This is a genomic window from Klebsiella sp. TF21-TM (genome assembly GCF_019753495.1).
Classification (GTDB): domain Bacteria; phylum Pseudomonadota; class Gammaproteobacteria; order Enterobacterales; family Enterobacteriaceae; genus Klebsiella; species Klebsiella quasipneumoniae.
On the sequence record NZ_JAIJYL010000005.1, the window covers coordinates 1 to 56,559 of the forward strand.

The 56,559-nt window shown below is 58.2% G+C and carries 53 protein-coding genes, 1 tRNA gene and 1 pseudogene (1 of these 55 only partly in view); 22 read left to right on the plus strand and 33 right to left on the minus strand.

What is annotated here, in order from left to right; translation table 11 throughout:
* Window positions 1-278: 278 nt before the first annotated feature.
* The 3 genes from K5R89_RS06215 to K5R89_RS06225 all read right to left on the minus strand — a co-directional run bounded on the left by K5R89_RS06215 (window position 279) and on the right by K5R89_RS06225 (window position 3,335).
* Window positions 279-1,232, minus strand: a complete 954-nt coding sequence (locus K5R89_RS06215; RefSeq protein ID WP_023288705.1) for an aldo/keto reductase — start codon at window positions 1,230-1,232, stop codon at window positions 279-281.
* A 128-nt stretch (window positions 1,233-1,360) separates the two neighbouring features.
* Entirely contained in the window at window positions 1,361-2,137 is a 777-nt protein-coding gene (locus K5R89_RS06220; RefSeq protein ID WP_032454773.1) for a lysine/arginine/ornithine ABC transporter substrate-binding protein, read from the minus strand.
* A gap of 19 nt (window positions 2,138-2,156) precedes the next feature.
* Window positions 2,157-3,335 (minus strand): M20 aminoacylase family protein, encoded by a 1,179-nt coding sequence (locus K5R89_RS06225; RefSeq protein WP_217259237.1) that lies wholly within the window; start codon window positions 3,333-3,335, stop codon window positions 2,157-2,159.
* 233 nt (window positions 3,336-3,568) lie between these two features.
* On the opposite strand from K5R89_RS06225, the gene K5R89_RS06230 reads away from it, so the two are divergent.
* A complete protein-coding gene (locus K5R89_RS06230; RefSeq protein ID WP_048296942.1) occupies window positions 3,569-4,156 on the plus strand; it encodes a YSC84-related protein in 588 nt (195 codons plus the stop codon).
* A gap of 60 nt (window positions 4,157-4,216) precedes the next feature.
* On the opposite strand, the gene K5R89_RS06235 is transcribed toward K5R89_RS06230, so the two are convergent.
* Window positions 4,217-4,672, minus strand: coding sequence for an RcnB family protein (locus K5R89_RS06235; RefSeq protein ID WP_044521399.1), 456 nt, complete (start codon window positions 4,670-4,672; stop codon window positions 4,217-4,219).
* A gap of 178 nt (window positions 4,673-4,850) precedes the next feature.
* The gene (locus tag K5R89_RS06240) at window positions 4,851-5,240 is read right to left on the minus strand and encodes a hypothetical protein (protein WP_217259238.1); all 390 of its coding nucleotides are present in this window, start codon (window positions 5,238-5,240) and stop codon (window positions 4,851-4,853) included.
* Window positions 5,241-5,509: 269 nt separating this feature from the next.
* On the opposite strand from K5R89_RS06240, the gene K5R89_RS06245 reads away from it, so the two are divergent.
* The 3 genes from K5R89_RS06245 to K5R89_RS06255 are packed head-to-tail and all read left to right on the plus strand — an operon-like array spanning window position 5,510 to window position 8,511.
* On the plus strand, window positions 5,510-6,628 hold the full coding sequence (locus K5R89_RS06245) for an ABC transporter substrate-binding protein (protein ID WP_032454771.1): 1,119 nt from the start codon (window positions 5,510-5,512) through the stop codon (window positions 6,626-6,628).
* 60 nt (window positions 6,629-6,688) lie between these two features.
* Complete coding sequence (locus K5R89_RS06250) at window positions 6,689-7,717, plus strand: iron ABC transporter permease (protein ID WP_072096506.1); 1,029 nt, start codon at window positions 6,689-6,691, stop codon at window positions 7,715-7,717.
* Window positions 7,714-8,511 carry an ABC transporter ATP-binding protein gene (locus K5R89_RS06255; RefSeq protein WP_217259239.1) on the plus strand — a complete coding sequence of 266 codons (798 nt, stop codon included), beginning with the start codon at window positions 7,714-7,716 and terminating at the stop codon, window positions 8,509-8,511. Before K5R89_RS06250 ends, K5R89_RS06255 begins: the two co-directional genes overlap by 4 nt.
* Before the next feature lie 41 nt (window positions 8,512-8,552).
* On the opposite strand, the gene K5R89_RS06260 is transcribed toward K5R89_RS06255, so the two are convergent.
* The 3 genes from K5R89_RS06260 to K5R89_RS06270 form a co-directional block, all read right to left on the minus strand.
* Complete coding sequence (locus K5R89_RS06260) at window positions 8,553-9,695, minus strand: HlyD family secretion protein (RefSeq protein ID WP_217259240.1); 1,143 nt, start codon at window positions 9,693-9,695, stop codon at window positions 8,553-8,555.
* Window positions 9,695-10,039: a DUF3302 domain-containing protein gene (locus K5R89_RS06265; RefSeq protein ID WP_023288695.1), complete on the minus strand. Its 345-nt coding sequence runs from the start codon at window positions 10,037-10,039 to the stop codon at window positions 9,695-9,697. Before K5R89_RS06265 ends, K5R89_RS06260 begins: the two co-directional genes overlap by 1 nt.
* A gap of 137 nt (window positions 10,040-10,176) precedes the next feature.
* Window positions 10,177-10,818, minus strand: coding sequence for a Crp/Fnr family transcriptional regulator (locus K5R89_RS06270; protein WP_072096480.1), 642 nt, complete (start codon window positions 10,816-10,818; stop codon window positions 10,177-10,179).
* 237 nt (window positions 10,819-11,055) lie between these two features.
* Between K5R89_RS06270 and K5R89_RS06275 the strand changes: the two genes are divergently transcribed.
* The 5 genes from K5R89_RS06275 to K5R89_RS06295 all read left to right on the plus strand — a co-directional run bounded on the left by K5R89_RS06275 (window position 11,056) and on the right by K5R89_RS06295 (window position 17,570).
* A complete protein-coding gene (locus K5R89_RS06275) occupies window positions 11,056-11,979 on the plus strand; it encodes an aminoimidazole riboside kinase (protein ID WP_050533039.1) in 924 nt (307 codons plus the stop codon).
* 164 nt (window positions 11,980-12,143) lie between these two features.
* Window positions 12,144-13,661 (plus strand): carbohydrate porin, encoded by a 1,518-nt coding sequence (locus K5R89_RS06280; protein WP_217259241.1) that lies wholly within the window; start codon window positions 12,144-12,146, stop codon window positions 13,659-13,661.
* 104 nt (window positions 13,662-13,765) lie between these two features.
* Window positions 13,766-15,136 (plus strand): sucrose-specific PTS transporter subunit IIBC, encoded by a 1,371-nt coding sequence (locus tag K5R89_RS06285; protein WP_023288691.1) that lies wholly within the window; start codon window positions 13,766-13,768, stop codon window positions 15,134-15,136.
* The gene (locus tag K5R89_RS06290) at window positions 15,136-16,536 is read left to right on the plus strand and encodes a sucrose-6-phosphate hydrolase (protein ID WP_217259242.1); all 1,401 of its coding nucleotides are present in this window, start codon (window positions 15,136-15,138) and stop codon (window positions 16,534-16,536) included. The genes K5R89_RS06285 and K5R89_RS06290 overlap by 1 nt, the downstream gene beginning before the upstream one ends.
* Window positions 16,537-16,559: 23 nt before the next feature.
* Window positions 16,560-17,570, plus strand: coding sequence for a LacI family DNA-binding transcriptional regulator (locus K5R89_RS06295; protein ID WP_017898803.1), 1,011 nt, complete (start codon window positions 16,560-16,562; stop codon window positions 17,568-17,570).
* Between the two features lie 47 nt (window positions 17,571-17,617).
* Here K5R89_RS06295 and K5R89_RS06300 read toward each other — a convergent pair.
* From K5R89_RS06300 to K5R89_RS06320, 5 genes and pseudogenes are all read right to left on the minus strand, one after another.
* Window positions 17,618-18,227: pseudogene (locus K5R89_RS06300) on the minus strand (hypothetical protein).
* A 185-nt stretch (window positions 18,228-18,412) separates the two neighbouring features.
* Window positions 18,413-19,435 carry an ABC transporter permease gene (locus K5R89_RS06305; protein ID WP_004152946.1) on the minus strand — a complete coding sequence of 341 codons (1,023 nt, stop codon included), beginning with the start codon at window positions 19,433-19,435 and terminating at the stop codon, window positions 18,413-18,415.
* 19 nt (window positions 19,436-19,454) lie between these two features.
* The gene (locus tag K5R89_RS06310; protein WP_004202401.1) at window positions 19,455-20,939 is read right to left on the minus strand and encodes a sugar ABC transporter ATP-binding protein; all 1,485 of its coding nucleotides are present in this window, start codon (window positions 20,937-20,939) and stop codon (window positions 19,455-19,457) included.
* Between the two features lie 32 nt (window positions 20,940-20,971).
* Complete coding sequence (locus K5R89_RS06315; RefSeq protein ID WP_002892597.1) at window positions 20,972-21,895, minus strand: sugar ABC transporter substrate-binding protein; 924 nt, start codon at window positions 21,893-21,895, stop codon at window positions 20,972-20,974.
* A gap of 429 nt (window positions 21,896-22,324) precedes the next feature.
* The gene (locus K5R89_RS06320; protein ID WP_023288687.1) at window positions 22,325-23,344 is read right to left on the minus strand and encodes a LacI family DNA-binding transcriptional regulator; all 1,020 of its coding nucleotides are present in this window, start codon (window positions 23,342-23,344) and stop codon (window positions 22,325-22,327) included.
* 102 nt (window positions 23,345-23,446) lie between these two features.
* Between K5R89_RS06320 and K5R89_RS06325 the strand changes: the two genes are divergently transcribed.
* Window positions 23,447-24,454 carry a Gfo/Idh/MocA family oxidoreductase gene (locus K5R89_RS06325; protein ID WP_048334269.1) on the plus strand — a complete coding sequence of 336 codons (1,008 nt, stop codon included), beginning with the start codon at window positions 23,447-23,449 and terminating at the stop codon, window positions 24,452-24,454.
* Window positions 24,455-24,689: 235 nt separating this feature from the next.
* On the opposite strand, the gene K5R89_RS06330 is transcribed toward K5R89_RS06325, so the two are convergent.
* Genes K5R89_RS06330 through iolE form a run of 3 tightly spaced genes read right to left on the minus strand, consistent with a single transcriptional unit; the run spans window position 24,690 to window position 27,820 of the window.
* Entirely contained in the window at window positions 24,690-25,721 is a 1,032-nt protein-coding gene (locus K5R89_RS06330) for a Gfo/Idh/MocA family protein (protein ID WP_032454325.1), read from the minus strand.
* A 9-nt stretch (window positions 25,722-25,730) separates the two neighbouring features.
* Window positions 25,731-26,903 carry a Gfo/Idh/MocA family protein gene (locus K5R89_RS06335; protein ID WP_048334266.1) on the minus strand — a complete coding sequence of 391 codons (1,173 nt, stop codon included), beginning with the start codon at window positions 26,901-26,903 and terminating at the stop codon, window positions 25,731-25,733.
* Window positions 26,900-27,820: a myo-inosose-2 dehydratase gene (gene iolE / locus K5R89_RS06340; protein ID WP_048334264.1), complete on the minus strand. Its 921-nt coding sequence runs from the start codon at window positions 27,818-27,820 to the stop codon at window positions 26,900-26,902. The genes K5R89_RS06335 and iolE overlap by 4 nt, the downstream gene beginning before the upstream one ends.
* A gap of 573 nt (window positions 27,821-28,393) precedes the next feature.
* On the opposite strand from iolE, the gene K5R89_RS06345 reads away from it, so the two are divergent.
* A complete protein-coding gene (locus K5R89_RS06345; RefSeq protein WP_217259244.1) occupies window positions 28,394-28,819 on the plus strand; it encodes a hypothetical protein in 426 nt (141 codons plus the stop codon).
* Window positions 28,820-28,926: 107 nt separating this feature from the next.
* On the opposite strand, the gene lysS is transcribed toward K5R89_RS06345, so the two are convergent.
* From lysS to K5R89_RS06380, 7 genes are all read right to left on the minus strand, one after another.
* Window positions 28,927-30,444 (minus strand): lysine--tRNA ligase, encoded by a 1,518-nt coding sequence (gene lysS / locus K5R89_RS06350; protein ID WP_004202393.1) that lies wholly within the window; start codon window positions 30,442-30,444, stop codon window positions 28,927-28,929.
* A 343-nt stretch (window positions 30,445-30,787) separates the two neighbouring features.
* Complete coding sequence (dtpD, locus tag K5R89_RS06355; RefSeq protein ID WP_044521382.1) at window positions 30,788-32,263, minus strand: dipeptide permease DtpD; 1,476 nt, start codon at window positions 32,261-32,263, stop codon at window positions 30,788-30,790.
* A 59-nt stretch (window positions 32,264-32,322) separates the two neighbouring features.
* Window positions 32,323-34,470, minus strand: coding sequence for a lysine decarboxylase CadA (cadA, locus tag K5R89_RS06360; protein ID WP_032454321.1), 2,148 nt, complete (start codon window positions 34,468-34,470; stop codon window positions 32,323-32,325).
* Window positions 34,471-34,552: 82 nt separating this feature from the next.
* Window positions 34,553-35,887, minus strand: coding sequence for a cadaverine/lysine antiporter (gene cadB / locus K5R89_RS06365; protein ID WP_023288679.1), 1,335 nt, complete (start codon window positions 35,885-35,887; stop codon window positions 34,553-34,555).
* A 365-nt stretch (window positions 35,888-36,252) separates the two neighbouring features.
* Complete coding sequence (gene cadC, locus K5R89_RS06370; RefSeq protein WP_217259245.1) at window positions 36,253-37,821, minus strand: lysine decarboxylation/transport transcriptional activator CadC; 1,569 nt, start codon at window positions 37,819-37,821, stop codon at window positions 36,253-36,255.
* A 290-nt stretch (window positions 37,822-38,111) separates the two neighbouring features.
* Entirely contained in the window at window positions 38,112-38,384 is a 273-nt protein-coding gene (locus K5R89_RS06375) for a DUF1471 domain-containing protein (RefSeq protein ID WP_002892402.1), read from the minus strand.
* A 100-nt stretch (window positions 38,385-38,484) separates the two neighbouring features.
* Window positions 38,485-39,405, minus strand: coding sequence for a Kdo(2)-lipid IV(A) acyltransferase (locus K5R89_RS06380; protein ID WP_023288677.1), 921 nt, complete (start codon window positions 39,403-39,405; stop codon window positions 38,485-38,487).
* Between the two features lie 508 nt (window positions 39,406-39,913).
* Between K5R89_RS06380 and K5R89_RS06385 the strand changes: the two genes are divergently transcribed.
* Entirely contained in the window at window positions 39,914-40,780 is an 867-nt protein-coding gene (locus K5R89_RS06385; protein WP_217259246.1) for a GNAT family N-acetyltransferase, read from the plus strand.
* A 22-nt stretch (window positions 40,781-40,802) separates the two neighbouring features.
* Here the strand turns inward: K5R89_RS06385 and K5R89_RS06390 are convergent, their stop codons facing one another.
* Genes K5R89_RS06390 through K5R89_RS06405 form a run of 4 tightly spaced genes read right to left on the minus strand, consistent with a single transcriptional unit; the run spans window position 40,803 to window position 45,590 of the window.
* A complete protein-coding gene (locus tag K5R89_RS06390) occupies window positions 40,803-41,828 on the minus strand; it encodes a fimbrial protein (protein WP_048296920.1) in 1,026 nt (341 codons plus the stop codon).
* Between the two features lies 1 nt (window position 41,829).
* Window positions 41,830-44,265: a fimbria/pilus outer membrane usher protein gene (locus K5R89_RS06395; RefSeq protein ID WP_217259247.1), complete on the minus strand. Its 2,436-nt coding sequence runs from the start codon at window positions 44,263-44,265 to the stop codon at window positions 41,830-41,832.
* 10 nt (window positions 44,266-44,275) lie between these two features.
* Window positions 44,276-44,971, minus strand: coding sequence for a molecular chaperone (locus K5R89_RS06400; RefSeq protein WP_044521376.1), 696 nt, complete (start codon window positions 44,969-44,971; stop codon window positions 44,276-44,278).
* A gap of 58 nt (window positions 44,972-45,029) precedes the next feature.
* On the minus strand, window positions 45,030-45,590 hold the full coding sequence (locus tag K5R89_RS06405) for a fimbrial protein (RefSeq protein ID WP_048296917.1): 561 nt from the start codon (window positions 45,588-45,590) through the stop codon (window positions 45,030-45,032).
* A 472-nt stretch (window positions 45,591-46,062) separates the two neighbouring features.
* Between K5R89_RS06405 and K5R89_RS06410 the strand changes: the two genes are divergently transcribed.
* Window positions 46,063-46,725 (plus strand): LuxR C-terminal-related transcriptional regulator, encoded by a 663-nt coding sequence (locus K5R89_RS06410; protein WP_217259281.1) that lies wholly within the window; start codon window positions 46,063-46,065, stop codon window positions 46,723-46,725.
* Entirely contained in the window at window positions 46,703-47,008 is a 306-nt protein-coding gene (locus K5R89_RS06415) for a hypothetical protein (protein WP_044521373.1), read from the plus strand. Before K5R89_RS06410 ends, K5R89_RS06415 begins: the two co-directional genes overlap by 23 nt.
* 52 nt (window positions 47,009-47,060) lie before the next feature.
* Here the strand turns inward: K5R89_RS06415 and K5R89_RS06420 are convergent, their stop codons facing one another.
* Both K5R89_RS06420 and K5R89_RS06425 read right to left on the minus strand, forming a co-directional pair.
* Window positions 47,061-48,365: a citrate synthase gene (locus tag K5R89_RS06420; RefSeq protein ID WP_048296913.1), complete on the minus strand. Its 1,305-nt coding sequence runs from the start codon at window positions 48,363-48,365 to the stop codon at window positions 47,061-47,063.
* Between the two features lie 45 nt (window positions 48,366-48,410).
* Window positions 48,411-48,551 (minus strand): hypothetical protein, encoded by a 141-nt coding sequence (locus K5R89_RS06425; protein ID WP_217259248.1) that lies wholly within the window; start codon window positions 48,549-48,551, stop codon window positions 48,411-48,413.
* Between the two features lie 324 nt (window positions 48,552-48,875).
* Between K5R89_RS06425 and K5R89_RS06430 the strand changes: the two genes are divergently transcribed.
* On the plus strand, window positions 48,876-49,046 hold the full coding sequence (locus K5R89_RS06430; protein WP_023288674.1) for a hypothetical protein: 171 nt from the start codon (window positions 48,876-48,878) through the stop codon (window positions 49,044-49,046).
* A 78-nt stretch (window positions 49,047-49,124) separates the two neighbouring features.
* Here K5R89_RS06430 and uraH read toward each other — a convergent pair whose 3' ends face one another.
* The 3 genes from uraH to K5R89_RS06445 form a co-directional block, all read right to left on the minus strand.
* Entirely contained in the window at window positions 49,125-49,526 is a 402-nt protein-coding gene (gene uraH, locus K5R89_RS06435; protein WP_008805473.1) for a hydroxyisourate hydrolase, read from the minus strand.
* 394 nt (window positions 49,527-49,920) lie between these two features.
* Window positions 49,921-50,214 carry a hypothetical protein gene (locus tag K5R89_RS06440; protein WP_048334252.1) on the minus strand — a complete coding sequence of 98 codons (294 nt, stop codon included), beginning with the start codon at window positions 50,212-50,214 and terminating at the stop codon, window positions 49,921-49,923.
* Between the two features lie 370 nt (window positions 50,215-50,584).
* Window positions 50,585-50,661, minus strand: a tRNA-Arg gene (locus K5R89_RS06445).
* 340 nt (window positions 50,662-51,001) lie between these two features.
* Between K5R89_RS06445 and folD the strand changes: the two genes are divergently transcribed.
* Together folD and ybcJ are read left to right on the plus strand one after the other, a co-directional pair.
* A complete protein-coding gene (folD, locus tag K5R89_RS06450) occupies window positions 51,002-51,868 on the plus strand; it encodes a bifunctional methylenetetrahydrofolate dehydrogenase/methenyltetrahydrofolate cyclohydrolase FolD (RefSeq protein ID WP_004143017.1) in 867 nt (288 codons plus the stop codon).
* Window position 51,869: 1 nt separating this feature from the next.
* The gene (ybcJ, locus tag K5R89_RS06455) at window positions 51,870-52,082 is read left to right on the plus strand and encodes a ribosome-associated protein YbcJ (protein ID WP_004143016.1); all 213 of its coding nucleotides are present in this window, start codon (window positions 51,870-51,872) and stop codon (window positions 52,080-52,082) included.
* Between the two features lie 45 nt (window positions 52,083-52,127).
* Here the strand turns inward: ybcJ and cysS are convergent, their stop codons facing one another.
* Complete coding sequence (gene cysS, locus K5R89_RS06460) at window positions 52,128-53,513, minus strand: cysteine--tRNA ligase (protein ID WP_217259249.1); 1,386 nt, start codon at window positions 53,511-53,513, stop codon at window positions 52,128-52,130.
* Window positions 53,514-53,688: 175 nt separating this feature from the next.
* Here cysS and ppiB point away from each other — a divergent pair, with 175 nt between their 5' ends.
* From ppiB to purK, 5 genes are all read left to right on the plus strand, one after another.
* A complete protein-coding gene (ppiB, locus tag K5R89_RS06465; protein ID WP_217259250.1) occupies window positions 53,689-54,183 on the plus strand; it encodes a peptidylprolyl isomerase B in 495 nt (164 codons plus the stop codon).
* A 3-nt stretch (window positions 54,184-54,186) separates the two neighbouring features.
* Window positions 54,187-54,909 carry a UDP-2,3-diacylglucosamine diphosphatase gene (gene lpxH / locus K5R89_RS06470; RefSeq protein WP_023288671.1) on the plus strand — a complete coding sequence of 241 codons (723 nt, stop codon included), beginning with the start codon at window positions 54,187-54,189 and terminating at the stop codon, window positions 54,907-54,909.
* A 107-nt stretch (window positions 54,910-55,016) separates the two neighbouring features.
* Complete coding sequence (locus tag K5R89_RS06475) at window positions 55,017-55,355, plus strand: hypothetical protein (protein WP_072413891.1); 339 nt, start codon at window positions 55,017-55,019, stop codon at window positions 55,353-55,355.
* A gap of 96 nt (window positions 55,356-55,451) precedes the next feature.
* Window positions 55,452-55,961: a 5-(carboxyamino)imidazole ribonucleotide mutase gene (gene purE / locus K5R89_RS06480; protein WP_004151322.1), complete on the plus strand. Its 510-nt coding sequence runs from the start codon at window positions 55,452-55,454 to the stop codon at window positions 55,959-55,961.
* Window positions 55,958-56,559: the 5' portion of a 5-(carboxyamino)imidazole ribonucleotide synthase gene (gene purK, locus K5R89_RS06485; protein ID WP_044521324.1), read on the plus strand. 466 nt of this gene lie beyond the right edge of the window; only the first 602 of its 1,068 coding nucleotides appear in the window; the start codon lies at window positions 55,958-55,960; the stop codon falls past the right edge of the window. The genes purE and purK overlap by 4 nt, the downstream gene beginning before the upstream one ends.

Sequence of the window (56,559 nt, forward strand, 5' to 3'; positions counted from 1 at the left end):
GGCGATTTTGCTGGCCGGAGCCCGGGGGTACAGGGGGCGGCGGCGACTGGCCGCCCCCTGTGCGCTCCCTGCGCCATAAGAGACATAGCGCAGAAAATTAACCGGGAGCGCAATCTGCCCGGAATTAACATAGAAGTTGTAGCCCTGCCAGGCGCAGTGCGAACAAGATATTTCCGGTTGTGCCGTTATTTTGCCGGGTGCCGGCTACGCCTTACCCGGCCTGCGGTCCGCGCCATTTATAGCCCTTCCCCCTCTCCCCGCCGGGAAGAGGGCGTGACTCAGGCGCTGGCGCTGTCCAGCCGCGCCACCTGCTCCGCGCTCAGGCTCAGCGCCGCCGCGCGGGCAAAACTTTCCACCTGGGCCACGCTGGTGGCGCTGGCGATCGGCGCGGTCACCCCTTCGCGGCCGATCAGCCACGCCAGGGCCACTTCCGCCGGCTTCGCCCCCAGCTCCTCCGCGACCGCCACCAGGGTATCGATAATCCGCATCCCGCGCGGATTCAGGTATTTACCAATCTTTCCTCCGCGCTGACTCTGCGCCAGATCCGACGGCTGACGGTACTTACCGGTTAAGAACCCCGAGGCCAGGCTGTAGTAGGTCACCACCCCGATATCACGGCTGACGCAGAGATCGCATAGCGCGCCTTCAAAGGCGGAGCGGTGGTAGAGGTTATATTCCGGCTGCAGCACCTGCCAGGCAGGCAAGCCGCCCTTGCGCGCCACCTCCAGCGCCCCCGCCAGCTGCATCGCATCGAGGTTAGAGGCCCCCATCGCGCGAATTTTCCCCGCCTGCTGCAGGCTGTGGAAAGCCTCCAGCGTTTCCGCTACCGGAGTTTGCGGATCCGGCCAGTGGGAAAAGTAGAGGTCGATGTAGTCGGTATTAAGGCGGCGCAGGGAGTCGTCTACCGCCTGCTGGATCCAGGCTTTGCTGAGTCCCTTATGGCCAGGAAGGCCGAGATCGGAGCCGACTTTAGTGAAGATTTTGACCTTATCGCGCATGCCGGGACGCGCCTGCAGCCAGCGGCCGATAATGGTTTCGGATTCGCCGCCCTGGTTGCCCTCCGCCCAGCGGGAATAAACATCCGCCGTGTCGATAGCGTCAAAACCATGGTCAACAAAAGCATCAAGAAGGGCAAAACTGGTTTTTTCATCAATGGTCCAGCCAAAGACGTTACCGCCAAACACTAACGGGGCGATGGAAAATCCGGTTTTGCCCAAGGGACGTGTCATCATGCCGAGTACTCCTTAGCTTATATTCTGCTTCCCTCAGGTAACCACAGGGGTCAGGAGAGGAGGTCGATTGGATAATCAGAAAAGGAATCTTACGGCGGGCGATCCTTGCCCGCGGGTACACTCAGACATTATGTCCCGGAATAAACATCAAAGCTAAAATATTTGCTGGCTAATTTTTTATAGGTGCCGTCGGCAAGGATCTTCGCAATCGCGCCGTTTATTTCCTGACGCAGCGCCTCATCGTCTTTACGCAAGCCGATCGCCGCGCCGGCGCCAAACAGCGTATCATCCTGCAGATGGCCGCCGACAAAGGTGAATGCCTTACCCTGCGGCTGCTGCAGGAAGCTGTAGTCGGCCATCATCCCGGAAAGCACCGCGCCGTCGATGCGCCCGGACTCCAGATCGCGCACCACGCTATCGGCCCCCTGGTAGGCCACAATGTTGATCCCCTGCGGACGCCAGTGCTGATTGACGTAAGTCTCCTGCGCCGAACCCTGCTCGACGCCGATGGTTTTGCCCTTCAGCTGCGCCGGCGTATTGCCTTGCAGGGTATTTTTACGCGCCACGAGAAACACCGGCCCGTTATACAGCTTGTCGCTAAAGGCAATCTGCGCTTTACGCTTCTCGGTCATGTACATCCCGGAAAGGATGGCGTCGAATTTCCGCGCCTTCAGCGCCGGGATAATGCCGTCGAAATTGCTTTCCACCCACACGCATTTTGCCTGCAGCTGCTGGCAAATGGCGTTGCCTAGATCGATATCAAACCCCGCCAGCTTGCCCTGCGGATCCTTCCATTCAAACGGCGCGAAGGTCGGGTCGACGCCGAAGCGGATCGCCTTTCCCCCGTCGGCCAGCGCCGACGTCGACGCCATTAACGCCAGCCATAGCAACAGTGATTTTTTCATTCCAGTTCTTCTCCAGAGGTTAACGGCAGTGCTTTTCCACCAGGCGGGCGAACAGCGTCGCGCCGGTGGTGATAATGTCATCGTTGAAGTCGTAGCCGGGGTTATGCACCATGTAGCCGCCCTTCTCCCCCTGCTCGCCGTTGCCCAGCAGGAAGTAGCAGCCCGGACGTTCGCGCAGCATAAAGGCGAAGTCCTCGCTGGCGTTCATCGGCGAGACCGACTCCAGCACCCCCTCGCGACCAAACACCTCCAGCGCCAGCGCCCGGGCGAAATCAGTCTCTTCGGGGCTGTTGGTTAATACCGGGTAGGAGTCGTAAACCTCTACTGCGCTGCTGGCGCCATAGCTTTTGGCGGTAAATTCGCTGAGCTCGTGAATACGTTTGATCAGCAGGTCGCGGATTTCCGGCTTCATCGCCCGCACGCTGAGCTCCATCACCACGCTCTCCGGAATAACGTTGGAGGCGATACCGGCCTGGAAGGTGCCGACGCTGACCACCGCCGTTTCGCCCGGCGGCACGTTGCGCGCCACGATGCTCTGCAGAGCCATCACCAGCGCCGCGCCGGCGACGATCGGGTCGACGGTGCGCTCCGGATGGGCGCCGTGGCCGCCGTAGCCGGTAAGGGTGATTTTGACGGTGTCCGCCGAGGCCATAAAGTTACCGGCGTAGAAGCCCAGCTTGCCCACCGGCAGCCCCGGCATGTTGTGCAGACCGAAAATGCGTTCGCAGGGGAACTGCTCAAACAGGCCGTCTTTAATCATTAAATCGGCGCCGCCGATAGCCTCTTCCGCCGGCTGAAAAATCAGATGCACCGTGCCGTTGAACTGACAGGCCGGCGAGGCGATATATTTCGCCGCCGCCAGCAGAATGGTGGTATGACCGTCATGACCGCAGGCGTGCATTTTCCCCGACACCGTGCTGGCCCAGGGTAAACCAGTGGTTTCATGAATCGGCAGAGCGTCCATATCGGCGCGCAGGCCGATGGTGCGCGGCGAGTCGCCTTTGCTCAGGCTGCCGACCACCCCGGTCTTGCCGAGGCCGCGCGTCACCTGGTAGCCCCACTCGGTCAGCTTGCCGGCAACCAGTTCGCTGGTATTAAACTCTTCCAGACTTAATTCCGGATTGGCATGTAAATAATGACGCAGAGAAATCATTTCCGCTTCCGTCGCTTTAATTTCTGGAATTACATAATCACTCATGCCGCTCTCCGGGAAATATCGTAAGGACTTAACACGGTATCGTGGTGAAAACTTTATGCAAGCAGGATTTCTAATACCGGCGATGGCGGCATCTTATTTAATAATGCGTTCGCAACAGTGCAATAAGCATTAAAAACAGCGAAGTTTAAAAATAAACGTTTATTTTATGGAGAATTAACCATTATTTACCCTACCATCCCCGGCCATATTCAGATTTAAATAAAAAGATTTCGATGAAATTACAGACGCTTTTCCTCGTCGCCATGACCGCGCTGGCGGGCTGCAGCGCGCAGGGCGATACCGCCAGCCAGCAGCGGGCCAGCATTCAGAAGATGCGCAACGAAACCCTCAATAAACTTTACACCCTGCAGCCCGAGGCCCGCAGCGATATTCAGCATGCGAAGGGTTATGCGGTATTCGCCAATAACAGCAGCAAGATCCTGCTGTTCGGATTTGGCAGCGGCTACGGCGTGGTGCGGGATACGGCCTCCGGGAAGGACACCTATATGAAAATGGCCCAGGGCGGCGCCGGTCTGGGAATAGGGATCAAGCAGCAGCGCACGGTGCTGGTCTTCCATGATAAAGCGGCCCTGGATCGCTTTATCCGCCAGGGATATATGGTCGGCGCCGATGCGAACGCCGCGGCGAAATATGATGACAAAGGCATCGCGCCGATCGCCGCCTCCGCGAACGGCGTAGCGAAGGACACCTCCTCGCTGCCGTCAAAAGTGAACGTCTATGAAATCACCGACAAGGGGCTGGCCGCCCAGGCGATGGTCAATGGCTATAAATACTGGCCGGATGACGAACTGAACCCGTAGCCCCGGCGGTGCTCCATCGCCGGGTCAGGTGTTCCCTGCCCGGCGTTGGGAAACGCGCATTTAGTGGCCGAGGGCGCCGCTCACCAGAATCGAGGTGATGATCCCGGTCGCCGCAGCGATCAGCACATAGTTACCGTCGATATAGGACCAGTGATGGCCCTCCGGCGGGGGCGGCAGGCCGCGGTCGCTCCAGTCACGGACGCGATACTCATCGCCACGGAACGGCGCCGGAGCCGGGTGGCCTTTGCGGAAATCGTTACCGCGCCAGGCGAAATGGTCCTGCTCATGACGTGCCTGATCGCGTTTGTCATGAGCGTCACGATCCGGGCCACGCTGGTCATGGTCACCCTGATGATGCGCGTCAGGTCCGCCCTGCGGCGCATGCCCATTATGATCCGGACCGTTCTGCCACACCGTTGGCTGCCCCGGGCGATGGCCGTCGTTCGGGCCATCGGCAAAGGCCGGGACGCTCAGCACAGTGGATAACATTACCGCCAGAGAAATCATCTTTTTCATCGTACACCTCCTGATTGAAGTTCTTTGTAACGGGAAAATGTGAAGAAAGAGTGAGTATCCGCTTAACCAGGACGATTCCTGGCACCTGGGGTTTCTGCTGTCGGGGAAGGCATTATGGGGGAGGACGAGCAATAAAAAAGGCCGCTCTCGCGACCTTTATTCAGACTGCTATCAGGACTTACTCAGTCACTTTATTTTTTAACTCTTCAGCGCTGGATTTGGTTTTATCCCAGCCCTTTTCTGCGCCGGATTTGGTGGCGTTCCAGCCTTTTTCGCTGACCTCTTTGGTCTTATCCCAACCTTTCTCAGTCCCTTCTTTGGTCTTGTTCCAGGTCTTCTGCGCGCCTTCGCTCACCTGGCTGCCGACGCTATCCTGTTTGCCTTCGGCCGCATGTTTCGCCTTCAGCTGCTGCTCTTCGCCCTCGTGCTGGGCCTGGTGCAGCTTCTCTTTGGCGGTGTTGGCGTTGGCATTGGCCGCCGCGACGGTATCCTCTGTTGCATGTGTTGTCGCAGCAAAAACCGGAGCCGCAACCAGAATAGCCGATAACGCAATCATTGCTTTTTTCATAATATCCTCTCTCACATGTCATGTTATGAGTCGCATTCAGGATGGCACAGCGAACCGGGGATGACATTAGGAATTAGCCTGAAAAACGTTTTCGACCTCCAATCATGGCAGAAAATGCTGCCGCCGCGCGCCCTGTCGGCGTTCACATAATTTCCAACACGTTTGTTACATTTCGTGAAATTTGCCCTTGATATACTTGCCGTTGAGGTTTACTCGAGAATAATTCTCAGAATCATTATATTTATAAATTGGCAAACGGAACTCCTTTTATGGCAAGAAAATCAGTAAGATCGCTGTTGCTTACTGCGCTGATCGCGACGCCCTTCCTCAGCTATGCGACCCAATATCCGCTGACGGTTACCGACCTTGACGGCCGGCAGGTCACCCTGGTCAAAGAGCCGCAGCGTATTATTTTGCAGGATGGTCGCGACATTATGACCCTCGCCCTGCTGGACCGGGACAATCCGTTTAAGCGGCTGGTGGCATGGAATAATCTGGCGAAAAAGCAGGATGTTGCCACCTGGCAGATGCTGAAAACGGCGTGGCCGCAGTCGGCTACGATTCTGGACATGGGCTTCAGCGACAAGGGGAACGTCGATCTTGAAAGCGTCATCGCCCGCCAGCCGGATCTGATGATCGCCCAGCTGCGCGCCAGGCCCGCGCTGATGGAGAGCGGGGTCATTGACAAGCTTAGCGCCCTGCACGTTCCGGTGCTGTTTGTCGACTATGAGATCGACCCGGCGAAAGATACCGCCCCCAGCATCGACCTGCTGGGCAAAGTGCTTAACCGCGAGAGCCAGGCCAAAGCCTTTACCGATTACTATCGCCATCAGCTGCAGACGATTCGTCAGAAAACCGCAGCCATCACGCCGAAGGCCAACGTCTTCGTGGAAGCGCTGGCCGGCAACAGCGACGCCTGCTGCTTTACTCATGGCCACAGCGGCTGGGGCGGGCTGGTGGAGGCGGTCGGGGCGAACAATATCGGTTCGCAGCTGCTGCCGGGCGCCTCCGGGTTCGTCTCGCTGGAGAAAATCATCAGCATGAAGCCCGACGCCTGGATCATGACCGGCTCGAAGCGTGGCAACAGCCAGGTGCTGCCCCTGGGCTATGAAGTCAAGCCGGAGGCGGTGAAGGCCCAGGCGCAGACGCTGCTGGCGCGGCCAGGGGTCAGTCAGATCCCGGCGGTCCAGGAAAAGCGGGCCTATGGCGTCTATCACCACTTCTATAACCACCCGTGGAATATTGTCGGCATGGAGTATCTGGCGAAAGATATCTATCCGCAGGCCTTCCGCGATCTCAACCCGGATGAGACGTATCATTATATCGTGCGCCATTTCACCGACCTGCCGGACCAGCCGTTCGTCTTTTCCTGGCAGCAGAGCGAGTAATCCGGCATGCGTTTAACTTCCGACTCCGTTCTGGACGGGCTGCCCGCCGGGACGCCTGGCGTGATGGATCATTATCGCCATATCGTGCGTCGCCGCCTGCTGCTGATGCTGCTGCTGGCGCTGTTGATTGTCGCTTCGCTGCTGCTCGATTTTATGCTCGGCCCCTCCGGATTGCCGCTGCAGAGCCTGTGGCAGACGTTAACCGATCCAGCCAGCGCCGATCCGGGCACTCGCGCCATCGTCTGGGACATCCGGCTGCCCTATGCGGTGATGGCGATTATCGTCGGTCTGGCGCTGGGGCTGGCCGGTGCCGAAATGCAGACCATCCTCAATAACCCGCTGGCCAGTCCGTTTACCCTGGGCGTCTCCTCGGCTGCGGCGTTTGGCGCCGCGCTGGCGATTGTACTGGGTATTGGCCTGCCCGGTATTCCCGGCCAGTGGTTTATCTCGGCCAACGCCTTTATCTTCGCCCTGCTGGCGGCCCTGCTGCTGGACGGCATTACCCGCTGGACCCAGGTGGCCACCTCCGGCGTCATTCTGTTCGGCATCGCGCTGGTCTTTACCTTTAACGCCCTGGTCTCGATGCTGCAGTTCATCGCCAATGAAGACACGCTGCAGGGGCTGGTGTTCTGGACCATGGGCAGCATCGACCGCGCCTCCTGGAGCAAGGTCGCCATCCTGCTGGTCGCCCTGGCGCTGGTGATGCCCCTGTCGCTGCGCAGCGCGTGGAAGCTGACCGCCCTTCGGCTGGGCGAGGACCGGGCCATCAGCTTTGGCATTAACGTTCGCCGTCTGCGCCTGGCCACACTGCTGCGGATCAGCATTTTGTCGGCGCTTTCGGTGGCCTTTGTCGGGCCAATCGGCTTTATCGGCCTGGTGGCGCCGCATATTGCGCGGATGCTCTTCGGTGAAGACCATCGCTTTTACCTGCCCGCCAGCGCGCTGATCGGCGCCCTGGTGCTCTCCCTGGCCTCCATCGCCTCGAAGAACCTGATCCCGGGGGCCATTATTCCGGTAGGGATCGTCACTTCCCTGGTAGGGGTCCCGTTCTTTTTAAGCATTATTTTACGTCACCGGGGGCAGGTATGAGCGACCAGACGTTATCCGGCCTGTCGCTGTCTCACTTCAGCGCCGGCTACACCAGACGCAAGGTGATCGAGAACCTGACGGTTCCCCATCTGCCGCGGGGGAAAATCACCGCGCTGCTGGGGCCAAACGGCAGCGGTAAATCGACGTTAATGCGGGCGATGGCGGGTCTGGGACCCTGCCGCGGCGAGCTGCTGCTGGAGGGGGAAAATCTGCTGACGCAGCCGTTCGCACGTCGCGCGGAACAGGTGGTCTATCTTCCGCAGACGCTGCCCGCCGGCGTGCATCTGCATGTGCTGGAGTCGATTATCGTGGCCCAGCGCGCCGCCGGAGGACGCCACAGTCCGCAGCACCAGGAGGAGGTGATGGCGCTGCTGCGCCAGCTGGGAATTGCCCATCTGGCGATGAGCTACCTCGATCAGCTCTCCGGCGGGCAAAAACAGCTGGTGGGTCTCGCCCAGTCGCTGATTCGTCAGCCGCGCCTGCTACTGCTCGACGAACCGCTCAGCGCGCTTGATCTCAACTATCAATTTCACGTGATGGATCTGGTGCGCCGGGAGACCCGACGGCGCAACATCGTAACCCTGGTGGTGGTGCACGATATCAATATTGCCCTGCGTCACGCCGACCACGTGCTGATGCTCAAAGCGGGCCAGCTGCTCGGCGACGGCACCCCGGCCGCGGTCATCACCCCCGAGACCCTGGCGGCCGTCTACGGCGTGCGCGGTCGTATTGAGCCCTGTTCGCAGGGGGTGCGGCAGGTAATTATTGACGGCCTGGTAGACAGCGAGGCCTGACCGCGGCGCGGGGAGGGTACGGCCTCCCCGCGCCCGCCGGCTTAGTGATCGAGATAGATATAGTTTTCCCAGCTCTTCATGCGGATCAGGATCTTCCGGATCAGCGACAGCTCTTTCAGATGATCCGAGTAGACCGCCGCCTCGAGGGTGGCCCCCTGCGGCAGGGCGTATTCGGCAAAACGCGGATCGGTCACCTTCAGCACCACCAGCGCCCGGCCATGGGTATTGAGCGCGTCCGTGGTCAGCAGTTTGCCCTGGCCCTGAAACTGACTCTCGCCAATCGCCGGCAGCACGTCGGCCACTTCCCCGCGGAAGACGGTGCCCGGAATGGCCGGAAACATCAGCTCCGCGGGCTCGCCTTTGTGCAGACGCTGCAGGGCGTTCTGGCGAAATGCCGCGACATACTCCCGCGAGGCGTCGCCCTCCACCGGCACAAAGGTCATCACCGGCAGCATCCCCAGCGCGGTGGACATGGTGCCTGGCCGTAGGCCGACGGTGCTGACATAGCCGTCTTCCGGGGCGCGGACGACGGTGTTATCCAGCTGAAACTGCGCCTTCTGCAACTGCGCCAGCAGGGAGGCCACGGTGGTATTTTTGCCCTTCACCACCGAGTCCAGCGCGTTACGCGCCTGAACCACGTTCGCCTGAGCCGCGCTGACGCTGGCTTCATCGGCTTTCCACGTCTGCAGACGGGTATCGACCATTTGATCGGAGAAGGCGCCCTGGGCATGCCCCTCCCGAAAGCGGGCATACTCCCGCCGCGACTGGTCGCGCTGGGCCACCGCTCTGCTCAGCTCGGCCTCCGCCTGGCTTAACGCGGCGTTGAGGGAGAGGTCATCCTGACTGGCCGCTTTAATTTGCGCCTGCAGATCGTCCACCTTTGCCTGGAACGGCGTCGGGTCGAGAGTAAACAGCACATCACCCTTATGCAGCCTCTGGTTAGGCTTCACCGGCACGGTCTGCACCCGACCGCGCACCTGCGACACAATCGGCACGGTGCGAAACACCTGATTACCGACGTCGGTATAGGGGAAGTTGTAGTTCATCCCGAAGATCACCGCGCCAATCAGGGCGATACCGCCGAGCACCGCCGTCGGCACGGTCCACTTATTGAGCGGAATGCGGAAAACTTTAAACACCACGATGCATAGCGCGGCGTAGGTCAGCAACATTAACGTTTCCATTATTCTGCCTCCTTCGCTTTAAGTTCCTCGACCTCGCGCTGCACCTGCTCCAGTCGCTGAACGACCGTCTCCAGACGCTGATGCAGGGCCTGCTGATCGTCGGCGATGCGGCGCATTCCCCATCCGCGGTCTTCGCGCCACAGCGTCGCCCAGATCCACAACAAGGGCCACAGGGCGTGCAGGGTAAATAAGCTGACCCAGCCGGCATAATGAATCGCATCCTGATGAGGATGGCGCCGCTCTTTGGCGATTTCATAAGGAATATCGTGAATAACAATCACGCCATAAAAAAGTATTAAGGCCACGGCGATGAGAATGGCCAGCGCCACATAGTCCAGGGTCATAAAATAACTCCAGAGTGAAAGGTTAAATAAATAAAACGGCCAGGTTCAGGCGTAACGGGGCCGGGGGAAAACGCGCGCGTAGCGCTTTCCTCGGGCGGGTTTTAGCGACGTTATGTCGGGGAGCCGACGAACCTGAATCAGAATTTCTCAGGAATATGACGGTCGATGGAAATCAGTTTGCCTTTTTTCACCGTGATATATCCCCCCTCGCGCAGGGCGGCCAGCACCTGATAAACATAGCTGCGCGAAAGATTGGTCCGTTTAATAATAAATGCCGACAGGCTTTCATGCTGACCACCATCGATTCCTCCACGATATAAATAGCGCGACAGCATTGATTTAATGGTCTGAAAGCTGGTCTGGCTGCCGCGTTCATAGTGGGCATCAAGGGCAAATATGCCCATATAGGCCAGGATCGTGGTCAGCTCTTGCATATAGCCCGGCGACGAATGAAAGAATATCCGTTCAAAATCGCTGGCGGATATTTTCGCCAGCTGGCATTCGCCCAGACACCGATAATAGAGCGCCACCGACGGACAATAATGTTCAAGCAGCCCTAACGGCATATGCGCGATAACAATCCCGATCAGGTTCTGCTCATCACCAAAGGCCAACGTCATTTGCCCCTGCAGCAAAAAATAGAGATAGCCCGGCTGCGGCAGAAATGGCTGGTCTTTACTCAGGCTCAGGGTTTCACTGCAGGCGATGACCGCCGGCAGGTGCGTGGTCAGCGACAGCTTCTGGTACCGATCGTAAATATCGCCAAAACTGGGGTTCATCGCGCTACGCACTCCTTCACCTTTTATCACCGCGGCGGGGTTAACCGCGGCCTGTGGAACTATACCTAAGCGGGTCAGGAAGGAAAAGTCCAGATCTGGAGTGGCGAAATATTCCGCCTGGCTCACATTTTTTACCCTCGCCCCGCCCTTTCGTCCACCAATCGTTCCGCTTGCCGCCAGGCTGTGCTTTAATTAGCTAAACCGGTTTAACAAAGTTTAGCTAAGAGGAGCTGTCCTATGAATGGTAAAATCTGGGTACTCGGCGATGCGGTCGTCGATCTCCTGCCCGACGGAGAGGGCCGCCTGCTGCAATGCCCCGGCGGCGCGCCGGCCAACGTCGCGGTCGGCGTGGCGCGGCTCGGCGGCGACAGCGGGTTTATCGGCCGCGTCGGCGACGATCCGTTCGGTCGCTTTATGCGCCACACCCTGGCGCAGGAGCAGGTCGATGTGGATTTTATGCGCCTCGACGCGACGCAGCGCACCTCCACGGTGGTGGTCGATCTCGATCGGCACGGGGAGCGCACCTTTACCTTTATGGTTCGCCCGAGCGCCGACCTGTTTCTTGCGCCTGAGGATCTTCCGCCGTTCGCCGCCGGCCAGTGGCTGCACGTCTGCTCTATCGCCCTCAGCGCGGAACCGAGCCGCAGCACGGCATTCGCGGCGATGGAGGCGATAAAGCGCGCCGGGGGCTATGTCAGCTTCGACCCCAATATCCGTAGCGACCTGTGGCAGGATCCGCAGGAGCTGCGCGACTGTCTCGACCGGGCGCTGGCCCTCGCCGACGCCATAAAACTGTCGGAAGAGGAGCTGGCTTTTATCAGCGGCAGCGACGACATCGTCAGCGGCATCGCCCGGCTGAACGCCCGCTTCCAGCCGACGCTGCTGCTGGTCACCCAGGGCAAAGCGGGAGTCCAGGCCGCGCTGCGCGGGCAGGTTAGCCACTTCCCCGCCCGCCCGGTAGTGGCCGTCGATACCACCGGCGCCGGCGATGCCTTTGTCGCCGGGCTGCTCGCCGGGCTCGCCGCCCACGGCATCCCTGACAACCTCGCCGCCCTGGCGCCGGACCTCGCGCTGGCGCAAACCTGCGGCGCGCTGGCCACCACCGCCAAAGGCGCCATGACCGCCCTGCCCTACAGGGAGGATCTTCAGCGCTCGCTGTGATCCCGTTGGGCCGGCTAACGGCCCACTTTGCTGGCGACATCACAATTCTTAAACCGGTTTAGCAATTTTTATTTTCACTGCGTTACCGACATGTTTACCATATCAACTAAACCGGTTTAGCAAACGTTAGCACACTCACTGATTTACCTTTGGATGTCACCAACATGTATAAAAAACGGAAGTTAGCCATTCTTATTGCTTTGCTAACCGGCGCCGCCGCCGCCCATGGGCAGACAGACCTGAACAGCATTGAAGCGCGTCTCGCCGCCCTGGAAAAACGTCTGCAGGATGCCGAGACCCGCGCCAGTACCGCCGAAAGCCGCGCCGCTTCAGCGGAGCAGAAAGTTCAGCAGCTAACCCAGCAGCAGCAGCAAACCCAGGCCACCACCCAGCAGGTGGCCAAGCGCACCACCCAACTGGAAGAAAAAGCCGAACGGCCCGGCGGCTTTGAGTTCCACGGCTACGCCCGCTCCGGGGTGATCATGAACGACTCCGCCGCCAGCACGAAATCCGGGGCCTATATGACCCCCGCCGGGGAGACCGGCGGCGCCATTGGTCGTCTTGGCAACCAGGCCGACACCTATGTGGAAATGAACCTCGAACATAAGCAGACCCTGGACAACGGGGCGACCACCCGTTTCAAAGTGATGGTGGCCGACGGGCAAACTACCTATAACGACTGGACGGCGAGCAGCAGCGACCTGAACGTGCGCCAGGCGTTCGTCGAGCTGGGCAACCTGCCGACCTTCGAGGGTCCGTTCAAAGGCTCGACCCTGTGGGCCGGGAAACGCTTTGACCGCGACAACTTCGACATCCACTGGATTGACTCGGATGTGGTGTTCCTCGCCGGGACCGGCGGTGGGATCTACGACGTGAAGTGGAACGACAGCCTGCGCAGCAACTTCTCGTTATATGGCCGCAACTTTGGCGATATCGCCGACAGCAGCAACAGCGTGCAGAACTATATCGTCAGCATGAATAACTTTGCCGGCCCGGTGCAGATGATGGTCAGCGGGATGCGGGCGAAAGATAATGACGACCGCCAGGACGCGAACGGCAATCTGGTGAAAGGCGATGCCGCTAACACCGGGTTTCATGCCCTGCTGGGTCTGCACAATGAGAGCTTCTATGGCCTGCGCGACGGGACCAGCAAAACGGCCCTGCTGTATGGCCACGGACTGGGCGCCGAGGTTAAAGGCATCGGCTCCGACGGCGCGCTGCGTCCGGGGGCCAATACCTGGCGTTTCGCCAGCTACGGCACCACGCCGCTGAGCGATCGCTGGTTTATTGCCCCGGCCGTGCTGGCGCAGAGCAGTAAAGACCGCTATGTCGATGGCGACAGCTATCAGTGGGCCACTCTCAACCTGCGTCTGATTCAGGAGGTCACGCAGAACTTCGCCCTCGCCTGGGAGGGCACCTATCAGTACATGGATCTGCAGCCTGAAGGCTACAACGATCGCCATGCGGTCAACGGCAGCTTCTACAAGCTGACCTTCGCCCCGACCTTCAAGGTCGGCAGCATCGGCGACTTCTTCTCGCGCCCGGAGATCCGCTTCTACACCTCGTGGATGAACTGGAGCAAAAAGCTGGATAACTACGCCAACGACGACGCGTTAGGCAGCAACGGATTCAAATCGGGCGGCGAATGGTCGTTCGGTATGCAAATGGAGACCTGGTTCTGACGTGAACCCGGACGACAGGGTAAGTCACACATAAATATAAGGTTCGCGGTGCCTGCCACGGCTGGCGCCGCCCACGCCATATCATCATGCATTCAGAGGGTACTATGGATTTTGAACAGATTTCCCGGTCACTGCTTCCCCTGCTGGGCGGCAAGGAAAATATCGCCAGCGCCGCGCACTGCGCCACCCGCCTGCGGCTGGTGCTGGTCGACGACGCGCTCGCCGACCAGCAGGCGATTGGCAAAATCGACGGCGTGAAAGGCTGCTTTCGCAATGCCGGCCAGATGCAGATCATCTTCGGCACCGGGGTGGTCAATAAAGTCTATGCCGCCTTTATCCAGGCGGCGGGCATCAGCGAATCGAGCAAATCCGAAGCCGCCGACCTGGCGGCGAAAAAGCTGAACCCGTTCCAGCGCATCGCCCGCCTGCTGTCCAACATCTTCGTGCCGATTATTCCGGCCATCGTCGCCTCCGGCCTGCTGATGGGCCTGCTGGGGATGGTGAAAACCTACGGCTGGGTCGACCCGGGCAACGCTATCTATATCATGCTGGATATGTGCAGCTCGGCGGCGTTTATCATTCTGCCGATCCTGATCGGCTTTACCGCCGCCCGCGAATTTGGCGGTAACCCTTATCTGGGCGCGACCCTCGGCGGGATCCTCACCCACCCGGCGTTGACCAACGCCTGGGGCGTCGCCGCCGGCTTCCACACCATGAATTTCTTCGGCATCGAAGTGGCGATGATCGGCTATCAGGGCACGGTCTTCCCGGTGCTGCTGGCGGTGTGGTTTATGAGCCTTGTCGAGAAACGGCTGCGCCGCATTATCCCTGACGCGCTGGATCTGATCCTCACGCCGTTCCTGACGGTAATTATCTCCGGCTTTATCGCCCTGCTGCTGATCGGCCCGGCCGGCCGCGCGCTCGGCGACGGCATTTCGTTTATCCTCAGCACGCTTATCAGCCACGCCGGCTGGCTGGCGGGCCTGCTGTTTGGCGGCCTCTATTCGGTGATCGTCATTACCGGTATTCATCACAGCTTCCATGCCATCGAGGCGGGTCTGCTCGGCAATCCGTCGATCGGCGTCAACTTCCTGCTGCCGATCTGGGCCATGGCCAACGTCGCCCAGGGCGGCGCCTGCTTTGCGGTGTGGTTTAAAACCAAAGATGCCAAAATCAAAGCTATCACCCTGCCGTCGGCGTTTTCGGCGATGCTGGGGATCACCGAGGCGGCAATCTTCGGGATTAACCTGCGCTTTGTGAAACCGTTCATCGCCGCGCTGGTGGGCGGTGCCGCCGGCGGCGCCTGGGTGGTGTCGATGCACGTCTACATGACCGCGGTGGGCCTGACGGCGATCCCGGGAATGGCCATCGTGCAGGCCAGCTCGCTGCTGAACTACATTATCGGGATGGCGATCGCCTTCGCCGTGGCCTTCACGCTCTCTCTGACGCTGAAATACAAAACGGACGCTGAATAATGTCATTACCGTCACGCCTGCCTGCGATCCTGCAGGCCGTTATGCAGGGCCAGCCGCAGGCGCTGGCCGACAGCCATTACCCGCAATGGCATCTGGCGCCGGTCAGCGGACTGCTGAACGATCCCAACGGCTTTTGCCAGGTCGCCGGGCGTTACCACCTGTTTTATCAGTGGAACCCGCTCGCCTGCGACCACACCTACAAGTGCTGGGGACACTGGAGCTCAGCCGATCTGCTGCACTGGCGGCATGAACCTATCGCCCTGATGCCGGATGAAGAGTATGACCGCAACGGCTGCTACTCCGGCAGCGCGGTCGAGTTCGAGGGCGCCCTGACCCTGTGCTATACCGGCAACGTGAAATTCCCCGACGGCGGGCGCACCGCCTGGCAATGTCTGGCGACGGAAAATGCCGATGGCACCTTCCGCAAGCTGGGGCCGGTGCTGCCGCTGCCGGAAGGCTATACCGGCCATGTGCGCGACCCTAAAGTGTGGCGACAGGACGGGCGCTGGTACATGGTCCTCGGGGCGCAGGATGTGCAACAGCGCGGCAAAGTGCTGCTGTTTACCGCCAGCGACCTGCGGGATTGGCGCCTGGTGGGCGAGATAGCCGGGCATGACGTTAACGGCCTGGCCAACGGCGGCTACATGTGGGAGTGCCCGGACCTGTTTCCGCTGGCGGACACCCACCTGCTGATCTGCTGCCCGCAGGGGCTGGCCCGCGAAGCGCAGCGCTTTCTCAATACCTATCCGGCGGTGTGGATGGCAGGCCGTTTCGACGCCGAACGCGGCGCCTTCGACCATGGTCCGCTGCACGAGCTGGACAGCGGATTTGAGTTCTACGCGCCGCAGACCATGCTGGCCGAGGATGGCCGCCGCCTGCTGGTCGGCTGGATGGGCGTCCCGGACGGGGAAGAGATGCATCAACCCACCCGCGCGCAGGGGTGGATCCACCAGATGACCTGTGTGCGCGAGCTGGAGTGGCAGGCGGGCACCCTGTATCAGCACCCGCTGCGCGAGCTGGCCGCCCTGCGCGGCGAAGCCGAGGGCTGGCGCGGACAGACCCTGCCCCTCGCCCCGATGGAGCTGGCCTTTGACATCGCCCCCAACAGCACGCTGGGGCTGGATTTTGCTGGAGCCCTGCAGCTCACCGTCAACCGCGACGGCCTGCGTCTGTCGCGCCGCGGGCTGCAGACGGCGGAGATGCATCACCGCTACTGGCGCGGCGAGGCGCGGCGCCTGCAGATCTTTATCGACCGCTCCAGCGTGGAGATTTTCATCAACGATGGCGAAGGGGTGATGAGCAGCCGCTTCTTCCCGGGCTATCCGGGGCAGTTAATCTTCAGCGGTGCGACGCCGGTGGAATTCTGCCGCTGGCTGCTGCGGCCATGCATGGTAGAATAACCGTTTTGCTTTCAGGCTCCCGGGTGCTGATGAAAACCAAACGCGTAACTATCAAAGATATCGCCGAACTGGCGGGCGTCTCCAAAGCGACCGCCAGTCTGGTGCTTAACGGTCGTGGCAAAGAGCTGCGCGTGGCGCAGGAGACGCGCGAGCGCGTGCTGGCGATCGCCCGCGAGCAGCACTATCAACCCAGCATTCACGCGCGCTCGCTGCGCGATAACCGCAGCCATACCATTGGCCTGGTGGTGCCGGAAATCACCAACTACGGGTTTGCCGTTTTCTCCCATGAGCTTGAGACGCTCTGCCGGGAAGCCGGCGTGCAGCTGCTTATCTCCTGCACCGACGAAAACCCCGGCCAGGAGAGCGTGGTGGTCAATAACATGATTGCTCGCCAGGTCGACGGCCTGATCGTCGCCTCGTGCATGCACAGCGATGCCGACTACCTGAAGCTCAGCGAACAGCTGCCGGTGGTGCTGTTTGACCGCTCCCCCAGCGACAGCGCCCTGCCGCTGGTGATGACCGACTCGGTCACCCCAACGGCTGAGCTAATCTCCCGCATCGCCCCTCAGCATGCGGATGAGTTCTGGTTCCTCGGCGGCCAGCCGCGGCTATCGCCATCGCGCGACCGGCTGGCGGGATTCACCCAAGGCCTGGCTCAGGCGGGGGTCACGCTGCGTCCCGAGTGGGTGATCAACGGCAACTATCACCCCAGCTCCGGCTATGAGATGTTCGCCGCGCTCTGCGCGCGGCTGGGCCGGCCGCCGAAGGCGCTGTTCACCGCGGCCTGCGGCCTGCTCGAAGGGGTCCTGCGCTATATGAGCCAGCATCATCTGCTGGACTCCAATATTCATCTCGCCAGCTTCGACGATCACTATCTGTACGATTCACTTTCCCTGCGCATTGATACCGTGCAACAGGATAATCGCCAGCTGGCCTGGCACTGCTACGATCTGCTCAGCCAGCTGATCGACGGCCAGGCGCCGGAGCCGCTCCAGCGCTATCTGCCCGCCACCCTGCAGTTTCGCCATGCCTGACGGCGCCGTCGGCAATTAGCGTTTTCGCCGGGCGCGCGCCGCCTGCCTCACCGCCAGCAGCGTGCCGGCGAGCACCGCGCCGAGGCCCATCGTGACCGGCCAACGGTAAGCCATCAGCAGCGAGGGCAATCCGCCGTCCGGCGCCAGCATCACGAGATTCCAGCCCGCCAGGCCCGCATTGCCGTTCAGCGCCCGGCTTAACATCCGCTGATGCGGGGCGAAGGGCTGAATGGTCTGGTAATGGCTGCCGAACAGCGGCGGCTGCATCTCCCTGGGAAATTGCGCCTGAACCTGGGCCAGCACGCTGGCCGGCAGCGCATGCGATGCCGCCAGCAGATGCCCGTCGCTATTCACCAGCAGCAGCTGATAATGTCGCTGCCGGGCCAGGGCATAGAGATCCGCGCGCATCACCGCCAGCGGCCAGGTGGCTTCCCGCTGCCGCGCCGGCGTGTTCATCCGCCGTTCGAGGCGTGACGCCACCCACTGCGCATCCTTCTCCAGCTGACGGGTATACATTTCGCGGCAAACCTCTCTGGCCAGAAAATGCCCGCCCCGGCCGATGATCAGGATCGCCAGGCCAACGAGCAGCGTGACGATCACGCCCCTTCTTCCCGGTCGCCAGACCGGCGAGGATTTGCCTATGGATGGTGTATTCATACGACTCCAGAAACCAGGGGGCAAGGCGTGGCCCCCTGGCGAATGGACAACAAAAGTCGCGAAACTGTACAGGATGCGCAGCGCGGGAAAAATAGACAGCCGGCGCCAGGCGGGGAATATTTTGTTTATTTCTGGACAGGGCTGGCGGCAACGACGCGCTTCGCCGTTGCCGCCAGTTGATAAGATTAGTGTTTTTTCCGGTTACGGCGCATGTCGATGGTCACCGCCGCGACGATAATGATCCCTTTAATAATATCCTGCACGTAGGCATCGACGCCGACAAAGGTAAAGCCGCTCTTGATCAGGCCAAGGATCATCGCGCCAATCAGGGTGCCGGTAATGCGCCCCACCCCGCCCATTAAGCTGCTGCCGCCGATCACCGCTGCGGCAATCGCGTCCAGCTCGTAGGACATCCCCATGCTGGACTGGCCGCTGCTGACGCGCGCCGCCAGCACCACCCCCGCCAGCCCGGAGAGCGCCCCGGCGATGGTGTAGACAATCACCAGGTACTTATTCACGTTGATGCCGGACACTTTGGCCGAGGTCATGTTGCCGCCGATGGCATACACATATTTGCCATACCGGGTATGCTTCAGCGCAATGTGAAACACCGCGGCGATCACGAAGAAGATGATCACCGGCATTGCCCCCTGGCCTATCGCCGTAAAGCTGTCGGAGAGGAAGCTTATCGGATTGCCCTGAGTGTAATACTGCGCCAGACCGCGCGCCGAGACCATCATCCCGAGGGTGGCGATAAACGGCGGGATACCGGTTCGCGTCACCAGGAAACCGTTGGTCAGCCCGCACAGCAGGCCGACGCCGATCCCCGCGCAAATCGGGATCACCGCCGGCAGGTTGACCAGCGCCGGGAACATCGGCGACAGGCTGTCAGAGGTTTGCGCCAGGCTCGCCGCCACCACCGCCGCGAGGGCGATAACCGAGCCGGAGGAGAGGTCAATCCCGGTGGTGATGATCACCTGGGTGACGCCGACGGCGATGATGCCGATGATCGCCACCTGCAGCACAATCAGCACCAGGCGGTTGGTATTGAGCAGGAACGACTGGTCGCGAACATACCAGCCGGCGATTTCAAATGTCAGGGCAATCACCAGCATCACCACAAAGATGCCGGTATCTTTCGGCATTTTATGCCGCAAATTAGCGAAGAAGGAGGAACCCTCGCTGGCCGGAGCCGCCGTTAATTTCATATTACTCATTCTCTGTGCCTCAATGGGATGCCAACGACAAAATGGTTTCCTGGTCGGCTTCGTCTTTTTCCAGGATGCCGGTGATACGACCTTCATGCATCACCATGACCCGGTCACTCATGCCAAGGATTTCCGGCAGCTCAGAGGAGACCATAATGACCGCCACCCCCCGATTCGCCAGTTCACTGATAAGATGATAAATTTCCGCCTTCGCCCCGACGTCGATGCCGCGGGTCGGCTCATCGAGAATTAAGATTTTCGGTTGCGCTAACAGCCAGCGCGCAATCAGGACTTTTTGCTGATTCCCCCCGCTGAGGTTATTAATAATTTGATCCATCGTCGGCGTTTTAATATTGAGCCGGCGGATTTGCTCCATGCAGTCTTCGGCCATTTTCACGTGCTGGACAAAACCGCTCTTGCCGATATATTCCGGCATTTTGACGATACTCATATTTTCCAGCACCGACAGCACCAGAAACAGGCCCGACTTTTTGCGGTCTTCGGTTAATAACGCCATCCCCTTTTCAATCGCCACGGAGGGAGAATCAATGGTCACCGGCGCCCCGTCGATCAGCACTTCGCCGCTGTCGAAGCGTTCCATACCGAACAGGCTTTCCATCACCTCGCTGCGCCCGGCGCCCACCAGCCCGGCCACGCCGAGGATCTCGCCGCGACGCACGGTAAAGCTGACGTCATGGAACACGCCCTGGCGCGTCAGGTTGCGCACCGTCAGCACCTCTTCGCCGATGGTGTTATTAAATTTCGGGAACAGCTGGGTTAATTCGCGGCCCACCATCTGGGTGATCAGCGACTGGCGGGTAAATTCGGTGGTGTTTTTGCTCCCCACCCAGGTGCCGTCGCGAAAGACGCTGATCTCATCGGTGATCGCGAAGATCTCATCCATTTTATGGCTGATATAGATGATCGCTTTGCCCTGGGCCCGCAGGTCGCGGATAATGGTGAACAGGTGAGCCACCTCGCCTTCGGTCAGCGCCGAAGTGGGCTCATCCATGATCACAATATCCGCGTTCCATGAGACCGCTTTGGCAATCTCCACCATCTGCTGGGCGGCGATGCTCAGGTCGCCCACCAGCCGGTCGGCAGTTAAGCGAATATTCAGCTTATCCAGCAGCGCCTGGGTCTGGCGGGTCAGCTGGCCGTGGTCGACAAAGCCGTACTTCATCGGCTCGCGCCCCAGCCAGATATTCTCCGCCACCGTCATATGCGGCACCAGATTCAGCTCCTGGTGAATCATCGAGATCCCCGAGCGCAGCGCATCCATGGTGTCAGTAAACTCCACCGGTTCACCTTTCACGCGAATCGATCCTTTATCCGGGCGATAGATACCGATCAGGCACTTCATTAGCGTGGATTTACCGGCGCCGTTCTCGCCCATCAGGGCGTGCACCGTTCCCGGGCGCACGCGTAATGAGACATTGTCGAGCGCCTTCACGCCGGGGAAGAACTTACTGATACCTTCGGCTTCAAGGGCAAAAGCGTTCATACATCCACCTCCGTACCACAGGTTGGCCAGGATTATTTCTGATTACGATTGGTAAATTCAGCCATGTTCTCTTTGGTGATCAGCTGATACGGCACGTCGATGATCTTTTCCACTTTCTCGCCGTTCGCCAGCTTAATGGCCGCGTCTACGGCGCCCTCGCCCTGGCCTTTCGCATCCTGGAAGATGGTGGCGATCATCTTGCCGCTCTTCAGCATCTGCAGCGCATCCGGGGTGCCATCCACGCCGGCGATGAGAATATGGTTCGGGTTTTTACCCAGCGCCTGCAGGGCGCCGATCGCCATTTCATCGTTGTTGGAGGCGATGGCCTGGATATCTTCGCCGCTGGTCATCCAGTTGCTGACCACATCCACGGCGTCATTGCGGGTAAATTTCGCGGTCTGCTTCTGCACGATTTTGATGTTCGGGTATTTCGCCACGACCTCTTCCACCCCTTTGGTGCGGTCGCGAGTGGATTCATTCGCCAGGTCGCCGAGCAGGATCGCCACATTACCCTTGCCGTTCATCGCTTTCGCCAGCGCTTCCATCTGCAGACGGCCGGCGAGAATCGAGTCCGACCCCACATAGGCCATCTTGTCGGTCAGCTCCGCCTGCGGGCGACGGTTTACAAACACCAGCGGGATCCCGGCTTTGGTGGCCTGATCCATGATCGGTTTCACCGCGTTGGTATCCACCGGGTTGACGATAATGGCGTCCACGCCCTGGCCGATAAAGTTCTGCACCTGCTGCAGCTGCTGGGAGACATCCCCTTTCGCGTCCTCGATCTGCGATTTCACCCCATCTTTTTTCATCTCTTTTTGCATCGAGGTACGCAGGATCGTCAGGAAGTTATCGTCAAACAGCGCCATCGAGACGCCAATGGAGACATCTTTTGCCATAACCACCGCAGGCAGCATGCAGGCTAACAAAGAGGCAACAATCGTTTTCTTAATATTCATAGTTGATCCTTGATTTTGTAGGTACGCCGGTGAATGAAACAAAATGAAAAATTAATTTCAGTCAGATTGCGACAAATGTCTGTTGTGACGGCGACGGCGCTACGGGGTTTTCCGCATTTCGTCGTGATCGGAATCACAAATAATGGCTGTATTATCATCACTTTTTTGAAACATCAGTCCATTTATGCCACACCGTGAATTACAGACCATTTATTTCATTAACAAGACATTTGAAATTTTTATAAGTAAATAACTGAAATGAAAATTTTAAAACCATGCAGTAACAGAATTTTGACAGACATCTAACATTGCTGCATAAATGAGCGAAAAATGAGAGGCAGACAACGCTTTACAGCGATCGACGCCGGCGGGGTTGGCATTTACCCGGCGGGGAGATCCGCGTTGTCAGGAAGGGAGGCGCCGCACGCCTTAGTCGACGTTCTCGGCGCTGTAGAGGATAAAGTCGACTTTCCCGTCGGCATAGGTTTGCGGCTGATAGCCGGACTCCAGATGGCGCAGCATCAGGTCGATCGCCAGCTGGGCGTGCTGGCGGGTGTTCTGATCGAGCGTTAACGCCAGGCTGCCCCTGGCCAGCTGCTGGCGGGTGGTATTGTAGCGCTCATGGGTGATCCAGCAGACGTCGCCTTCGCGGCGGTGGCGAGCCAGCGCCTCGGCAATCTGAGTATTGCCAAGTCCGGTGTTATAGATCCCGACAATATGCCGGCTGCGGCACAGGGCCTGCTCCAGCAGGCGGGTGATCTGCTCCCGCCGCTCTTCGCCCGCCAGCACCTCGTTGAGCTGCAGATGGGGAAAGCGCTGGCTCAGCACCTCGCGGAACCCCTGAATGCGCAGGCGATGCGCGCTGTAATCCTCCCGGCCGCTCACCATCAGCACCTCCCCGGGCCGCGGCGTCATTCTCCCCATCATTAACCCCGCCGTGCGGCCAGCCTGCAACTGATTGATCCCGACGTGGCAGAGCCGGTCGGCGCCGGGCAGATCTGTCGCCAGGGTAATGACGGGGACGCCCGCTTCCCGACAGCGTCGCAGCGCGTCATGCACCACAGGATGGTCATTGCCGAAAACGATGATCCCCTGACGCTGCTGGCCGCTGCGCATAATGCGCCGGGCCAGGGTCGCCGGCTGCGACTCCGGGACAAAGGTGCGGTGCAGGGTCAGACGACGATAGCCGAGGCTATCCGCGACGGCGGCGAAATCCTGCGCCAGCTGCGGAAAAAAGAAAGAGTCATTGCTGCTGAGAAAGAGCTCAATCTGCCAGGGAAAGCGGTGCTCCTCCGGCAGGATCCGCTTCAGCCCCGCCTCCCGCGCCGCCTGCAGCACTTTGCGCGTGGTCTGCGGCGATACGCCGCCGCGTTCGTTCAGCACCCGGTCAACAGTGGCCACGCCGACGCCAATCTGTCTGGCCAGCATCGCCAGTGACATGTTTTTCATCGCCCCTCTCTTCAATGATGGAAATGCATCAAAACGGCAGTGTCAGTGAGTTTAGCAAACCGATTATGGTGGCAGCGTCCCCTCGCCATTCTGGAGAATAAAATGAAGTGCAAACGTTTTGCCCTGGTAGGCAGTGGTTTTATCGGTCAGGTTCATGCCGCCAGCCTCGCCCGTCACGACGGGAGCGAGTTGACGATGGTGGCCGATGCCGCGCCGGAGCGCGCCCAGGCGCTGGCCGCCCGCTATGGCGCCCGGGCGGTGACGGTGAGCGAGGCTCTCCGTAGCGACGCCATCGACGCTGTGCTGATCGCCAGCTCGACCCCGTCGCATGCCGAACTGCTGGAAGCCGCCGCCCGGGCGGGCAAGGCGGTCTATTGCGAAAAACCGATCGACCTTTCCCTGGCGCGCGCCCGCGAGGTGGTGGAGCGGGTGCTTCCCCTTAAGGTGCCGGTCACCGTCGGCTTTAACCGGCGCTTTGACAGCAGCCATCAGCAGTTGCGCCGCCAGCTGGAGCAGGGAGCGATCGGCAGGGTCGAGCTGGTGCAGATGGTCTGTCGCGCCTCCAGCATGCCGCCGCTCGACTATCTGCGCAGCTCCGGCGGTCAGATGCGCGATCAGGCGATCCATTTCTTCGATCTTCTGCGCTTTCTCACCGGCGATGAAGTGCATACCGTAGCGGCGATGGGCGCGGCGCTGGCCCTGCCGGAAATCGCCGAATTTGGCGATGTCGACACCTCCATCCTGATGATGCAGATGCGCGGCGGCGCGCTGGCGCAGCTGGACAACACCCGCCGCACCGGCCACGGGTATGATGAACGGATCACCCTGCTGGGGGCAGAGGGCGCGCTGGAGTCCGGCAGCCAGTCGCCGGCGGGCCCTACCCTGTGGCGCGGCAATCAGCGCATTGAGCCAGGCCTGTGGCCGGACTGGTTCAGCCGGGTGCAAGGATCTTATTACCAGCATCTCGACGCCTTTATCCGCTCTCTGAATGGTGAAACCGTGGCCGACCTGCCCGGCCTGATGGACGGCCTGCAGGCGCAGGCCATTGCCGAAGCGGCGGTTCAGTCTCTGCAGCGCGGCCAGTTTGTCGCCGTCGACGACTGTCGGTGAGTGGTTGCGTGGCAACCGCTATCAGGCTCTGAACCTGCCTTTATGCCGGGCGGCGGCAACGCCTTGCCCGGCCTAAGGGCATGATAACCATCCATATCAAATAGTTGCAGTGACATCCCAGGCCCGCGCAAGCACAGCGCCGCCGGGCAGCAGATATCCGGCACCGTGCGCGTCCCGGTGCCGGGCAATGGCGTGCACGCGCGCGCTGTCTGCAAACCAAAGCCCGGCCGGCCCCTTAACGTTCTTCGTTAAACACCGCGCCCACCTGGCGCCGCACCTCATCCATCACCTGCAGATTCTGCAGCACCTGACTGAGCGGCCGCAGCGGCGAGTCCCGCAGCCCCTGACCGATGCACCAGGCAAAATGCTCCGCCTGCCAGAACAGCTGGTCGTAGCGATTGCGCGGCTCTTCCCAGCGCAGCGCCTGCCCGCCCTGGCTGGCGGCGAGCGTGAACCCGCCGGGGGCGTAAAACTGACCGTCGATGGTCAGGGTCGCCTGGCGTCCGGCCACCACCGCCCCGCCCGGCGTGTTGCTGAACAACGTCGTGTTTAACAGCCCCTGCATCCCGTTCCGCCAGCTGAACAGCATTGACGTCTGGCCGTTAAGCCCCTCCGCCGTCGCGCGGCCGCGGGCGACAATCTCCTGCGGCATGCCGCCCACCATCAGCGCAAACGAGGTCAAATAGCTGCCGAGATCCATCATCGGCCCGCCGGCAAGGTCGGCGTTAAAGATGCGGTGATCGGTAGTGAAATACTCGCCGTGATCGGCCAGCAGGGTATGCAGGTCGCCGAGTACCCCATCCTCCAGCAGCTGGCGGATCACATCATACTTCGGCGCGTAATCGCACCACATCGCCTCCAGCGCCAGCTTCCCCTGGCGGGCGGCTTCGGCCTGCAGTTCACCTCCTTCGCCGAGGTTGAGCGCGAAGGGCTTCTCTATCAGCACGTGTTTGCCCGCCTTCAGCGCCTGCATGCCGTCGGGAAAGTGATGGTTGTGCGGCGTCGCAATATAGACCGCATCAATATCCGGACGCGCCAGCATCTCCTCCACCCGGCCGTAAGCCTGGGGGATCCCCCATTCCGCGGCTACCCGGTCGGCCTTCGCCTGGCTGCGGGAGGCAACGGCCACCACCTGCTGCCGGCTCTGGGTTTTCAATGCGTGCACAAAGCGCTCGGCGATCCAGCCCGGACCGATGATGCCCCAGCGCAGGGAGGGAATGCTCTGCGCCGCCGGGCGGCGCGGGGTCGGTAATTGTGAGGGAAACATAGCGGCTCCTTAATCCTTAACCACGTTAACCCAGCGACGGCTGACCATCGAGGCTTCAATCGCCGACAGCACGCGCTGATTCTGTAAACCAAACTCAAAGCTGGGATAGCAGTCGTCGTCCCCACAAATCCCCTGCACCAGGTCATGCACTTCCATCACCTTGACGTCAAAATAGCCCAGCCCGCCGCCGCCAAAATCGAAGCCGAAGAAGCCGGCATAGGCCGGGATCTGGCTCCCGGCATACAGCGTTTTAAAGCCGCGGTCGTGTTTGTCATCGCGGAAGCGATACACCTGCAGTTCGTTAAAGCGCTCCCCGTCCATATACAGCGTGCCTTCGGTGCCGGAGACCTCCCAGAACACGCCGAAGATGCGCCCGGCGGCGATGCGCGAGGCCTCAATCACCCCCGCGGCGCCGCTGTCGAAATTGACCAGGCACTGAACCTGATCGTCATTTTCCACTTCCCGCCACTCGGCATCGGCCGCGACCCGGCTGGCATACCCGGCATCGGTCTGTGGCACCGGACGCTGGCGCAGGCAGGTTTGCGCGCTGGCGGTCACTTCACGGATCCCGCCCATCAAAAACTGGGCGACGGACAGGGTATGGGCGCCGAGGTCGCCAAGCGCCCCGCTGCCGCCGAGGGTTTTCGAGCAGCGCCAGGACCAGGGCAGGTTCGGGTCGTTATAAAACCCCTGATCAAAGGTGCCGCGAAAGCGCACCGGTTCGCCAATATCGCCCCGGGCGATAAGCTGCTTTGCCAGCAGCGCCGCCGGGGTTTTAATGTTGTTAAAGGCCACCATGGTCTTCACCCCCGCGCGCCGGGCCGCCTGCGCCATCTCCTGCGCCTGCTGCTCGTTAACCGCCAGCGGTTTCTCGCAATAGACATGTTTACCCGCCGCGATCGCCGCCATCGCCATCGTGTAGTGCAGATGGTTCGGCGAGGTAATATCCACCACGTCCACCAGCGGATCGTTCACCAGTTCGCGCCAGTCACCGTAAGCTTTCTCCGCCCCCAGCTTCACCGCATGACGTTCAGCCAGCGTCTGATCCTGATCCGCCAGCGCGTAAAGATAGGGGCGCTTCGGCAGATCGGGATAGAACATGGCCGCGCGACGGTAAGCGTCGGCGTGCGCCTGGCCCATAAAACCGGAGCCGATAAGACCAATATTTAACCGCGCGCTCATGATGCGTGCTCCTCTGATGATGACGGGGACGAAAAGTGGTGCGCCAGCCAGGCGAAGGCGCGGCGGGCGGTGGCAAACGGCGGCGCCATCGCCGGGTCCTGCTCGGCTTCGATAATCAGCCAACCGCGGTAGTCGCTGTCCCGGGCAAAGTCGAGGATCGGCGCATAGTCGATGCAGCCGTCGCCAGGGATGGTAAACAGCCCGGCGCGCACCGCCTCGTTAAAGCTCAGGTTTTCGCGATACAAGCGCCCCAGCACCTGCGGACGGACGTCTTTCAGATGCAGATGGCGGATACGGTGGCCATATTTCTCCAGCACGCGCGGGATATCGACCCCGGCGACGAAGGCGTGTCCGGAATCAAACGCCAGCCCGACGTTGTCATGGGTCTGGGACAAAAACCGCTCCAGCTCGTCGTCGTGCTCCACCAGCATCATCAGATGATGGTGATAGGCCAGCCGGAGGCCGTAGTCCCGCAGCAGCAGGTCGGCAAAGGTATTTAGCTTATGGCAATATGCCGTCAGGCTGACGCGGCTTAACGGCGGCGAGAGCGAGATCGGCTCATCAAGCGGCGTTTCACCGGGCAGTTGCCCGCACTCGCCATAGACCATTACCCTGGCGCCGAGCTGCTGCAGGAGCTGCGCGTGGCCCCGCACCGCCTCCAGCTCCGCTTCCACGCTGCGGTCGGCCAGCAAGCCGCTGTACCAGCCGGACGCCAGGCGCAGGTCAGCCGCCGCCAGCAGAGGCCCCAATGTCTCCGCCTGGCGGGGAAACTTCCGCCCTAACTCAATTCCCTGAAACCCCGCCTCCCGTGCCTCGCGCAGACACGTGTCGAGAGGGATATCGCCGCCTAAATCCTCCAGCACATCGTTGGTCCAGCACAGGGGGCTAATGCCCCACTGCAGGTGCTCTGTCGCCATGTTTATCTCCTTTTCAGCCAGTCGTCTGGTGTGCCGTCACTATAAGCAGGCGACGACCAGCGATGAAAACGGAGAAATGATGGAAATCCATCATTGCCGCGGGCGAAATATCCGCTGGCGCGAGTAGCCCTGAAAAATAAATGGAAATAATGCTTGCCGCAGGCTTATTTTGCAGATAAAAATTACTGGCTTAATAACCCGCTTCAGAGGTTATCCCTTTCATTCGAAATATGATGATAGCAATATGAAAAAATCTCAACACCGCAGCGGCGCGGGTTTTAGCCCTGCGCCCAGGCCTGGCCTGCTGTTATTTGCGTAAGTGACAAATCGTCCCTTTTAAAACATCAATTACTTAACATTCTCTCTGCAATAATATGACATGCAGCGGGAAGATACGGTGATAAATAAGCCCAGGGTAATGATGTTTTTACAAATAAATAACCCTTCTCCTTTCTGCTCGTTATTTATCAGGAATGGCTGCGGTTATATTTATTCTGACGCCCCCGGAGAATGCACCAATGTGTATCAACCTTTATGACAATGCGCGCCGCTATCGCGATGAGAAACAACAAGATGAATAAGACCTGGCTTTTCACCACCCTCACCCTGGCGCTGGTCGCCACCGCGCCGGCCCACGCCATTAGCGCGAAATACCGGGAACAGCTTGAACGCTCCGGTTGCACGCAGATGACCGACGGGACCACTTGCGATATTCATAAAACCAAAGCCGAGAATGCCGCCGCCGCGCAGCAGGCCAGCAGCGGCTTCGGCCCCTGGGTGGGCACCTGGTATGTTTATACTGACTATGGCAATAAAATTGATGAGATTACCGTCACCGCTAAAACGGTGAAAACCCATGGTCATCTGGTCGAGGAGGCGAAAGCCAGCCAGGGTAAATTGACGTTCCGGGTGAAAAGCTCAGCCTTTACGCTGAACGACGCCTTTAACGGCGTATGGGCAAACGGCAGCCAGCGCGGCACGTTGCAAAAAATAGAGTAAACTCCCTGCCCCCACCATTTCGATAGAGAGCGGTAACCGGTTTATCCGGCCGGGAATGACTCATGCGGGGAGCCCTCCCGGCGCAGGCCGGGAGGGAGTGCAACAGTTTACTTCTGCGGACGCATCGCCGGGAAGAGGATCACGTCGCGAATGGTGTGGCTGTTGGTAAACAGCATCACCATCCGGTCGATACCGATGCCCAGACCGGCGGTCGGCGGCAGACCGTACTCCAGTGCGGTGACGTAGTCTTCGTCATAGAACATCGCTTCGTCATCGCCCGCCGCTTTGGCGTTAACCTGATCCTGGAAACGCTGCGCCTGGTCTTCGGCGTCGTTCAGCTCGCTGAAACCGTTACCGATTTCGCGGCCGCCGATGAAGAACTCGAAGCGGTCGGTGATTTCCGGGTTGACGTCGTTACGGCGCGCCAGCGGGGAGACTTCCGCCGGGTATTCGGTGATGAAGGTCGGCTGGATGAGGTGCGCTTCCGCCACTTCGTCGAAGATTTCGGTGACGATGCGCCCCAGACCCCAGCTTTTCTCTACCTGAATACCGAGAGATTCCGCCAGCGCTTTCGCCGCGTCGAAGTTATCCAGATCCGCCATGTTGGTTTCCGGACGATGTTTTTTGATCGCCTCGCGCATGGTCAGTTTTTCAAACGGCTTGCCGAAGTCAAACACCTGGTCGCCATACGGCACCTCGGTTTTGCCCAGCACCGTCTGCGCCAGGGTGCGGAACAGTGACTCGGTCAGCTCGATCAGGTCTTTGTAGTCCGCGTACGCCATGTACAGTTCCATCATGGTGAACTCTGGGTTATGGCGTACCGAGATCCCTTCGTTGCGGAAGTTACGGTTGATTTCAAACACGCGTTCGAAGCCGCCGACCACCAGACGTTTCAGATACAGTTCCGGCGCGATGCGCAGGTACATATCGAGATCCAGCGCGTTGTGATGGGTGATAAACGGACGGGCGGAAGCGCCGCCGGGGATCACCTGCATCATCGGGGTTTCCACTTCCATAAAGCCGCGGGCTACCATGAACTGACGCATGGTCGCGAGGATCTGCGAGCGGATGCGGAACGTATGGCGCGACTCTTCGTTCGCGATCAGATCCAGATAGCGCTGGCGATAGCGGACTTCCTGATCCTGCAGGCCGTGGAATTTATCCGGCAGCGGGCGCAGAGCTTTGGTCAGCAGGCGCAGCTCGGTGCAGTGGATGGAGAGTTCGCCGGTTTGCGTTTTGAACAGCTTGCCGCGGGCGGCGATGATGTCGCCAAGGTCCCATTTCTTAAACTGTTCGTTGTAGACGCCTTCCGGCAGGTCATCGCGGGCCACGTACAACTGGATACGGCCGCCGACGTCCTGCAGGGTGACGAAGGAGGCTTTACCCATCACGCGGCGAGTCATCATCCGGCCGGCCACCGCAACTTCAACGTTCAGGGAAGCGAGTTCATCGTTATCCTTCGCATCGAATTCAGCGTGCAATTGGTCAGAGGTATGATCGCGACGGAAATCGTTGGGGAAAGCTACGCCCTGCTCACGCAGCGCAGCCAGTTTTTCGCGACGAGTTTTCAGTTCATTATTAAGGTCAATGGCCTCATCGGCACCTTGTGCTTGTTGTTCAGACATATGGGTTCCTCATAACCTTGCTTTCAAACTAGCTTCGATAAATTGAACCAGGTCACCCTTCCGCGCGGCCTGTCTCCGGCTTTACACCGAAGAACAAGAGTAACGAATCTGGCTTCTCTTCAAGCTGATCTCACTCAGCTATGCCTTCACTAACGGTATTTTTTATCGTTGGCTTCCGCGCCTGCCAGAATATCCTCCTCCTGTTCAGTAAACGGTGCAAGGAGCGGCTTTGCGCTCCACTGTTGGGGTTACCGATCCCCGGCTCGCGGCGTAAACGCCTTAGCCGGGCTACCAGGCAGCACGATTTTGTAGCCCGGTAAGCCGGACCTGTCGCCAGGCGGGGCTATGCGCCGCCGCCGGGAAGCTCGCCAGCCGCCGCGCGGCGTTTGCCGACGCTACAGGCTGCGGCAAAGGCGATAACCACCATCACCGCCACGCAGCCGAGGGTCCATTCCCCCATCTGCGAGAAGAAATGCTGATAGGCGGCAATCGCCGTATCGCTGATTTGCGATTCGGTGGTCTGCTGGGCGACCACGCCGGCCAGCCAGTTGGCCACCGCGCCGGTGGCCAGCATATAAATACCGGTCAATACCCCGGTGACGCCGGGCATGTTCAAGCGGGTGATTTGCGCCATCGCGACCGGGTCGATAAACAGTTCGGCAAAGCCCATCATCGCCAGTCCAGCGACCATCATGCCCATCGAGGCTTGACCCTCAGCGGCGCCGTGGCGGGCGTTGAGCGCCAGCAGCATAAAGCCGCCGCCCATCAGCAGCAGGCCAAAAGCGAATTTCAACCAGACGCGCAGCACCGAACGCGCGCTGCCTTCCGGGCGCATCAGCCACGCCAGCGCCACGCCGGCCGCCATCACAGCCACCGCGTTAACCGACTGGAACAGCGCCGTCGGCACGTCCCAGTTCAGCAGGCGGCGGTTAACAAAGTGATCGATAAACAGGCTAATCGAGCTTCCGCCCTGCTGCGCCAGCACCCAGAACAGCGTCCCGGCAAGCATCAGCAGGACGATCTGCCACAGCGCGCGACGATGCTCCGGGGCTTTGATCATGATCCGCGCCACCATCTGGGCGGCGAACAGGCAGACGACCGCCAGCAGATAGCCGGACCAGTTGTTTTGCAGCAGCAGCGTGAAGAACACCGGCGCCAGGCAGAGCATCACCAGCAGCCAGCCCCAGGTCGGCAGCACGAATTTCACCGCCCGCAGCGCCGGTTTATCTACGCCGCGGGTATGCCGGAAGTGGCGGCTGCCGCTTAAGAAAATCATCAGGCCGATGAACATCCCGATCCCCGCCAGGGCGAAGCCGATATGCCAGCCGTACCACTGGGCCGCCAGCCCGCAGGCGATGGGCGCGGCGATGGAGCCGACGTTGCCGGCGGCGTACAGCAGCGAGAAGCCGCCGTCGCGACGCGGATCGTCGTGGGCGTAAAGTTCGCCAAGCAGGCAGCTGATATTGGATTTGAACAGGCCGTAGCCGCAGATAATGATCGCCAGCGCGACGTACAGGCTCCATGCGGAGGTCGACTCAACGCCCAGCACCACGTGGCCGAGGGTCATCAACAGCGCCCCGGCAATCACCGCCGTGCGGTTGCCGAGCAGGCGGTCGGCAAGCCAGCCGCCAAGAATAGGGGTAACGTAAACCAGAGAGGCGTAAGCGCTGAACAGGCTGATGGCGTGGCTGTCGTCGAAGCCAAGCTGGTGGGTGAGGTAGAGGATGAGTAAGGCGCGCATGCCGTAAAAGCTGAAGTACTCCCAGATCTGGATCGCAACGATGTAGTAAATCGCGCGCGGCTGTGAGGGTGTTTTCATGTGTTCTCCTTGCAGCGTGAAAAAGGGAAGTGGCAAGCCACTTCCCTGATGTGCGTCTATTACTTGTTATTCTCTTCTTTCAGCACTTTAACGGTGTAACGACCATCCGCCTGACGATAGGCGCCGTGGATATCGGTTTCGAAGCCCGGATAGTGGGCGCCGATTTCGCACAGCATCTGCAGGAACTCCAGCACCGGACGGCTCTCTTCGGTGATCATTTCACCCGGCATCACCAGCGGCACTCCCGGAGGATACGGCAGGATCATGTTGGCATTGACGCGGCCGACCATCTCTTCGAGGTACACTTCTTCCGTCTGACCGTGCAGCTCTTTCTGGAACGCGGCATACGGGGTCATCACCATGGATGGCAGCACTTCAAACGCGCGGAACATCAGGTCCGGCAGGTTGTGATGCTCAACCAGTTTGTGAATGTTCTGCGCCAGGTCCTGAATACGCATGTTTTCATAGAATTCAGGATCTTCACGGTACAGCGACGGCAGCATGTTTTTCACCCGCAGGTTCAGGTCGAACGCGCGTTTGAAGTCGGTCAGCGCACGCAGCAGGCTCAGCGCTTTGGTTTTGTCGATACCGATGCTGAACAGGAACAGCAGGTTGTACGGACCGGTTTTCTCCACCACGATGCCGTGTTCGTCGAGATACTTCGCCACGATGCTGGCCGGAATACCGAACTCATCCATGGTGCCGTCTTTCTTCATCCCCGGGGTCAGCAGAGTGACTTTGATCGGGTCGAGATACATGTGCTCGTTGTCGATGTTTTTGAAACCGTGCCATGCGCTGTCGGAGCGCAGCGGCCAGCATTCAGGACCGTCGATATGTTCCGGCTGCCATACGTCGAAGAACCAGCCTTCAGACTCGCCTTTCAGACGTTTGATCTCTTTACGGAACTTGATGGAACGTTCGATAGAGCCGTCGATCAGGCGCTTACCGGCGTTGCCTTTCATCATCGCCGCCGCGGTTTCGGTGGACGCCACGATCCCGTAGTGCGGGGAGGTGGTGGTGTGCATCATGTAGGCTTCGTTAAAGGTCTCTTCGTTAACATCGCCTTTCACGTGAATCATCGATGCCTGGGAGAACGCCGCCAGCAGTTTGTGCGTGGACTGGGTTTCGTAAATCACTTTCCCTTCGACGCGGCCGCCGCTCATCCCGCATTTGCCTTCATAGATCGGCGAGAAGTTGGTGTAAGGCACCCATGCGGAGTCAAAGTGGATGGATTTCACATCCAGGGTTTTCTTGATGAAGTCAGTGTTGTACAGCAGACCATCGTAAGTCGAGTTGGTGATAACGGCGTGTACCGGCCAGGTCGCGTTCGGCGTCTCTTTCACACGCTTGGCGATAGTCGCGTGCTGGAATTCGCTCTGCGGGATACCGCCGAGGATGCCGTAGGCGTTACGGGTCGGACGGAAGTAGATCGGCGTAATGTCGCTCATCATCATCAGATGGGTCAGCGATTTGTGGCAGTTACGGTCAATCAGCACGGTGCTGCCGGCCGGCGCGGAGTACATACCGACGATTTTGTTGGCGGTCGAGGTGCCGTTGGTCACCATGTAGCTGCGTTCGGCGTTAAATACGCGAGCGATATACTCTTCCGCTTCTTTGTGCGGGCCGCTGTGGTCCAGCAGGGAACCGAGTTCAGAAACTGAAATCGAGATATCGGATTTCATGGTGTTGGAGCCAAAGAAATCGTAGAAGATGCTGCCTACCGGGCTTTTCTGGAAGGCGGTACCGCCCATGTGGCCCGGGGTACAGAAGGTGTATTTGCCTTCACGCACATATTTGAACAGCGCTTTGGTCAGCGGCGGCAGAATGGTGTCGATGTATTCGTCAGTGTTCTGTTTGATTTTGTTCGCGATATCTTCCGCAGCGCCCAGCGCATATTCGAAGAAGCGAACCTGCATGCGCAGATCGTTCAGGCTAACGTCCAGCGTGGAGTAGGTGTTAGCAAACGCATACAGCGGCATGTACTCGTTCATTTTGCTGATTTCTTCGCACAGCTCGAGATTGTATTTATCCCAGTCGAAGATCACGCCGCACAGACGAGAGTTGTTTTCGATCAGTTTTAATAAGTCGTCACGGTCGTTCGGGTAGACAATGCGGAAGTCCAGGCGTTCGAGAGCACGATGCAGTTCACGGATGGGTTCTTCTTTGAAGTAAACCCCCATGTGATTCATGATTGCAATAACGTTCATAGTCAAATCTCCAGATGTAGAAAGCCCCTCCCGTCGCGCTATGACAGGTGATGGAAGGAGCCTCAGGAAAAAGGGTTACTGATTAGTGCGCGTTAGCGGGGCTGTTGCTATCCGATGCGTTGCTCTGGCGCTGGTGCATTTTGCGACCGTAGAACATCAGGATAATCAGGCTAACGATAAAGGTGCCGGCCAGTTCGAAGGAGCTTGCGCCCATCAGCGCGATGAAGCAGAACACGCAACCCAGTACCGAACAAATCAGGCTGACGAAGTTACGGATGTTGATGCCTTCGAAACGAATCAGGTCAACACAGGAGTAGAAGTAAGGCAGCATGGTCAGCAGTACCGCGATACCGGTCAGTTCACCGAACAGGTCAGAGGCTTTACCACCGGCGGAGTTCATCAGGGTAATCAGCACCATCAGCGCGGTCATTTTCACCGCGGCCAGCAGCAGGCCTTTTTTCGGGATACCGTTGCTATCGACTTCGCCATACACTTTCGGGAAGTTGCCATCGTTGGCGGCACGCACACCCGCCTGGCCAACCAGCATCATCCACGAGCCCAGAGACGTCAGGCAGGCGAAGGCGGTGAAAGCGGATACCATCGGCGCAGCCCAGCCGCCAAGGATGGTGGAGGCGCTAATCGCGAACGGCGCACCGGACGCTGCCATCTGAGAAGCAGGATACATACCGGCGATAACCTGAGTCGCGGCGATGTAGACGATACCGGCCATCGCGGTACCCAGCATGGTGGCCAGCGGCACGGTACGTTTCGGGTTTTTCACCATCCCGGTACTCACGGCGGCAGATTCTACGCCAACGAAGGCCCACAGGCAGAGCAGGATACTTTTGATGACCGCGTGGCTATCGGTGGTGCTGGAGGTGTTCCAGTTCGCCTGATAGGTAGCGACATCAAACCAGTGCCAGCCGACGACCGCGGTCATGACTACCGGAATAAGCACCAGCACCAGACCAATGGTGGTCAGACGGCTGACCCAGGTCCCGCCGAGCATATTAACGAAAGTAAAGATCCACACGATGGCAATACAGGCAATCCCTGCTGGCACCGGGTTATTTAAAATAGGGAAGAACGTAGACAGATAAGAAACTGCGGTAATCCCGATAGCCAGGTTACCAATCCAGTTTGCGTGATAATAAAGTACACCGGTCTGGAAACCGAATGCCGGAGATATTTCCCCTGCGTAAGCAATGGGACCACCCTGCTGCGGGTTTTTAGTGGCCAGTCGGGCATAAACATAAGCCAGAGACATCGCACCAATAATTGAAATTACCCAGCCCCAAATGGCAATACCACCGATGCTGGCCAGGTTCGCAGGTAATAATGCAATACCGCTCCCCATCATATTACCGGCGACGACACCGGTACAGGCAAATAGCCCGATCTTCTTGGCAGAACTCATGGTTGTTTTTCTCCTAAGTTTATTTGGGAGGTACAGATCATGATACAGAACCATTAATTGACCCGACCAACTGCCAACAAGATTACTGATTTGTACGAGATAAGTCCTAAAGATAAAGTGAAATAACAACAAACATCAGACAAATGATATTTTGACCTTTTTCGCTTAACATATAAACATGACAACAGGGTGTCAGAAAAAGATAAACATTGTTGTTTTACATGAACTTAGATGAGATACGATGTGTTACTGAACTGTTATTCAAAGCCTCCTGAATGCTAAATATAAATAACAACAGGAGGCTTCATGAGAAACATAAATTTAACCTCATCATGCCAAAAACCTTTCGCATGATGAGGGTTTACTTATTCTGAAGAGAGGAAATTATCGAGATACGGAACAACCCGGTTGACCGACGTCTGGAAAACTCCGTTTTCAATCCAGTACAATGTGTCTCCACCGGGTCGTAAATTAAACGCCGTAATGTAAGAATCCGCTGCTAGCCGGTTCTCACCTTTCATCTCATAGACTTTGCCTAACAGCACATAATTCAGCCACGACATCTCTAAATCGATCGCGTGGTTAATCGCTGTGTTCGCTTCGTCAACTTTTCCCTTCCCCAGCAAATCCACTGCGTTTATTTGATAATAAATCGCCATATCTTTTATACCCGGCATCTCCCCTACCCGCTCAACTTCGCTGTAAAGGGCTGCCAGCTGTTTATCATCCAGCGGCTGTTGCGAATGGCGTAATACATCCACCAGTGTTTTTTCGGCATACGCGTAAATAAAATCAGGCGCCCGCTTAATCACATCATCCAGCAGGCTGCTGGCCTTGCTTAATGAGTCAACATCGCCCTTCATTAACAGCTGATGCGACTGGTAGAAATAGGTTAACGCCACGCTTTGCGAGGGCTGATATTGCCTGAGCATCGCCTGCATTCGCGCCGGCCACGGCTGCGCCAGCGCGTCCGACAGGCTGTTCATCAGATCGTTCTGGATGGTGAGCTGGTTGTCATTGGTCACAAAGTAGCGCTTATCGAGCATCGTCGAGCTGTCGGCGTTATCCACCAGCTGGACCGACATAAAGCATTGCTGCGCCCGGTAGTGGCGCTGATTGACGAATTCAATGGTCAGCGTTTTACCGGAACTGCTCGGCTCATTGATGTTGTAGTCTGTTTTGTCATGCACCATAAAGGTCGAGAAGGTGTTCAGCGAGGTGGTGATCAGGCTGGCCAGGCCGACCGCGTAGGAGTGCTGCGAAGACCAGTTGGCGCAGGAGTTACCATTGACCAGGTGGATATCGATATCGCGCGGGTTGAGTAGCAGGCGCGCCTTGTTGACCGGCGGCCGCGATTCCATGCTCGACAGCGCCACCAGCGCCACGCAGGTGCCCAGCGCCAGCAGAAACAGCCCCCACACCAGGGCGGTGGTGAGCCGTTTACGCACTGACGGCGCGCTGGCACCTGTCGGCGCGGGAGCTGGCGCGGCGGGATCGGCGGTGGAGACGGGCGCGTCCGGCGGCGCACCGGCAGCCGGCGGCGCGGGAGCGGCGACCGATGGCGAAGGCGTCAGCGCCTCCATCTGCGGGGCGAGTTCCTCCCCCTCTTCGGTGCACCAGATCACCGGCACCGTGAGCTTATACCCCCGTTTGGGTACCGTCGCGATGTACTCAAGGCTAACGTCGTCGCCGTCTTTGAGCGACTTGCGCAGTTCGGAAATACTCTGCGTGACGACGTGGCTGGTCACAACGTTCCGGGTCCAGACGTTTTCGATAAGCTCGTCCCGGCTAAGCACTTCCCCCGGATGGCGAGCAAAAAAGACCAGGAGGTCGATTAAACGCGGTTCAAGGGTAAGCTGGCGCCCCTTCCTGCTGATTTGGTTTACAGAGGGGGTTACCAGCCATTCACCGACGCGAACAACAGGTTGTAGCATACAAGAAAGCCCCAGACAAAAAGGGAAAGGCGCGATGATAACACATTTGTCCTACCTATTTTTGCCAGGGGTCACTCCCTCAGGCATTAGGCTGGAATTCGCCTTTTAGCGACAATAAAAAGCAATATTTCATTAACATCGTGATCATCAAAACTATATATAGCGATAAAAATGCGTTTTCGCTGTCGCTTAGCCGGTGGAACGCGGGCGGCGGAAAAAAAATAAGCCCGGAGGCGTAACGCGCTCCAGGCTCAGTCAGTGGCGTGCCGTTACGGCAGCGGCACAATCGATTATTTATACACTTCCGCTGTGGCTTCAAAGTTAGGGCCATGCTCACGCGCAGCAGTAATCACGTAGTACTTTCCGCCTTTCTCATCGGCCAGCTTAGAGAGCTGATCGTGCAGATCGGAGGGCGAAGAGAACTCACCGCCGGACGGCCCTACCGAGATCGGTCCGACCTTGGTCAGTTTGAAGTGTTTCACTTCTTCTTTGGTGATCAACTGCGCGGCGGAGGCGCCAAATGCAACGGCTGAAAGGGCTAACGCGACTATCACTTTTTTCATCCTAAAATCTCCTTGGAATAGGCCTTCAGTCAGGCCCTTTCAGTATAGACGGCGATTTACTAAGCGTGCTACCGATGCGCTGATTTTTCGGCCGCAGCGTTTAGTAACGCGGCGGCACCCCTTCCGGGCGGGTCTTAAAACGCCGGTGCAGCCACATATATTGCTCGGGCGCCATCAGGATGCACTGTTCGATAATCTGGTTCATCCACGCCGCCGTCACCTCGGCGCTTGCCAGCGGCGGCGTGCGCTCCGGCGTCAGGGAGATCAATTCATATCCCCTACCGTTGGGCTTGCGTCGGGGAACAAACGGCACAATCGTCGCCCCGGACATTTTCGCCAGCATCCAGGTGCCGGTGGTGGTCGCCGCCTGCTCGACGGCAAACAGCGGCGCAAAAACGCTGCTGGCCGGGCCGTAATCATGATCCGGCGCGTACCAGAGGATCTCCCCCTCTTTCAGCGCCCTGACCATCCCTTTCAGATTTTTTCGATCCAGCATGGTCTTGTTCGAGCGCAAGCGTCCCCAGGTCTGCAGCCAGTCAATCAGCGGGTTATCATTGGGCCGGTAGACGCCGATGCCCGGGGTAAACATGCCATACATCCGCGCCCCCATCTCGAGGGTGAGAAAATGAATGCCGATCAGTAAGATGCCCTGCTTTTGTTCGAGGAGGTCGACCACCTCGTTCACGCCGCTGGTCTCGGTCCAGCGCGCCACCCGGTGCGTCGGCCAGAACCAGGCCATGCCGGTCTCCATCAGCCCCATGCCCAACGATTCAAAGTTTTTCACCAGCAGCGCCTCACGCTCGGCGACGCTCATCGCGGGAAAACAGAGTTCCAGATTACGTCTGGCAATCCGCGCGCGACTTTTCATCACCCGCATTGCCAGCCGCCCGAGCGCCGTGCCCAGTCGGTAGATCACCGGATACGGTAATTGCACCAGCAGCCATAACAAGCCAATTCCCAGCCATAATAGCCAGTAACGCGGGTGCAATAGCGCGCGGGAAAATTTGGGTAAATTTGACATAGTAATCCTGTTAATTCACTCAATAATAGCTGAGCAAAAACCGCGAAATAAAGTAGCGGATCCTGCAGGTTATATTTTTCCAATTCGTGCGGTAATACTCAGTCACAAAGCGCGTTATTATAAGCCGATTCCATGATAATTTCAGCCCTTGCGCTGGGGTTACTCTCGTATTAGACACTTAGCGTAAAATTTCCTGATTTGTGCATAAATAAATAAACCTAACCTCTACGACGCGGCCGATTGCCGATAAAATCGCCAGTGTCTTATCCTCAGCCTCTCGCCCAATGCTTTTTTACTCACGCTTTATTATGGCGATAGCGAACGCAAACAGGCCGTTTCGCCCGGTCTAACATGGCCAGCATGCGGTTATTTGTGACTCGGGCAAAGGTTAAGCATCACCAATGCGGATCCTTTTCCCAGATATGCTACGTTTACAGCGCTCATTCGACGCAAGTGCCTTTGCCGACGTCGTCGCTTTCAGAAGCCATAGTGAGAAGGAACTATGACAATGAATTATCAATTAGTGAAGCAAGTCAGAGAAAATAACACATTAAGAAAAAGCTTCATTGACCTTGCCGTTAAGACTTTCGACCTGTCTTTTGAAGAGTGGTATCAACAAGGTTACTGGACTGACGCCTATATCCCCTACGCCTTTGTCGAACGTAATAAAATTATCGCTAACGCCTCGGCCAACATCATCGATCTGCGCTGGCAGGGCGAACCCCGGCGTTATATTCAGATTGGCACCGTGATGACCGAACCGGACCACCGTAATAAGGGACTAGCCGGTCAGCTTATCCATCACATCCTGCAGGACTGGCAGCAGGAGGCAGACGCCTTCTTTTTATTTGCCAATCCCACTACGGTGGATTTTTACCCCAAATTTGGTTTCACCCGCAGCGAAGAGCATCAATATATTATGCCGGTCTCTCCGCGCGCCGGTGATTTTCGCAAACTGGATATGGACCGCGCGGACGATGTCGCCCTGCTCCGCCATTACTATGAAAAATCCAACCCGTTCTCACCGCTGCGGGTGGAGCACAACTTTGGCCTGCTGATGTTTTACTGCTCCGCCTTTATGAAGCATTTCGTTTACTATTCGGCAAAAAATGAGGCGGTGGTTATCGCCATGCAAAACGGCCCGGTGCTGATCTGCTTTGACCTGTTCTGCGACACGGGCAAAAGCCTGTCGACGCTGGTCAACGAGCTGGCCGATGACCATGTTTACCAGGCCATCCTCGGTTTTACCCCCCATGAAGACCGGCTCGGCGAGTACGAGAAGATTGAGGGAGAAGATATCCTCTTTGTCTCCGACCACAAGGAAAACCTGTTTAAAGACAGGAAGTTGATGTTTCCTTTACTGGCGCATGCCTGACGGCGCCGCACCGTCAGGCCGATCAGTTATAGGTCACCACGAAGGTCGCGCTGGCGTTCGCCTCGCCCGCTGTCACCGAAGGTTGGGTCTGGATATAACGGGCCTGATAGGCAAAACGGTAATTCGTCTGGCTACCCTTGCTTCCGGACCAGATCTGGCTCACCTGGTTTAGCGGCACCAGAGCGCCGCCGGCGGTGAGGATCTGCACGCCGAGCCCGGATGCGCCTTCAGGTTGGTCATCGATTTTAATCACCTCGTTGGCTGCCATGGCGCTGTCCGCCGTCGCGTTAAACTGCATAAACACGCTGCCGACATTTTCACACTCCGTCAGGTTGATGTTAAAGGGGATCGGGGCGGTAGTGCTGTTGAGTCCGGTAAACGCCGTTTTATTATGCCGCCCGAGGAAGACGTTAATATTTTTACTGTCGTCTGTAATCTTGCAGGTGGGCGATTTGATATGGATACAGAGCCCGCTGACGCTAAAACGCATCGCCTGCACGCCGCCCAGAAAAATATCGCCGAGGTAATCGTTAAGACAATACTCGCCTGGCGGTGGCAGGCCGCCGTTGTCGGCAATACGCCAGAAATAGATGGTCGGTTTTTTATTTTCCGCCTGAAATGCGCGCTGGCCGGAAAATACCGGCGCGGAAGGCCAGGCCGTGAACAGGGGATCGAAATTAATGCCATCCTGTTCCCCCATCTGAAAGCTGTAGCCGATGCCCGGCAGGCGGTCGATGCTATAGATATCCCCCGGCTTGCCGTTTCCCGCCGGGCCGACCCGGGAGCCGCCTATGCTCTGAAACCCGCCGGACTCGCTGCCGCTGCAGGCGATCTCCCAGCGCTCATTATTGGTGATTATCATCCCGCCGTAACTGTACAGCAGGGAGCCGACGGGGCGATTGCTGACGTCAAGGTTGATACTGGCCTGGCTGACGTTGACCGAATACTCGATAGTTTTACCACTCACCATCTGGCACGCCGCCGACGGCGAGGCGCAATAGCCCCAGGCCAGTAAGAGGGCTCCCCCTGATGCGATGATTTTTTTCATATTATTTCTCCTTTAATCCGGGACGGCAGACCTGGTGCGGCGTACCGCTGCTATCCTGCTGCGCCGCCTCGCCGTGGATGGCATAGTCCAACCGGCAGCGCTGCCCGCTGCGTTCCCCCCAGACTACCGAGACGCTACCGCGGACCTGCGGCACCCGGGCATACAGCAGCCCGCCCTGACCGACAGCGCCAATCGCCTGGTCGCTGTCGTCTAATACTTCCGCGCCCAGTGGCGGCGCCGCGCCATCGGACAGCGTGACGTGGGCAAACCACGGGTAGCCGGTGCGCGTGACAAATTTTACCTTCACCGCAGCGCCCGAATCGGGCACCACCGTCGTGCTGCTGGAAACGATCTCCACATGGTCGTTCATGCCCTGCGGATCGAGATCGAGCCAGTTATCGGTAAAGGGATCGAGGTAAGGGATAATCGTGAAACCCTGGCGATTAATCGGCTGTCCGAGGCGGTTCGCCACCCTGGCCCCCGCCGCGCCGGGCGCTTCCACAATCGCAAAGGTCTCACCCAGCTCGGGGGTGGCGGTCATTCCGCCCTGATGCGCCACCAGGGCACCCGATGCCCCCAGCGAATACTGCTGCTGATGTCGACCTGCGCTGGCGCTGGCATTCAGGTACGCATAATCCGTCCGCAGATTACCGTTGGCCCCCACGCTGGCTTCATGCGGGTTCTGCCGCGGCATGTCGTAGCTGGCTGTCAGGCCGTAGCTGAAGGCGTTTTTAGCGCCAGCGCTGCCGGTATAGCTGGACTGCAGCTGGCTGCCGTAGTTCTTATCGTGGTTAAAGCGGGTGGTCAGGCTGCCCGCCGGGCCGAACGTCAGCGAGAAAGAGGCCCCCACCACCTGATTATTGCGGTGATGTATATCCTGACTCTGCTGGGCGTACAGATAGTAATTGAGCCGACCATAACGATTGGCGTACCCCAGCTGATAGGAGCGCCAGCGGTGGTGGCGGACGTCCTCACTCCATATTCCGTTAAACGACAGACTGCCGCTACCTGCCTGCTGGGACAATGTCGCGCTGTAGCGCGTCATCTCCCGCCAGTCATTGGGATGACTGTCATGCTCCCAGGCGGCATCGCGAATGGATCGATAGTTGCCGTCGTTGCTGTGGCTCATCGACACCAGCATTCGCGTGTCAGAGGAGAAGGATTTTGATGCGGACACCCGCCAGCGATAGCCCTCCTGCCAGCCGCGTTCCCTGCCCCTGGCCGCAGAACGAGAAAGATCGACCGCCAGCGCCCCCCAGTAAGTGTTGAAGGCGCTGCCGACCAGCGTCGAGTAATAATTCGTCGTCGCGTTGGCCCCGGTGTAGCCGCTGACATAATCATTGAAGCCGTACTGCACCGTTGCTTCGCCAAATCCCGGCCGCCCGGCGATCCCGTTCTCATCCAGATAGCCCAGCGACAGGTCATAATAGACGGCGCCGGCCCGCACCAGACCAGGTAGCACAGCGTAAGGCACGGTAAAGGTGTCCTGACTGCCGTCCGCCTCATGGATCGTCACCTGTAAATCGCCGCCGGCGTTGGTGGGATAGAGATCGTCGAAGGTGAACTTACCCGGCGGAACCGTTGCCTCGTACAACAGGGCACCGTTCTGGGTGACCGTCACGCGAGCATTAGTGCGCGCCACCCCGCTGATCGACGGCGCAAAGCCGCGACGGGAGCCCGGCAGCATGCGGACATCGGTGGCCAGCCTGCCGCCGATAAAACTGACGCTGTCAAAGAAGGTCCCGTCGGTCCACCCCTGACCCAGCCGTAAGGTGGAAGCCCAGTTCACCAGACTTCTCTCTGCCCAGGTGGCGATGCTATCCCAATGCTTATCCCCGGCCTGAGCCTGGTAGCTGGACTGGTGATGTAACCGCCAGCCAAAGGCGCGCAGGCTGGCATCCAGGCCGAGGTAATGATGGCTGCTGCTATCCCCGTCGACGATGCTCTGATAGCTGTTGGCCTGATAGCGCAGCACCGCGGCGGGCACGCCGCTGTCTACCTTCTTCAGATTCACCGCCCCGCGATAAGGGGATTGCAGCAGCGCCTGGGGCATATTCACCCGCAGGACATTTTCTCCGCTGTCATACTCCCAGGCAATCGCCTTATCGATTTGCGCAAAGCGCAGGCAGGTGGCCGCCGCTGGCCATTGAGCGTCCTTCAGCTGCAGGGCGTCGAACAGCGAGGGCGAGATGCAGGGCTCGGGCTGGCCATCGTATTCCTGGATAACAAACGTCTCTTCCGCCATGTCCCGGCCATTCACCGAGAGGAGGCTGCGATACTGTCCGGGGTGCAGCGGATTACCGTATTGATATTTCTGGAGATCAATCGGCGCGGCGCCGTGCAAATGGGCACGGTTAAAACTAAACGCTTCTGCCGCCCATGCCTCTTGGCAGGGGAGGAGGAGCATTAACCCAAACTTGATCTCCCTGAGTTTCATAATAATGTCCTTACTGAGGATAATTATGATTCACTACCGCGCCGTAATCATTGATGGTGGTGAAGCTGAATCTCGCTGGCAGCATGTGCAGCGCGCCCCCTTTAGGCGTGATAACCAGCGAGGAAAAAGGGGCGACCATGCCAGCGGACTGTTTTTGTCCGTTAAGGGTGATGCTGTCGATGGTGATATAGCGCGATGAGGCATTACTCACCCGCAGACCACCGCCTGCGGGAGCCAGCGCCCAGCTCAGCGCTTTGTCCGGCGCTATTTTGTCCGCCGCCACGCCTGCCGGACGGTAAAACAGCTTGATGCGCGACCGTATCGCGAGTTGCAGATAATTGATTGCCGTGCCGTTTTTCGGCTCAGGCGGGATGTCCAGCAGATTGAACCAGAATAGCGATTCCCGATCCTGGGGCAGACGGCTGCCGTTGAACACCAGGCGCCAGCTTTGGCCTTTTCCCGGCTCAATGCGCACAATCGGCGGCAGCACAATAAACGGCGCCGAATCTTTTTCCGGTCGATTTTGCACGCGGCCATCGTCGACCCAGACCTGGGTCAGCGACGGCGTCTCCCCCACATTGGTGGCCCTGACCGCGATCTCTTTTTTGTCGCCGGGAAAAACGATCCGTGTGCCGTCAATAACCATGCTGGCGTCCGCCGAGGGTAAAATGCTGGAAAGCAGCCATGCCAGAACCATACGCCGCATATTCACCTCCTCCTTGCCGGGTGGATAAACGGCCCCTGATCGGGGCCGTGGACTGGGTTTACGGATAGACCACCGTAAAGTTGACGTAGGTCGCGACTTTTCCAGCCGTAGCGGCGTCGGTCGCATAGTAGCGGGCGTAGAAAGGCAGCGAAGCGGAACCATCCTGCTCAGCGACCGCCACCGGGATCACCGAAGGGCGGGCAACGGTGCCGTCCGCAGCAATCGTCGGGCTCTCCGCGAGGTTAATCGCCGTAAACCGGGTGTTCAGCAGCTCCACATCGACATTTTCTGCTTCCGTGCCGTCAGACAGAGTGTTTTTTAGTCGCCCCTCCGTGGAAACGAATTGATCCTTCTCGAAGTACACCGAGACATCGGATCCCGGGGTACAGCTCATCAGATCGATGGTGAAGGGAACGACGCCCGCCGTCTCGCCCGCGCTGCTGAGCGCCGAACGCTGGACCGTCGGCAGAGTCACCGTCTTGTCTTTATTCACTACCGTACAGGTATTTTCGATGACTTCACCATTAAAGGTGACTTTGCCATCAGCAGCCTGCGCCGCTACCGGAGAAAGCATCATCATCGCGACGAAAGATGCCGTTCCTTTGCTATATTTTTTCATAATCACTCCTCATCACCACGCTTATGGTAGGATCGTTCAGGAAATACCCCTGGCGTACTTTCTACGTACAATTTATTAATACTCAGCCTATTGGATTAGCCGGTTATCTTTTAACCCCTTCCTTGCACTGACATCCTACTCATTTCGTCATTTATTATTCAAACTCACCACCAGGACAGTTTCTTATTTTTATAGAATAGTCTTAAAGTCATGCGAATAAATAAAAACAAAAAACACAAATAAAAACACAACAACCTGAAAATTAAGAGAAATTTTTATTTTTTATTTCATTGAAAACATCTAAAAAATGCGATCTACCTATCTCACCCTGATTATCGCCATTATCCTCCTGCACCCTCCCCCCTGGATTCACACCGCAGGGAGTATGTTATTTTTGATCTTTAATACCTACAGTAAATTGTCGAATCAAGCAGGACAGCATGCACAGCTGTATTTATGCCAGGAGGTCATTATGTTGATCTGCATTACGGATTCAGAATATTTTAATATTGCGCTGAAGGCGTATATTAATGAGCCCCACAGCAAGCCTCTGGATATTAAAGAATTGATCTGTTACCCATTTAGCGGGCAGAGTGAGATGTTTTATACTTTTTTTGCGACCGATGCCGGTGCCCGGTTAAGCACCATCCTGATCGATTACAGCCGCGCCAGCATCGAAGTGCTGCAGGTCGCACTGAGCCTTAAAGCATTTAATCCCCTGCTCCGTATCTTTCTTTTTACCAGGCCTGGCTACACGCTGAGCGAACTGGAAAGCAGCCTGGCCATCGTGGTCGGCGCGGAGTTTATTACCTGCTTTGCCGGGCTCAGCGCGGCGCTGGCCCGCTGGCCGCTACGGTCATCCCCGCCGGCAAACAAACTTTATATCGCGATCCCGGACAGCTATAACCTGACCCGTAAGGAGACCTTTTTAATCAGCCTGCTGATGGGGGGGATGCCGTTGTGCCACGTGGCCAGCACCATGCAGCTCACGATCAAACGGATCTACTATTATCGTTCACGCGTGCTCAGCAAGCTGGCGGTAAAAAATAACGTGGAATTGGTCACTAAAGTTCAGGGAATGGTATTGCGCCACTATCGACAGGAGACTGGCCATGAAATCGTATCTCTACGCTAAAGATCGCCTCATGCTGATGATCCTGAGCTGGCTTAACGCCGACGAGACGCTCCCGTCTCGCCACGATTATCATCAGGCCGAGGCCCTGCTCTGCACGCTGCATATTCCCTATGTGCTGAAGCCCGACCTGGAACAGCTAAGGGCTACGCTGCAGCCGTTACTCACCACCGCCGGGCCGCAGGTCGGTGAGGTAAACGCATTTATAAGCGCCTTGCTAACGCTGTATACCCGACTCACCGAATATACCGCCGTTGAGCACTACCTGCTCTCCCGGCACCTCTGAGTGACATGCCGCCAGGGCAGGAAGACGCCGCGCGCCTCCTGCCCGTAAGGCATTACCTTGGGTTAGCAGACGGCTCGCCGCGCCGTGAGACGTAATTCCGATAGTCCTCGCCAACATAAATCTGCCGTGGCCGGTAGATGGTCAGCGGCGCCTGGTGCATCTCGTTCCAGTGCGCCACCCAGCCGACCGTCCGTCCGACGGCGGTGACCACCGCAAACATCGACGAAGGCAGATTCATCGCCTTGAGGATCACCGCGGTATAAAAATCCACGCTCGGCGACAGGCCATTTTCCACAAAGTAGGGGTCGGTCAGCGCCACGTCCTCAAGGGCCATCGCCACCTGCAGCAGACGGTCGGACATTCCTACCTCCGCCAGTACCCGATGGCTGGTTTCACGCAGGATATCGGCGCGCGGGTCGCGGTGACGGTAGCGTGAGTTGCCAAAACCGAGGCGGCGAAATGCCTGCGGGTCGCGTTTTGCCTGACGCAGAAACGCCGGAACCTGATCGACGCTTTCAATCTCTTCCAGCATCCGCATGCTCGACTCATTGGCGCCGCCGTGCATCGGTCCCCACAGCGACGCTAGCCCGGCGGCGACGCAGGCGAATAAGTTCGCCCCGGAGGAACCCGCCGCGCGCACCGTGGTGGTGGAGGCGCACTGCCCGTGATCGGCATGCAGGACCAGGATCTGGTTCATCGCCTGTTCGATGACCGGATTGAGGACGTACTTCTCGGCCGGGATAGCAAACAGCATCTGTAGGAAATTGCCGGCATAGGAGAGATCGTTGCGCGGATACGCGGCGGGTTGTTCAATGGTGTACTTGTAGCTCATGGCGGCGATAGTGGGCATTTTCGACAGCAGCCGCGTGGCGGCCAGCGCCCGGTGCTCCGGATTTTCCACATCCAGGACATCATGATAGAACGCCGCCAGCGCCCCCACCAGGGCACACATCAGCGCCATCGGGTGCGAATCGCGACGAAAGCCGCTGCACATGCGGGCTATCTGCTCATGCACCAGGGTATGGCGGGTGATGGTTTCGCGAAACGTTTGATAGCTGGCCTCATCCGGCGCGTCGCCCCGCAGCATAATGTACGCCACCTCGAGAAAATCACACTGGCGGGCCAGCTGGTCCACCGGATAGCCGCGGTGCAGCAGCACGCTGTTTTCCGTATCGATCCACGAGATCGCCGACTGGCATCCGGCGGTGTTGGCGAAGCCGGGGTCGTAGCTGCAGAATCCGGACTGATTCAGCTCGCGTATGTCGACCCCCACGTGGCCCCGGCTTCCCGGCACCTGCGGCAGGGTGATGGGCGTCGGTTGCCCGGCAATAGAAAGCGTTAACGGTGTGGTGCTCATCCTGTCAGTTCCCCCAGCAGCTTATCAGCGACCTGAAGTCATTCTTCAGGCGGAAAGACCAACATAACCAATGTGATGCAGCTTATTCATTGATGTCATCACTATAACGCTGACAAAGAGGATATTTTGCTGGCCTTCCCGGGGAAACAGGCCGTCTTTCCCCCCCCCACCGCTGGATAGCGGCACAAATCGCCAAGGATAAAGGCGATCAGCGCTGTCAAAATTTACGCTGAGTAAAGAAAGGATGAAGAGGAGCTACCATGAATTTTGTGCTGTCGATGACCCTCATCTGCATCGCTATCGCCTGGCTGATGATGAGCCTGCTGCCGGTGTAAACGCAGCGCTAACCGCCACGCCAGTGGCCTGGATAACGCCTCATTCAATGGATTTCCGCCGTGGTCTTCGCCTCTGAAGTTTCAACAGAGTCATACAAGAGGTGCTGGTTGCATATCAGGCTGTTGCGGTTTCCCGGCGAGGGGTAAGCTAAAGGCCCACGGTTAAGGAGGTGATATGTCTGGACTGATCAACCCACATGCGGCCCCGGAAGAAGCAGCCTATGCGCTGATAATTGAGCTCGTTCGCGCCCAGCGCGTGCCGCAATATGAAGGCGATATTTCCGGCCTGCTGGCGATGTACGACGAAGCCGTTAACCATTTTAAAGAGAAAGAGACCAAGCGTTAGGCGTGGGCGTCGTTGTGCGGGGAAAGGGTGACGCCTGCGGGAGACGCGCAGGCGTTGGCTGGATAACGGCTTGGGTCATCAGCTGCCGCGGTAGGTAGAGTATCCGTACTGACTGAGCAGCAGCGGGATATGCAGTTTTTGATTTTGCTTTGTGACATTGAAAATAACCGGAACCACCGGGAAGAACGTATTCATGTTTTGGCTTTTAAAATAGTCACCGGTTTTAAACGTCACTTTATACACCCCCGGCTCCATATTTTCCGCCTGCGGATAGAGCGATTTAATCCGCCCATCGGCATCCGTTTTGCCGGTGGCGATATGCTGCCAGCTCTCCCCTTGCTGCTTATCCAGCTCAATCTGCACCCCCGGCGAAGGGAGCCCGGTTTGCTGATTAAGAATGTGTACGCTGAGCGTGCCCTCTGGCGCCGCCAGCGCGCTGAAGCTGAGCAGGGAAATTACGGAGGCGATAACTAATTTCATAATCGTGACCTTTTGGGCAAGTGAAAGTGCCCTAACTATAGTCAGCGCGGCGGGGAAAAAAATTAAACTTTTTGTTATCAGATTGCGGTGATGGGGACTGTCTCCATACACAACACGCCAAACCGGTTTTGTCGTGAGAAGAGGAAGTGTCTTATGTGTAAGTAACCCCGTGCTCTGCGTAACAGGATACGGGGCACTTAAACTGTCAGAGAGGGGAAATAGAGTAGCTGGGGTCAAATATCACAAGGTTAAAGAATATACGCCGTGGCCTCTCCCCCCTCTAACAGAAACAGTGCTCACTGAAAATGGCCTGCCGTATTCGAAATAATCATTTAATATTATTTAAACGACTATTCCAGTGGAAGTAATCACCTGGCGCAGATATTAATTGTTATCATTGATTCTCTTGTCGCCACGCCTTCACCATCTCCTTTGTTACCTCTTTCTTGTAGCAAATGGGTGAATACCCACCCGCTTTGCTCCAGGCACTGCGGCCACCGCACGAGCTGCCGTTCCGCGCGGTATTGAAGGGACAGGCACAGGTGCCGGGGTAGGATGCGACAGAGTCATCAATAATTCTTTGCCTGACCTGATCATCGCTTAAGGAATTCAATTTGGCGATAGAAATATCTGATGCAAAGACAAACACAACAGCGAATACGGAGATGGTGACGAATTTGATGTTCATTTGGATCTTTCCAGGTCGAAGATGAACATCGAGGGTATGCTTTCAAAAAGCATTGAATATTGATCTTTAGCAACTGTCATTCGCGCCAGCTTAAAATGCGATACCTAGCCCCGGTAGCATAAATTAAAGTTATGAAGAGTGTTAGCCTGTTTATTATTTGCCTGCAAACATTTATTGCAGGAGGAAATATTTTTCAGAAAATGAAATTAATCAATAAGGCGACCAGATTACGGAAAATCGCTATCCAGGATAGTAACGTGTGAGACGCTAGCTCCATGACAATGACGCCATTTTTGCCGCCAGCGACACAAAGACGACACAGAGAGGAAAATAGTCTGGATGAAGATTGGTATAACGTTTTGATTCAAAATGGCACGCCCTACAGGATTCGAACCTGTGACCTACGGCTTAGAAGGCCGTTGCTCTATCCAGCTGAGCTAAGGGCGCCCTGAGAAGCGAGTGCTTCGCGGAGTGAAACGCCTGGAATTATACGGTCCACGTCGGTTGAGTCAATCCATTTTGCCAGGAAACTGCGGGGCTTATACGACGCTGGCGAAATATCCTCCGCCAACTGTACAAGAAGCATACCACCGGGGCTCTTACGCCAGTAAATCGACTGAGTGGCCAGGCGCAATACACCAATAACCATGCAATGAAAAGGGTCAAAAACCGGCTAAATTTGCCCCAGACAGGATAAAACATCAAACGAGGACTGACAGCGAGGCCGGCTTCTGACAAAATATCCTCATCCCCCTTTCGTAAAGATACAGATGGAATCCTCTCTCTGATGGCAGCAAAAATTATTGACGGTAAAACGATTGCGCAGCAGGTTCGCTCTGAGGTTGCGGAAAAAGTGAAGGCTCGCGTTGCGGCCGGAAAACGCGCCCCTGGGCTGGCCGTCGTGCTGGTCGGCAGCAACCCGGCCTCGCAGATTTATGTCGGCAGCAAGCGCAAAGCATGTGAAGAAGTGGGCTTCGTCTCCCGCTCTTACGATCTCCCGGAAACCACCAGCGAAGCCGAGCTGCTGGAGCTTATCGACACCCTGAATGCCGATAAGACCATCGACGGTATTCTGGTTCAGCTGCCCCTGCCGGCAGGGATCGATAACGTCAAAGTTCTCGAGCGCATCGCGCCGGATAAAGACGTCGACGGCTTCCATCCTTACAACGTTGGCCGCCTGTGCCAGCGGGCGCCGCGCCTGCGGCCGTGCACCCCGCGCGGTATCGTGACGCTGCTGGAGCGCTACAATATCGACACCTACGGCCTGAATGCGGTGGTCATTGGCGCGTCCAATATCGTCGGCCGCCCGATGAGCATGGAGCTGCTGCTGGCCGGCTGCACCACCACCGTCACCCACCGCTTTACCAAAAACCTGCGCCATCATGTCGAAAACGCCGACCTGCTGATCGTCGCGGTGGGTAAACCGGGCTTTATTCCTGGCGAATGGATCAAAGAAGGGGCGATTGTGGTCGATGTCGGCATTAACCGTCTGGAAAGCGGCAAAGTGGTCGGCGACGTGGTGTATGAAGATGCCGCTGAACGCGCATCCTACATCACCCCGGTGCCCGGCGGCGTTGGCCCGATGACCGTCGCCACCCTGATTCAGAACACGCTGCAGGCGTGCGAAGAGTACCACGACGTTGAGGAGGCCTGAGATGGCGACATTTTCCTTAGGAAAACACCCGCACGTTGAGCTGTGCGACCTGCTGAAGCTGGAAGGCTGGAGCGAAAGCGGCGCCCAGGCGAAGATCGCCATCGCCGACGGGCTGGTAAAAGTCGACGGCGCGGTGGAAACCCGCAAACGCTGCAAAATCGTCGCCGGTCAGACGGTGAGCTTTGAAGGCCAGAGCGTAACCGTCACGGCCTGACCGCGAAAAGGAAAACGCCCGCTTAAGCGGGCGTTTTTTTATGACTTACTTCCGGCGCCAGGTGGTGCCCTGCGGGCCATCTTCCAGCACGATCCCCATCTCGTTAAGACGATCGCGCGCCGCATCCGCCGCCGCCCAGTCTTTCGCTTTACGCGCGTCCAGACGCTGCTGGATAAGCGATTCAATTTCCGCCACTTCCGCGTCGTCAGCCCGCGCGCCGCTCTGCAGGAAGGCGTCCGGCTCCTGCTCCAGCAGCCCCAGCACCGACGCAAGCTTACGCAGGTGGGCCGCCATGGCGTTCGCCGCGGCCGCGTCCTCGGTTTTCAGGCGGTTTACTTCGCGCGCCATATCGAACAGCACCGAGTAGGCTTCCGGGGTGTTGAAGTCATCGTCCATCGCCTCGATAAAGCGTGCTTCGAAGGCTTCGCCGCCCGCCGCGTCGACGGATTTGTCCGTCCCGCGCAGCGCGGTGTACAGACGCTCCAGCGCCGAGCGCGCCTGCTTGAGGTTCTCTTCGCTGTAGTTCAGCTGGCTGCGATAGTGGCCAGACATCAGGAAGTAGCGAATCGTCTCCGCATCGTAATACTTCAGCACGTCGCGGACGGTAAAGAAGTTGCCCAGCGATTTCGACATCTTCTCGCGGTCAACCATCACCATGCCGGAGTGCATCCAGTAGTTAACGTACTCGCCGTCATGGGCGCAGGTGGACTGAGCGATTTCGTTTTCGTGATGCGGGAACATCAGATCGGAACCGCCGCCGTGGATGTCAAAATGGTTGCCCAGCTGTTTGCAGTTCATCGCCGAGCACTCGATATGCCAGCCCGGACGGCCCGCGCCCCACGGCGACGGCCAGCTTGGCTCGCCCTCTTTCGACATCTTCCACAGAACGAAGTCCATCGGGTTACGCTTGACGTCAACCACGTCGACGCGCGCCCCCGCCTGCAGCTGATCAAGATCCTGACGCGACAGCAAACCGTAGTTCGGGTCCGTCGGCACATCGAACATCACGTCGCCGTTATCCGCCACATAGGCATGGCCTTTGGCGATCAGCTGCTCGGTAATCTCGATGATTTCCGCAATATGATGCGTCGCGCGCGGCTCGCTGTCGGGACGCAAAATATTCAGGGCGTCAAAATCCTTGTGCATTTCGGCGATCATCCGATCGACCAGCGCGACAAAGCTTTCGCCGTTTTCATTAGCGCGCTTAATGATTTTGTCATCGATATCGGTGATATTGCGCACGTACTTCAGCTTATAGCCGAGAAAACGCAGATAACGCGCCACAACGTCAAAGGAGACGAAGGTACGCCCATGGCCGATGTGACAGAGATCGTAAACGGTAATACCACACACGTACATGCCGACTTCCCCGGCATGGATAGGTTTAAATTCCTCTTTCTGGCGCGTCAGTGTATTAAAAATTTTTAACATCGAAGATTCCGTGTAGACGTGTGTGGGTAATGAAGCCTCTATAATACCCATAATTCACACAGGAAGCAGCACACATTGCAAGGTGCATCGACCCCCGCGGTTATGCTATAACACCCCCCTATATCTCACCCGACACCGGGTGCTGGCACCACACTCATCGGAACAGGATGCAAAAATGGTTACTTTCCACACCAATCATGGCGATATCGTAATCAAAACGTTTGACGACAAAGCGCCGGAAACAGTTAAAAACTTCCTGGACTACTGCCGCGAAGATTTCTACGACAACACCATTTTCCACCGTGTTATCAACGGCTTCATGATTCAGGGCGGCGGTTTTGAACCTGGCATGAAACAAAAAGCGACCAAATCTCCGATTCAGAACGAAGCGAACAACGGTCTGAAAAACACCCGCGGCACGCTGGCGATGGCCCGTACTCAGGCGCCGCACTCTGCAACCGCGCAGTTCTTCATCAACGTGGTTGACAACGACTTCCTGAACTTCTCCGGCGAAAGCCTGCAGGGCTGGGGCTACTGCGTCTTCGCGGAAGTGGTTGAAGGCATGGACGTGGTTGATAAAATCAAAGCGGTTGCCACCGGCCGCAGCGGCATGCACCAGGATGTGCCGAAAGACGATGTGATCATCAAAAGCGTCACCGTCAGCGAGTAATTCGTGGCGACACTTTTTATTGCAGATTTGCACCTGCAAACAGAAGAACCGGCGATCACCGCCGGTTTTCTGCGTTTTTTACAGGGGGAAGCCCGTCAGGCGGACGCCCTGTATATCCTTGGCGATCTGTTCGAGGCATGGATCGGCGATGACGATCCGAACCCGTTGCATCAGCAAATCGCTACGGCAATCAAAGCCGTCGTCGACGCCGGCGTGCCCTGCTACTTCATTCACGGCAACCGCGATTTTCTCGTCGGCCAGCGCTTCGCCCGCCAGAGCGGGATGATCCTGCTCGCCGAAGAAGAGCGACTGGACCTCTATGGCCGTGAAGTCTTGATTATGCATGGCGACACGCTGTGCACCGATGACCCGGGCTATCTGGCGTTTCGCGCGAAAGTCCACACCCCGTGGATCCAGCGCCTGTTCCTGGCCCTGCCGCTGTTTATCCGCCGCCGTATCGCCGCCCGCATGCGCGCCGACAGCAAAGCCGCCAACAGCAGCAAATCAATGGAAATTATGGATGTGAATCCGCAGGCGGTGGTTGACGTGATGGAGCGGCATCACGTGCAGTGGCTGATCCACGGCCATACCCATCGCCCGGCGGTCCATGACCTGCAGGCCAACGGCCAGCCCGCATGGCGCGTGGTGCTTGGCGCCTGGCACAGCGAAGGATCGATGGTCAAGGTGACGCAGGACGACGTCGAACTGCTCTATTTTCCGTTCTAATTCCTGCGCGAGCATAATTCCGAAACCGCCTTTTGCCCGGGCGGAGGTATGCGCCTCCCGGCATTCCGCATGCTAGTCTTCCTCGACATCACTCTCAAGGAACGAGCATGAACAGGAAAAAGTGGAGCCCGCCGCTGATCTGGGGAATGATCCTCGCGCTCCTCAATCCGTTAGGGATAAGCTATATCGCCTTAATCGGCGTCGCTCTCGGCAACACGCTGACGTTTGTCTGGTGCGCCCTGCTGGCGTGGGCCATCTATTTCTATGCCATTTATTTGCTCTGCACCCGCCCTCACGAGAGCCGGTCAGTACAGATCTTTTTACTGATCATGGGCGCCCTGATGCTCCCCTGGGGGCTCGTGCTGCTTATCACCTGTATCATGAATGAGAGAAGTGTCGATAAGCCGCGATCGCCGTCCTCGATAAGCGAGACAAAAGACGGCTAACCATGCGCACGCAACCGTTTTCCTTGCCGGCAGTTCATGCTATTCTCTGTGGCCTCTAAAGCAGTGTGAAACACACCCACAGGAGTTTTAAGACGCATGTCTTCCCGCAATAATTCGGCGCGTATCGCCATCGTGATGGGGTCCAAAAGCGACTGGGCTACCATGCAGTTTACCGCAGAAATCCTTGATGCCCTGAACGTTCCGTACCATGTCGAAGTGGTCTCCGCCCATCGCACGCCCGATAAGCTGTTCAGCTTCGCTGAAAGCGCCGAAAGCCACGGTTATCAGGTGATTATTGCAGGGGCAGGCGGCGCGGCGCATCTGCCGGGCATGATTGCGGCGAAAACCCTGGTGCCGGTGCTCGGCGTACCGGTTCAGAGCGCGGCCTTAAGCGGTGTCGACAGCCTCTACTCCATTGTGCAGATGCCGCGCGGTATTCCGGTCGGTACCCTGGCCATCGGCAAAGCCGGGGCTGCAAACGCCGGTCTGCTCGCCGCGCAGATCCTCGCCCAGCATGATGCTGAACTCCACCAGCGCCTGAGCGCCTGGCGTCAGGCGCAAACCGATGAAGTGCTGGATAACCCGGACCCGCGGGGTGCGGCATGAAACAGGTATGCGTGCTCGGTAACGGCCAGTTAGGCCGTATGCTGCGCCAGGCCGGCGAGCCGCTGGGTATCGCCGTCTGGCCGGTGGGGCTGGAAGCCGATCCGGAAGCGGTGCCGTTCCAGCAGAGCGTCATCACCGCAGAAATTGAACGCTGGCCGGAAACCGCCCTCACCCGCGAGCTGGCCCGCCACCCGGCGTTCGTCAACCGCGACGTCTTCCCGATTATCGCCGATCGCCTGACGCAAAAGCAGCTGTTCGATAAGCTGGGCCTCGCCACTGCCCCGTGGCAGCTGCTGGCGGATAAAAGCGAGTGGCCGGCGGTGTTTGCCCGCCTTGGCGAACTGGCGATCGTTAAGCGTCGCGTCGGCGGCTACGACGGCCGCGGCCAGTGGCGTCTGCGGGAAAACGAGATCGATCAGCTACCGGACGATAACTACGGCGAGTGCATCGTCGAGCAGGGGATTAACTTCTCCGGCGAAGTGTCGCTGGTAGGCGCCCGCGCCCATGACGGCAGCACCGTCTTCTACCCGCTGACCCGCAACCTGCATCAGGACGGTATTCTGCGCGCCAGCGTCGCCTTCCCGCAGGCCAATGCCCG

What these genes read in the sequence shown, in the direction of transcription:
- K5R89_RS06215 (WP_023288705.1), bottom strand. Translation starts at nt 1,232, where the DNA reads ATGATGACACGTCCCTTGGGCAAAACCGGATTTTCCATCGCCCCGTTA.
- cadB (WP_023288679.1), bottom strand. Translation starts at nt 35,887, where the DNA reads ATGAGTTCTGCCAAGAAGATCGGGCTATTTGCCTGTACCGGTGTCGTC.
- K5R89_RS06475 (WP_072413891.1), top strand. Translation starts at nt 55,017, where the DNA reads ATGAACAGGAAAAAGTGGAGCCCGCCGCTGATCTGGGGAATGATCCTC.
- K5R89_RS06255 (WP_217259239.1), top strand. Translation starts at nt 7,714, where the DNA reads ATGAGCGACCAGACGTTATCCGGCCTGTCGCTGTCTCACTTCAGCGCC.
- K5R89_RS06335 (WP_048334266.1), bottom strand. Translation starts at nt 26,903, where the DNA reads ATGAGCGCGCGGTTAAATATTGGTCTTATCGGCTCCGGTTTTATGGGC.
- K5R89_RS06240 (WP_217259238.1), bottom strand. Translation starts at nt 5,240, where the DNA reads ATGAAAAAAGCAATGATTGCGTTATCGGCTATTCTGGTTGCGGCTCCG.
- K5R89_RS06315 (WP_002892597.1), bottom strand. Translation starts at nt 21,895, where the DNA reads ATGAATATTAAGAAAACGATTGTTGCCTCTTTGTTAGCCTGCATGCTG.
- dtpD (WP_044521382.1), bottom strand. Translation starts at nt 32,263, where the DNA reads ATGAAAACACCCTCACAGCCGCGCGCGATTTACTACATCGTTGCGATC.
- K5R89_RS06260 (WP_217259240.1), bottom strand. Translation starts at nt 9,695, where the DNA reads ATGGAAACGTTAATGTTGCTGACCTACGCCGCGCTATGCATCGTGGTG.
- K5R89_RS06220 (WP_032454773.1), bottom strand. Translation starts at nt 2,137, where the DNA reads ATGAAAAAATCACTGTTGCTATGGCTGGCGTTAATGGCGTCGACGTCG.
- K5R89_RS06415 (WP_044521373.1), top strand. Translation starts at nt 46,703, where the DNA reads ATGAAATCGTATCTCTACGCTAAAGATCGCCTCATGCTGATGATCCTG.
- K5R89_RS06420 (WP_048296913.1), bottom strand. Translation starts at nt 48,365, where the DNA reads ATGAGCACCACACCGTTAACGCTTTCTATTGCCGGGCAACCGACGCCC.
- K5R89_RS06405 (WP_048296917.1), bottom strand. Translation starts at nt 45,590, where the DNA reads ATGAAAAAATATAGCAAAGGAACGGCATCTTTCGTCGCGATGATGATG.
- uraH (WP_008805473.1), bottom strand. Translation starts at nt 49,526, where the DNA reads ATGAAATTAGTTATCGCCTCCGTAATTTCCCTGCTCAGCTTCAGCGCG.
- ppiB (WP_217259250.1), top strand. Translation starts at nt 53,689, where the DNA reads ATGGTTACTTTCCACACCAATCATGGCGATATCGTAATCAAAACGTTT.
- K5R89_RS06390 (WP_048296920.1), bottom strand. Translation starts at nt 41,828, where the DNA reads ATGAAAAAAATCATCGCATCAGGGGGAGCCCTCTTACTGGCCTGGGGC.
- K5R89_RS06290 (WP_217259242.1), top strand. Translation starts at nt 15,136, where the DNA reads ATGTCATTACCGTCACGCCTGCCTGCGATCCTGCAGGCCGTTATGCAG.
- cadC (WP_217259245.1), bottom strand. Translation starts at nt 37,821, where the DNA reads ATGCTACAACCTGTTGTTCGCGTCGGTGAATGGCTGGTAACCCCCTCT.
- ybcJ (WP_004143016.1), top strand. Translation starts at nt 51,870, where the DNA reads ATGGCGACATTTTCCTTAGGAAAACACCCGCACGTTGAGCTGTGCGAC.
- iolE (WP_048334264.1), bottom strand. Translation starts at nt 27,820, where the DNA reads ATGGCGACAGAGCACCTGCAGTGGGGCATTAGCCCCCTGTGCTGGACC.
- K5R89_RS06275 (WP_050533039.1), top strand. Translation starts at nt 11,056, where the DNA reads ATGAATGGTAAAATCTGGGTACTCGGCGATGCGGTCGTCGATCTCCTG.
- K5R89_RS06265 (WP_023288695.1), bottom strand. Translation starts at nt 10,039, where the DNA reads ATGACCCTGGACTATGTGGCGCTGGCCATTCTCATCGCCGTGGCCTTA.
- K5R89_RS06375 (WP_002892402.1), bottom strand. Translation starts at nt 38,384, where the DNA reads ATGAAAAAAGTGATAGTCGCGTTAGCCCTTTCAGCCGTTGCATTTGGC.
- K5R89_RS06430 (WP_023288674.1), top strand. Translation starts at nt 48,876, where the DNA reads ATGTCTGGACTGATCAACCCACATGCGGCCCCGGAAGAAGCAGCCTAT.
- K5R89_RS06410 (WP_217259281.1), top strand. Translation starts at nt 46,063, where the DNA reads ATGTTGATCTGCATTACGGATTCAGAATATTTTAATATTGCGCTGAAG.
- K5R89_RS06310 (WP_004202401.1), bottom strand. Translation starts at nt 20,939, where the DNA reads ATGAACGCTTTTGCCCTTGAAGCCGAAGGTATCAGTAAGTTCTTCCCC.
- K5R89_RS06345 (WP_217259244.1), top strand. Translation starts at nt 28,394, where the DNA reads ATGAATAAGACCTGGCTTTTCACCACCCTCACCCTGGCGCTGGTCGCC.
- cadA (WP_032454321.1), bottom strand. Translation starts at nt 34,470, where the DNA reads ATGAACGTTATTGCAATCATGAATCACATGGGGGTTTACTTCAAAGAA.
- K5R89_RS06280 (WP_217259241.1), top strand. Translation starts at nt 12,144, where the DNA reads ATGTATAAAAAACGGAAGTTAGCCATTCTTATTGCTTTGCTAACCGGC.
- lysS (WP_004202393.1), bottom strand. Translation starts at nt 30,444, where the DNA reads ATGTCTGAACAACAAGCACAAGGTGCCGATGAGGCCATTGACCTTAAT.
- cysS (WP_217259249.1), bottom strand. Translation starts at nt 53,513, where the DNA reads ATGTTAAAAATTTTTAATACACTGACGCGCCAGAAAGAGGAATTTAAA.
- K5R89_RS06225 (WP_217259237.1), bottom strand. Translation starts at nt 3,335, where the DNA reads ATGAGTGATTATGTAATTCCAGAAATTAAAGCGACGGAAGCGGAAATG.
- K5R89_RS06385 (WP_217259246.1), top strand. Translation starts at nt 39,914, where the DNA reads ATGAATTATCAATTAGTGAAGCAAGTCAGAGAAAATAACACATTAAGA.
- K5R89_RS06440 (WP_048334252.1), bottom strand. Translation starts at nt 50,214, where the DNA reads ATGAACATCAAATTCGTCACCATCTCCGTATTCGCTGTTGTGTTTGTC.
- K5R89_RS06285 (WP_023288691.1), top strand. Translation starts at nt 13,766, where the DNA reads ATGGATTTTGAACAGATTTCCCGGTCACTGCTTCCCCTGCTGGGCGGC.
- K5R89_RS06235 (WP_044521399.1), bottom strand. Translation starts at nt 4,672, where the DNA reads ATGAAAAAGATGATTTCTCTGGCGGTAATGTTATCCACTGTGCTGAGC.
- K5R89_RS06305 (WP_004152946.1), bottom strand. Translation starts at nt 19,435, where the DNA reads ATGAAATTAACGGCGGCTCCGGCCAGCGAGGGTTCCTCCTTCTTCGCT.
- K5R89_RS06380 (WP_023288677.1), bottom strand. Translation starts at nt 39,405, where the DNA reads ATGTCAAATTTACCCAAATTTTCCCGCGCGCTATTGCACCCGCGTTAC.
- K5R89_RS06400 (WP_044521376.1), bottom strand. Translation starts at nt 44,971, where the DNA reads ATGCGGCGTATGGTTCTGGCATGGCTGCTTTCCAGCATTTTACCCTCG.
- K5R89_RS06395 (WP_217259247.1), bottom strand. Translation starts at nt 44,265, where the DNA reads ATGAAACTCAGGGAGATCAAGTTTGGGTTAATGCTCCTCCTCCCCTGC.
- purE (WP_004151322.1), top strand. Translation starts at nt 55,452, where the DNA reads ATGTCTTCCCGCAATAATTCGGCGCGTATCGCCATCGTGATGGGGTCC.
- K5R89_RS06330 (WP_032454325.1), bottom strand. Translation starts at nt 25,721, where the DNA reads ATGTTTCCCTCACAATTACCGACCCCGCGCCGCCCGGCGGCGCAGAGC.
- K5R89_RS06270 (WP_072096480.1), bottom strand. Translation starts at nt 10,818, where the DNA reads ATGAACCCCAGTTTTGGCGATATTTACGATCGGTACCAGAAGCTGTCG.
- K5R89_RS06320 (WP_023288687.1), bottom strand. Translation starts at nt 23,344, where the DNA reads ATGAAAAACATGTCACTGGCGATGCTGGCCAGACAGATTGGCGTCGGC.
- K5R89_RS06325 (WP_048334269.1), top strand. Translation starts at nt 23,447, where the DNA reads ATGAAGTGCAAACGTTTTGCCCTGGTAGGCAGTGGTTTTATCGGTCAG.
- folD (WP_004143017.1), top strand. Translation starts at nt 51,002, where the DNA reads ATGGCAGCAAAAATTATTGACGGTAAAACGATTGCGCAGCAGGTTCGC.
- K5R89_RS06245 (WP_032454771.1), top strand. Translation starts at nt 5,510, where the DNA reads ATGGCAAGAAAATCAGTAAGATCGCTGTTGCTTACTGCGCTGATCGCG.
- K5R89_RS06230 (WP_048296942.1), top strand. Translation starts at nt 3,569, where the DNA reads ATGAAATTACAGACGCTTTTCCTCGTCGCCATGACCGCGCTGGCGGGC.